54 protein-coding genes (1 of these 54 cut by a window edge) are annotated in these 56,248 nt (G+C 60.8%); 16 read left to right on the top strand and 38 right to left on the bottom strand.

The window, feature by feature from the left end; genetic code table 11:
- Positions 1-512, bottom strand: partial view of a class II aldolase/adducin family protein gene (locus tag ACYVIT_RS18065; protein WP_415806822.1) — the 5' portion only. Its footprint begins 331 nt before the window's first position; the window shows 512 of its 843 coding nt (coding positions 1-512); the start codon lies at positions 510-512; its stop codon lies off the left edge, out of view.
- 117 nt (positions 513-629) lie between these two features.
- Between ACYVIT_RS18065 and ACYVIT_RS18060 the strand changes: the two genes are divergently transcribed.
- Complete coding sequence (locus ACYVIT_RS18060; RefSeq protein WP_415806823.1) at positions 630-1,532, top strand: LysR substrate-binding domain-containing protein; 903 nt, start codon at positions 630-632, stop codon at positions 1,530-1,532.
- A gap of 32 nt (positions 1,533-1,564) precedes the next feature.
- Here ACYVIT_RS18060 and ACYVIT_RS18055 read toward each other — a convergent pair whose 3' ends face one another.
- Together ACYVIT_RS18055 and ACYVIT_RS18050 are read right to left on the bottom strand one after the other, a co-directional pair.
- Complete coding sequence (locus tag ACYVIT_RS18055) at positions 1,565-2,560, bottom strand: PDR/VanB family oxidoreductase (RefSeq protein ID WP_415806824.1); 996 nt, start codon at positions 2,558-2,560, stop codon at positions 1,565-1,567.
- Positions 2,561-2,640: 80 nt separating this feature from the next.
- Positions 2,641-4,182, bottom strand: a complete 1,542-nt coding sequence (locus ACYVIT_RS18050; protein ID WP_415806825.1) for a Rieske 2Fe-2S domain-containing protein — start codon at positions 4,180-4,182, stop codon at positions 2,641-2,643.
- A 188-nt stretch (positions 4,183-4,370) separates the two neighbouring features.
- On the opposite strand from ACYVIT_RS18050, the gene ACYVIT_RS18045 reads away from it, so the two are divergent.
- Complete coding sequence (locus tag ACYVIT_RS18045; protein WP_415806827.1) at positions 4,371-5,054, top strand: GntR family transcriptional regulator; 684 nt, start codon at positions 4,371-4,373, stop codon at positions 5,052-5,054.
- Positions 5,055-5,130: 76 nt separating this feature from the next.
- On the opposite strand, the gene ACYVIT_RS18040 is transcribed toward ACYVIT_RS18045, so the two are convergent.
- The 9 genes from ACYVIT_RS18040 to glyQ form a co-directional block, all read right to left on the bottom strand.
- Complete coding sequence (locus tag ACYVIT_RS18040) at positions 5,131-6,108, bottom strand: Bug family tripartite tricarboxylate transporter substrate binding protein (protein WP_415806828.1); 978 nt, start codon at positions 6,106-6,108, stop codon at positions 5,131-5,133.
- Positions 6,109-6,201: 93 nt separating this feature from the next.
- Positions 6,202-7,359, bottom strand: coding sequence for a tricarballylate utilization 4Fe-4S protein TcuB (tcuB, locus tag ACYVIT_RS18035; protein WP_415806882.1), 1,158 nt, complete (start codon positions 7,357-7,359; stop codon positions 6,202-6,204).
- Between the two features lie 91 nt (positions 7,360-7,450).
- Positions 7,451-8,866, bottom strand: a complete 1,416-nt coding sequence (gene tcuA / locus ACYVIT_RS18030; RefSeq protein ID WP_415806830.1) for an FAD-dependent tricarballylate dehydrogenase TcuA — start codon at positions 8,864-8,866, stop codon at positions 7,451-7,453.
- An 82-nt stretch (positions 8,867-8,948) separates the two neighbouring features.
- A complete protein-coding gene (locus ACYVIT_RS18025) occupies positions 8,949-9,875 on the bottom strand; it encodes a LysR substrate-binding domain-containing protein (RefSeq protein WP_415806831.1) in 927 nt (308 codons plus the stop codon).
- A gap of 11 nt (positions 9,876-9,886) precedes the next feature.
- Entirely contained in the window at positions 9,887-10,876 is a 990-nt protein-coding gene (locus ACYVIT_RS18020; protein WP_415806832.1) for a M48 family metallopeptidase, read from the bottom strand.
- Positions 10,854-11,591, bottom strand: a complete 738-nt coding sequence (locus ACYVIT_RS18015; protein WP_415806833.1) for a lysophospholipid acyltransferase family protein — start codon at positions 11,589-11,591, stop codon at positions 10,854-10,856. The genes ACYVIT_RS18020 and ACYVIT_RS18015 overlap by 23 nt, the downstream gene beginning before the upstream one ends.
- 3 nt (positions 11,592-11,594) lie before the next feature.
- Positions 11,595-12,131, bottom strand: a complete 537-nt coding sequence (gene gmhB, locus ACYVIT_RS18010) for a D-glycero-beta-D-manno-heptose 1,7-bisphosphate 7-phosphatase (RefSeq protein ID WP_415806834.1) — start codon at positions 12,129-12,131, stop codon at positions 11,595-11,597.
- Positions 12,128-14,314: a glycine--tRNA ligase subunit beta gene (gene glyS, locus ACYVIT_RS18005; RefSeq protein ID WP_415806835.1), complete on the bottom strand. Its 2,187-nt coding sequence runs from the start codon at positions 14,312-14,314 to the stop codon at positions 12,128-12,130. The genes gmhB and glyS overlap by 4 nt, the downstream gene beginning before the upstream one ends.
- Complete coding sequence (gene glyQ, locus ACYVIT_RS18000; protein ID WP_094823146.1) at positions 14,315-15,223, bottom strand: glycine--tRNA ligase subunit alpha; 909 nt, start codon at positions 15,221-15,223, stop codon at positions 14,315-14,317. It abuts the gene before it with no gap.
- A 361-nt stretch (positions 15,224-15,584) separates the two neighbouring features.
- Here glyQ and ACYVIT_RS17995 point away from each other — a divergent pair, with 361 nt between their 5' ends.
- Positions 15,585-16,352, top strand: coding sequence for a crotonase/enoyl-CoA hydratase family protein (locus ACYVIT_RS17995; RefSeq protein ID WP_415806836.1), 768 nt, complete (start codon positions 15,585-15,587; stop codon positions 16,350-16,352).
- A gap of 95 nt (positions 16,353-16,447) precedes the next feature.
- Positions 16,448-17,971: a fumarate hydratase gene (locus ACYVIT_RS17990; protein ID WP_415806837.1), complete on the top strand. Its 1,524-nt coding sequence runs from the start codon at positions 16,448-16,450 to the stop codon at positions 17,969-17,971.
- A 232-nt stretch (positions 17,972-18,203) separates the two neighbouring features.
- Here the strand turns inward: ACYVIT_RS17990 and ACYVIT_RS17985 are convergent, their stop codons facing one another.
- Complete coding sequence (locus ACYVIT_RS17985; protein WP_415806838.1) at positions 18,204-19,103, bottom strand: LysR substrate-binding domain-containing protein; 900 nt, start codon at positions 19,101-19,103, stop codon at positions 18,204-18,206.
- A 245-nt stretch (positions 19,104-19,348) separates the two neighbouring features.
- Between ACYVIT_RS17985 and ACYVIT_RS17980 the strand changes: the two genes are divergently transcribed.
- Together ACYVIT_RS17980 and dkgB are read left to right on the top strand one after the other, a co-directional pair.
- The gene (locus ACYVIT_RS17980; protein ID WP_415806839.1) at positions 19,349-20,512 is read left to right on the top strand and encodes an MFS transporter; all 1,164 of its coding nucleotides are present in this window, start codon (positions 19,349-19,351) and stop codon (positions 20,510-20,512) included.
- A 51-nt stretch (positions 20,513-20,563) separates the two neighbouring features.
- Positions 20,564-21,367: a 2,5-didehydrogluconate reductase DkgB gene (gene dkgB / locus ACYVIT_RS17975; protein WP_415806840.1), complete on the top strand. Its 804-nt coding sequence runs from the start codon at positions 20,564-20,566 to the stop codon at positions 21,365-21,367.
- Between the two features lie 47 nt (positions 21,368-21,414).
- Here the strand turns inward: dkgB and ACYVIT_RS17970 are convergent, their stop codons facing one another.
- The 5 genes from ACYVIT_RS17970 to phnD all read right to left on the bottom strand — a co-directional run bounded on the left by ACYVIT_RS17970 (position 21,415) and on the right by phnD (position 25,356).
- Positions 21,415-21,816 (bottom strand): hypothetical protein, encoded by a 402-nt coding sequence (locus tag ACYVIT_RS17970; RefSeq protein ID WP_415806841.1) that lies wholly within the window; start codon positions 21,814-21,816, stop codon positions 21,415-21,417.
- 4 nt (positions 21,817-21,820) lie between these two features.
- Positions 21,821-22,624, bottom strand: coding sequence for a phosphonate ABC transporter, permease protein PhnE (gene phnE / locus ACYVIT_RS17965; protein ID WP_415806842.1), 804 nt, complete (start codon positions 22,622-22,624; stop codon positions 21,821-21,823).
- The gene (phnE, locus tag ACYVIT_RS17960; protein WP_415806843.1) at positions 22,621-23,415 is read right to left on the bottom strand and encodes a phosphonate ABC transporter, permease protein PhnE; all 795 of its coding nucleotides are present in this window, start codon (positions 23,413-23,415) and stop codon (positions 22,621-22,623) included. Before phnE (ACYVIT_RS17960) ends, phnE (ACYVIT_RS17965) begins: the two co-directional genes overlap by 4 nt.
- Entirely contained in the window at positions 23,412-24,308 is an 897-nt protein-coding gene (gene phnC / locus ACYVIT_RS17955; protein ID WP_415806883.1) for a phosphonate ABC transporter ATP-binding protein, read from the bottom strand. Before phnC ends, phnE (ACYVIT_RS17960) begins: the two co-directional genes overlap by 4 nt.
- Before the next feature lie 76 nt (positions 24,309-24,384).
- Positions 24,385-25,356 carry a phosphate/phosphite/phosphonate ABC transporter substrate-binding protein gene (gene phnD, locus ACYVIT_RS17950; RefSeq protein WP_415806844.1) on the bottom strand — a complete coding sequence of 324 codons (972 nt, stop codon included), beginning with the start codon at positions 25,354-25,356 and terminating at the stop codon, positions 24,385-24,387.
- Between the two features lie 255 nt (positions 25,357-25,611).
- On the opposite strand from phnD, the gene ACYVIT_RS17945 reads away from it, so the two are divergent.
- A complete protein-coding gene (locus ACYVIT_RS17945) occupies positions 25,612-26,058 on the top strand; it encodes an SRPBCC family protein (protein ID WP_415806845.1) in 447 nt (148 codons plus the stop codon).
- 15 nt (positions 26,059-26,073) lie between these two features.
- Here ACYVIT_RS17945 and ACYVIT_RS17940 read toward each other — a convergent pair whose 3' ends face one another.
- The 10 genes from ACYVIT_RS17940 to ACYVIT_RS17895 form a co-directional block, all read right to left on the bottom strand.
- A complete protein-coding gene (locus ACYVIT_RS17940; RefSeq protein ID WP_415806846.1) occupies positions 26,074-26,529 on the bottom strand; it encodes a MaoC/PaaZ C-terminal domain-containing protein in 456 nt (151 codons plus the stop codon).
- Between the two features lie 61 nt (positions 26,530-26,590).
- Entirely contained in the window at positions 26,591-28,219 is a 1,629-nt protein-coding gene (locus tag ACYVIT_RS17935) for an AMP-binding protein (RefSeq protein WP_415806847.1), read from the bottom strand.
- Positions 28,219-28,938, bottom strand: a complete 720-nt coding sequence (locus ACYVIT_RS17930) for an ABC transporter ATP-binding protein (RefSeq protein WP_415806848.1) — start codon at positions 28,936-28,938, stop codon at positions 28,219-28,221. Before ACYVIT_RS17930 ends, ACYVIT_RS17935 begins: the two co-directional genes overlap by 1 nt.
- Entirely contained in the window at positions 28,935-29,720 is a 786-nt protein-coding gene (locus tag ACYVIT_RS17925) for an ABC transporter ATP-binding protein (protein WP_415806849.1), read from the bottom strand. Before ACYVIT_RS17925 ends, ACYVIT_RS17930 begins: the two co-directional genes overlap by 4 nt.
- Entirely contained in the window at positions 29,717-30,601 is an 885-nt protein-coding gene (locus tag ACYVIT_RS17920) for a branched-chain amino acid ABC transporter permease (RefSeq protein WP_415806850.1), read from the bottom strand. The genes ACYVIT_RS17925 and ACYVIT_RS17920 overlap by 4 nt, the downstream gene beginning before the upstream one ends.
- 48 nt (positions 30,602-30,649) lie before the next feature.
- Positions 30,650-31,522, bottom strand: coding sequence for a branched-chain amino acid ABC transporter permease (locus ACYVIT_RS17915; protein ID WP_415806851.1), 873 nt, complete (start codon positions 31,520-31,522; stop codon positions 30,650-30,652).
- Positions 31,523-31,550: 28 nt separating this feature from the next.
- The gene (locus ACYVIT_RS17910) at positions 31,551-32,672 is read right to left on the bottom strand and encodes an ABC transporter substrate-binding protein (protein WP_415806852.1); all 1,122 of its coding nucleotides are present in this window, start codon (positions 32,670-32,672) and stop codon (positions 31,551-31,553) included.
- Positions 32,673-32,899: 227 nt separating this feature from the next.
- Complete coding sequence (locus tag ACYVIT_RS17905) at positions 32,900-34,096, bottom strand: CaiB/BaiF CoA transferase family protein (protein ID WP_415806854.1); 1,197 nt, start codon at positions 34,094-34,096, stop codon at positions 32,900-32,902.
- Positions 34,097-34,128: 32 nt separating this feature from the next.
- On the bottom strand, positions 34,129-34,989 hold the full coding sequence (locus ACYVIT_RS17900; protein WP_415806855.1) for a MaoC/PaaZ C-terminal domain-containing protein: 861 nt from the start codon (positions 34,987-34,989) through the stop codon (positions 34,129-34,131).
- Positions 34,990-34,999: 10 nt separating this feature from the next.
- Entirely contained in the window at positions 35,000-35,914 is a 915-nt protein-coding gene (locus ACYVIT_RS17895; protein WP_415806856.1) for an SDR family NAD(P)-dependent oxidoreductase, read from the bottom strand.
- Between the two features lie 152 nt (positions 35,915-36,066).
- Between ACYVIT_RS17895 and ACYVIT_RS17890 the strand changes: the two genes are divergently transcribed.
- Together ACYVIT_RS17890 and ACYVIT_RS17885 are read left to right on the top strand one after the other, a co-directional pair.
- Entirely contained in the window at positions 36,067-36,966 is a 900-nt protein-coding gene (locus ACYVIT_RS17890; protein WP_415806857.1) for a LysR family transcriptional regulator, read from the top strand.
- A gap of 141 nt (positions 36,967-37,107) precedes the next feature.
- Entirely contained in the window at positions 37,108-38,091 is a 984-nt protein-coding gene (locus tag ACYVIT_RS17885) for a Bug family tripartite tricarboxylate transporter substrate binding protein (RefSeq protein WP_415806858.1), read from the top strand.
- 878 nt (positions 38,092-38,969) lie between these two features.
- Here the strand turns inward: ACYVIT_RS17885 and ACYVIT_RS17880 are convergent.
- The 5 genes from ACYVIT_RS17880 to ACYVIT_RS17860 all read right to left on the bottom strand — a co-directional run bounded on the left by ACYVIT_RS17880 (position 38,970) and on the right by ACYVIT_RS17860 (position 44,183).
- Entirely contained in the window at positions 38,970-39,938 is a 969-nt protein-coding gene (locus ACYVIT_RS17880; RefSeq protein ID WP_415806859.1) for an NAD(P)H-dependent flavin oxidoreductase, read from the bottom strand.
- 26 nt (positions 39,939-39,964) lie between these two features.
- On the bottom strand, positions 39,965-40,939 hold the full coding sequence (locus ACYVIT_RS17875; protein ID WP_415806860.1) for a Bug family tripartite tricarboxylate transporter substrate binding protein: 975 nt from the start codon (positions 40,937-40,939) through the stop codon (positions 39,965-39,967).
- A gap of 38 nt (positions 40,940-40,977) precedes the next feature.
- Positions 40,978-42,507 carry a class I adenylate-forming enzyme family protein gene (locus ACYVIT_RS17870; protein WP_415806861.1) on the bottom strand — a complete coding sequence of 510 codons (1,530 nt, stop codon included), beginning with the start codon at positions 42,505-42,507 and terminating at the stop codon, positions 40,978-40,980.
- Positions 42,508-42,609: 102 nt separating this feature from the next.
- Positions 42,610-43,785: a thiolase gene (locus ACYVIT_RS17865; RefSeq protein ID WP_094823124.1), complete on the bottom strand. Its 1,176-nt coding sequence runs from the start codon at positions 43,783-43,785 to the stop codon at positions 42,610-42,612.
- Complete coding sequence (locus ACYVIT_RS17860; protein WP_415806862.1) at positions 43,782-44,183, bottom strand: Zn-ribbon domain-containing OB-fold protein; 402 nt, start codon at positions 44,181-44,183, stop codon at positions 43,782-43,784. Before ACYVIT_RS17860 ends, ACYVIT_RS17865 begins: the two co-directional genes overlap by 4 nt.
- Positions 44,184-44,877: 694 nt before the next feature.
- On the opposite strand from ACYVIT_RS17860, the gene ACYVIT_RS17855 reads away from it, so the two are divergent.
- The 6 genes from ACYVIT_RS17855 (at position 44,878) to ACYVIT_RS17830 (ending at position 51,169) form a co-directional block, all read left to right on the top strand.
- The gene (locus ACYVIT_RS17855; protein ID WP_415806863.1) at positions 44,878-46,068 is read left to right on the top strand and encodes an acyl-CoA dehydrogenase family protein; all 1,191 of its coding nucleotides are present in this window, start codon (positions 44,878-44,880) and stop codon (positions 46,066-46,068) included.
- A gap of 12 nt (positions 46,069-46,080) precedes the next feature.
- The gene (locus ACYVIT_RS17850; RefSeq protein WP_415806864.1) at positions 46,081-47,199 is read left to right on the top strand and encodes an acyl-CoA dehydrogenase family protein; all 1,119 of its coding nucleotides are present in this window, start codon (positions 46,081-46,083) and stop codon (positions 47,197-47,199) included.
- A 171-nt stretch (positions 47,200-47,370) separates the two neighbouring features.
- The gene (paaG, locus tag ACYVIT_RS17845) at positions 47,371-48,168 is read left to right on the top strand and encodes a 2-(1,2-epoxy-1,2-dihydrophenyl)acetyl-CoA isomerase PaaG (RefSeq protein ID WP_415806865.1); all 798 of its coding nucleotides are present in this window, start codon (positions 47,371-47,373) and stop codon (positions 48,166-48,168) included.
- Between the two features lie 123 nt (positions 48,169-48,291).
- Positions 48,292-49,122, top strand: coding sequence for an HTD2 family dehydratase (locus ACYVIT_RS17840; RefSeq protein WP_415806866.1), 831 nt, complete (start codon positions 48,292-48,294; stop codon positions 49,120-49,122).
- A 26-nt stretch (positions 49,123-49,148) separates the two neighbouring features.
- Positions 49,149-50,345, top strand: a complete 1,197-nt coding sequence (locus ACYVIT_RS17835) for a CaiB/BaiF CoA transferase family protein (protein WP_415806867.1) — start codon at positions 49,149-49,151, stop codon at positions 50,343-50,345.
- Positions 50,342-51,169, top strand: a complete 828-nt coding sequence (locus ACYVIT_RS17830; RefSeq protein ID WP_415806884.1) for an HpcH/HpaI aldolase/citrate lyase family protein — start codon at positions 50,342-50,344, stop codon at positions 51,167-51,169. The genes ACYVIT_RS17835 and ACYVIT_RS17830 overlap by 4 nt, the downstream gene beginning before the upstream one ends.
- A gap of 49 nt (positions 51,170-51,218) precedes the next feature.
- Here the strand turns inward: ACYVIT_RS17830 and ACYVIT_RS17825 are convergent, their stop codons facing one another.
- The 4 genes from ACYVIT_RS17825 to hda form a co-directional block, all read right to left on the bottom strand.
- Positions 51,219-51,701 (bottom strand): 2-amino-4-hydroxy-6-hydroxymethyldihydropteridine diphosphokinase, encoded by a 483-nt coding sequence (locus tag ACYVIT_RS17825; protein ID WP_415806868.1) that lies wholly within the window; start codon positions 51,699-51,701, stop codon positions 51,219-51,221.
- Positions 51,702-51,765: 64 nt separating this feature from the next.
- Positions 51,766-53,121: a polynucleotide adenylyltransferase PcnB gene (gene pcnB, locus ACYVIT_RS17820; RefSeq protein WP_415806869.1), complete on the bottom strand. Its 1,356-nt coding sequence runs from the start codon at positions 53,119-53,121 to the stop codon at positions 51,766-51,768.
- Positions 53,121-53,819 (bottom strand): HAD family hydrolase, encoded by a 699-nt coding sequence (locus tag ACYVIT_RS17815; protein WP_415806870.1) that lies wholly within the window; start codon positions 53,817-53,819, stop codon positions 53,121-53,123. The genes pcnB and ACYVIT_RS17815 overlap by 1 nt, the downstream gene beginning before the upstream one ends.
- Complete coding sequence (hda, locus tag ACYVIT_RS17810; RefSeq protein ID WP_415806871.1) at positions 53,816-54,520, bottom strand: DnaA regulatory inactivator Hda; 705 nt, start codon at positions 54,518-54,520, stop codon at positions 53,816-53,818. Before hda ends, ACYVIT_RS17815 begins: the two co-directional genes overlap by 4 nt.
- 140 nt (positions 54,521-54,660) lie before the next feature.
- Here hda and purM point away from each other — a divergent pair, with 140 nt between their 5' ends.
- Positions 54,661-55,710: a phosphoribosylformylglycinamidine cyclo-ligase gene (purM, locus tag ACYVIT_RS17805; protein ID WP_415806872.1), complete on the top strand. Its 1,050-nt coding sequence runs from the start codon at positions 54,661-54,663 to the stop codon at positions 55,708-55,710.
- 285 nt (positions 55,711-55,995) lie between these two features.
- On the opposite strand, the gene ACYVIT_RS17800 is transcribed toward purM, so the two are convergent.
- The coding region (locus ACYVIT_RS17800; protein ID WP_460478264.1) for a hypothetical protein at positions 55,996-56,248 on the bottom strand (253 nt) is incomplete at its 5' end.

Below are 56,248 nucleotides of genomic sequence, written 5' to 3'. Positions count from 1 at the left end.
CCGATCACCACATGGTCCTCGAAGAATGCGGCTGCGTCCTGGCTGATAGGCGCCAACGGTTTGCCGAGCGCGGCAAAGGCTGTACCGTATACCGTATGGGCATGGCACATGGCGACGATGTCGGGATGGGCTTCGTGCACGGCGGCGTGCAATACAAAGCCTGCGCGGTTGATGGCGTGACGGCCCTCTACGACGGTGCCTTCGTGGTCGGCGAGGATCAGGTTGGAGACTTTGACCTGAGAAAAGTGCACGGCCATGGGGTTGGTCCAATACAGCCCGGGATTTTCCGGGTCGCGTACGGTCAAGTGGCCTGCGAAGCCATAGTCATAGCCTTGCAAGGCAAAGGCGCGACACGCGCCGACCAGACGCTCTTTCAAATGTTGGCGTTGTGCGGCGGCGCTGGTAAACGACGGGATCTCCGGAAAAATCAGCCCCTTTTGCTCGGGTTGGTAAATGGAAATTCGACCGTTGAGATCGATGCTTTTCTTTGGGGGTTGCATTACCGCAGCCATGTGTGTCTCCTTGAGGATGGTGATCAGGTGAGTGCATGATCCCGCTTGCAGTCAGGCTTTGACAAACGATGGTTGTTCATGGAAACATGAATCTCATCCATCTATAGAGTCAGATCGATGCGACGCATTCCGAATTTTGTCCTGCTGCGTACGTTCGAGGCCGCCGCCAGATTGCAGAGTTTTGCGTTGGCCGCGCAGGAACTGCATCTGACGCCGTCGACCATCAGTCATCAGATCAAGGAACTGGAGGACTACTTCGGCCGAGCCATGTTCGTTCGGCGCAATCGTCAGGTCGAGCCGACCCCGGAAGCCTTGCGGTTGCTCGGGAGTCTGAGTCGAGTATTCGACGTGGTGGAGGCCGCATGCGCGGAGGTGCAGTTGGCGCCGGATGCACAGGTTCTGGCTGTCTATGCCGCGCCGAGTTTCGCGGTGAAGTGGCTGGGGCCGCGGTTGCCCGGGTTTTCCGCGGCACATCCGAATATCACGATTCGTTTATCGACTGGCGCCGAGCCGCTTGATTTGACGCGCGTGCACGATGTCGACGTGGCGATTTCATATGGCGGCGCATTGGAGCGTCCGGGCATGGAGACAATTGCATTGGGTGTCGAACGGATCCTGCCGTTATGTGCGCCGCAGTTGGCGGTGTCGGACGTAGAGCCCGCAGCGCGGATCCGGGCGTTGACATTGATTGATTCGCAGCTCAGCCGTGTGACGTGGGCTGACTGGTTTGCCGCGAATCACTTGCGATTACCCGATAGGCCTCGGCCTTCGTTTGACCGGGCGGCATTGGCGATCGCCGCCGCGGTCGATGGTATGGGGGTGATACTCGAGAGCAGCTTATTGGCCGCGCGCGAGCTGAGCCGTGGCGAATTGGTGGAATTCGGTGCGGGCGTCTTTCACCAGTTCAAAAAGGAAACGCACTTTGTTTCGTGCCGCAGTAATGAGCGAAAGCGAGAGAAAGTTGACGCGTTTATTTCCTGGTTGCTCAGTACGCTGGGCTCCACGGCGCCTGCCTCGTGATACGCCCTCGATAAGTACGCCTGTCCGATGGCTTATAGGTCCAAGACCAAGGTGCCGCCGTTGGCATGCGAAACACATGGCGTCAAAAAATCGCGGCGTTCGTCATCGTCCAGAATGAAGTCCTGATGATCCACGTCTCCGGATAGATATCTGCACTTGCAGGTGCCGCAGAGCCCTGCCTGGCAGGATGTTTCCAGTGCAGCGCCTGCTTGTTGCAGCACTTCCGCCAGGTTCTGATCCCTGGATACCATGACACGTTGCCCCGATTTTGCGAGCTCGACGGTGTATTCGTCGGCGGCGTGTTCGGTGTCGATCGGAACGGGCTTGGCCGGGGCTTTGAAGTGTTCGCAGTGAATCGTGTCTGCTGGCCAATGAGTACTGGCCTGTTTGCAAGCCTCCATGAATCCACCCGGACCACAATAGTAGACGTGAGTCTCTGTTTGAGGCTCGCGCAGCAGTGCGGCTATATCCAGGCCGTTTTGAGGGTTGCCGCCATCGAAATGACAGTGGATATGTCCTGTCTTGGCGGCCTGTTCCAACTCGTGTCGAAAGGCTGCGTATTCCGCGCTTTTCGAACAGTAATGGAGCTCGTAGTCTTTCTCTTGCGCTTCCAGTGCATGGATCATCGATTTGAGCGGGGTGATACCTATGCCCCCCGCAATCAATAGGGTCTTGCGAGACTGCTCGGAAAGCGGGAAGTTATTTCGCGGGATGCTGACTTTCAATTTGTCCGGGACGCGCAGATCGTCATGCATCCCGCGTGAGCCTCCGCGGCCAGATTCGTCTCGCAGCACGGCGATGACATAACGGTGCCGCTCTGAAGGATCATTGCAGAGCGAATATTGCCGTATGACGCCTGGCGCAATGTGTACGTCGATATGAGCGCCGGCAGTGAAGGGAGGAAGGTCTTTCTGGTCAGGGTCGACGAGTTCGTAGGAATTTATCCCTATCGCTTCTCTGCGTACTTGTCGCAACACCAGTTCCAAGTGGGTCAACGCTTCCTGTTCGGTCTTGGAAGAGTTCATCATGAGCCTCGTTTTTCAGATGCAACCGACGGTCGGAATAGGCAGCGTTCGCCGCCTGTCCCGGCAATCGGTGGCAGCACTGTTCAGGATTTCAAGCTGCGTTCGAGCTCATCGAACCGGGCTTTGACGAACTCGGCGCGTTCAGTGCCGTGCAGATGATCGGCTTCGGTCAGGATGGCGACGGCTTTGCGAGCAAGCTGCCGGCGATTGGCGACTTCCTGTTCTATCGAATCGGCCAGCGGGAGTTCAAAAACGTTCCCGCTGCAGTAGCTGTTGGGTGCGCCGTTGACATCGCGCAACCACTGCGCAAATCCCTGTGCGGCTGCGGCCGCATTGGTGCCGCGCACGGCATCTCGCAGCATTTTCCGAAACGCATAGAGTCCGGCGTCGAATTTGGTGGGATTCTCCAGCGCATGAACAGCGATCGGGCGCTGACTGATGATGGCCTCGTAATCCCCTGGGGCGTACTGTGCTTCCTTATAGTTGTGCCGTTCCCGGTGGTTCGATGGAATAGGCGGTATGTCTTCGAGTTTGTATTTGCCGAAACGCTCCGGCCTGCGCATGGCGACTTGGCCCTCGAGAAAATCGATTGTCTCGTAGCCGACCAGGCTTTTGTCACCCACGCCGCGTGTGTCAATGCCCGGCCCCATGACGCGCCAACCGATCATCTTGCTATTTTCGTCATCGACCGGAACCGTCCACCGAATGATGTGGAACCGGCTGAAGAGTTTCTTTTTGGAGCCGTCTTCAGAGGTGTAGGCGTGCAGGCTCAGATTGGGCAACACCTGGTGTTGAATGCGCAGGAACATCTTGTCCTTGTCGACGCGTCTGGCGCCGGCGCACGCCAGACCGCGGCCTTGGTGGATAGGGATGAATTGCATGTCAGGCGCGACTTCCATCGAGGCTGCCCCGACCTCGTCAAAGGTCGTGCCCTGGAAATGACCATCGACAACGTTCTTCGCCGCATGCAGGGCGGTGGGGTGAAAGTTGTCGGCGGCGTTGTCCTGTACTTGCAGCCAATTGCAGTGTTGAAAGTTGCTATACGGCACCAGTTCGTCGCCAGGCAGCACCGTAAAGTCTTGTTCCCACTCGGGGAACGGAGGCTCCTCGTCGGGTGGGCCCATATAAGCGAAGACGAGTCCGTTGCGTTCTATGGCTTTGTAGGCGCCTTGTTGAATGGAACAGGCGTATTTCTCTGCTTCTTTTTCCTCGCCTTTGGGGAACGGGACATGCAGGCATGAGCCGTCGACGTCGAACACCATGCCGTGATAACAGCATTTGATACCGCGCTCTTGAATGGCGCCGTATTCCAGCGATGCGCCCCGGTGTACGCAGTGCGCGTGCAAGACCCCGACCCGGCCGCTGCCATCTCGAAAGGCCACGAGCTCTTCACACAGGATTTTCAGAAACCTGGGCGTGTCGGTCAGTTCCATCGACATGCAAACGGGTTGCCAGAATCGGCGCATGTATTCCCCCAACGGCGTCCCCGGTCCGGTTTCGGTGAGTTCCGGATCATGGTCGGGTGTGCGATTGGCGTAATAGCCGCCGTAGGGAATCAGCCGCTTCGTTGTGGCGCTGCTGCCTGTCGAACGAGGGGACTCGAGTTTTTCAAAGGCTTTGGTCATACGCTGTCTCCGGGTTTATTGCCTGTTTGAATTCGGAACTCTGAACTCTGTATACAGAGTTTGTGCTATTTTTTGCTTCGACGGGGCAAAAGTCAAGCCCCTGATTCGTTTCCCCGGCGCGTCTGACGATTGCAGCAAGTGGCGCGCTGGCTCAAAATACTTTGAATACCGAGTACAAAAGGCTAGTTATGGCGGTCACCCTTCCCAAGATCCAGTCTCGTCCCGATTTCGTAGATGAGGTCTACCAAATGCTGCTTGATGCCATCAGCGATGGCACCTTGGCGCCAGGCACTCGTCTGACCCAGGAGGAAATTGCGGAGCAAATGCAGGTGTCGAGGTCGCCGGTGATTCAGGCGTTGCGCATTCTGAAGAAGGATGGATTCGTGCAGGACGCACCGGGGCGGGGTGTGCTGGTGACCCCGTTGGATGGAACCTTAGTCGGTCATTTGTACGAGATCCGCGGCTCGCTGGACGCATTGGCGGCGCGGTTGGCTGCCGAACGGAAATTCCAGGTGGATCCGGACATCATTGTCCGCGGCCGCAAGAGCGCACGAGGCAAGGATGTGAAAGCCATGATCGACGTGGACATGGAATTCCATCAGGCGATATACCGTGCGGCGGGGAATCCGTTGCTGGAACAGAGCGCCCAGATCTATTGGGTCCATTTACGGCGTGTGATGGGCGCCGTATTGCAGTCGTCGATGCAGCAACGTGAGGCCATCTGGGACGAGCACGAAGCCATCGCGCAGGCCATCGCCGCTGGCGACAGCGTGTCGGCAGTCGAATTGACGGATTTGCATACGCATCGCGCGCGTGCCAATCTGGTCAGCCGATTGGATGAGTATCTGGGCGAGGCCTCTCCAGTCGTCTAGGGCGCTTGTTGGTTTGAGGAAGTTTCGCGCCGCAGGCTCGCCAGGGGTGCCGCGAGGCACCCCATCAGCGTGAGTGCTAGTTGGCCGTCGCGCCGGATGCTTTGACTGCCTTGGCCCAGGTATCGATTTCTTGCTGGATGAAGGTTCCGAATTCCTTGGAACCCAGGCCTGCCGCTTCGGCGCCTTCTTCCATCAGGCGTTGCCGTACTTCGGGTGTGGCCAGGGCTTTGGTCAGTGCTTGATTCAGCGTGTCGATGGTGGCAGCGGGCGTGCTGGCCGGTGCGACGACGCCATGCCACGAAATCGCCTGGAATCCTGGCAAGCCGGATTCGGCCATCGTGGGTAGATCAGGCAGGGCCGGTGAGCGGCGGGGCGAAGTGACGGCCAGTGCGCGCAGGGTATTAGCCTTGATGGAGGGCATGGCGCCTGGAATGGTCGTGAACATGAATTGCACTTGGCCGCCGATCAAATCGGCCAATGCCGGGCTGCCACCTTTGTAGGGAACGTGGACAAATTCGAGGCCGGCACGTTGTTTGAACATTTCTCCGGCCAGATGCCCTGGCGTGCCCGCGCCGGCGGATCCCATATTGAACGCGTTGCTATCGGCTTTGATCTCGGCGATCAATTCCTGTACGTTGGTGGCGCGGATTTCTTTATTGACGACCAGCACGTTGGGCACGGTGGCCAACAGGGTCACGGGGGCAAAATCCTTGATCGCGTCGTAGTTCAGTTTTTTGTACAACGCGGGATTGATGCCATGCGTGCTCGCGGTGGCGAGCAGCAAGGTGTAGCCGTCGGGATCCGCAGTGGCGACTGTTTTCGCGGCAATCGATCCGTTGGCGCCGCCTTTGTTCTCGACGATGATGCTTTGGCCGAGGATCTTCGCGGCTTCGGCAGCGACCGTACGCGCCAGGATGTCGGAGGTGCCGCCGGCCGAGTGTGGCACGATCAGTGTGATCGGACGCGCGGGAAAGGTCTGCGCGGTGGCGGGCAGGATGCCGGTGACTGTCGTCATCGCGAGGGCACAGGCAGCCTGGGTCAGGAATTTTTTCATGTGTGTCTCCGTTTCTGATGTCGAATTGGCGCGGGGATTCGTTTTTGCCCTTTACGGGCAATCTCGAATCCCCGCACCATTTCGAACGTGTTGTCAGTCAGATCCCAACTTCAAATTGTCGGGCTGCCGTTTTTCGATGGACCATTTCAACAGGGATGCGCAGCGATAGATGCCATGCGCAAATTTCCCGTATGGCAGGGTCAGGAACAGTGCCATCACTACGCCCAGATGGATGGCGAGAAAGAGTCCCATTGCACTGGTTTCGCGTAGCGCGAGCAGCAGCAGGCCAGTCAGGCTGGTCAGGAATAGCAGGGCGATAAAGCCGCGATCCATGGGTTTTTGCGCCGCATCGCCTTGCTGAGGATGGCGTTTCAGATTCAGCCAGAGCAAGCCCGCAGGCCCGATCAGTAATCCGATGCCGCCCACAGTGCCCAGCAGAACGGGCAGGCTGAAATACGGGTAGGGAGCCTCCCAGCCAAACGCATAGTGGTAGAGCGTGGCGACGCTGGTTGCGGCGAAACACAGCATGAAACCGTAGAACGTCAGATGGTGAAAGCGCCGGCGCAGCAGGGTAAACGCGTCGTCGGCGTTATTGCAGCCTTTGCCGTGGCCGCCATCGAGGTACTTCAGTCGCAGAGCATCGTGAGTGGCCTCAGCCACTGCTGCACCGCTGGCGGTACCGGGTGAGACGTCGCGCCAGAAACGCGTGACGCCTATGCCGAGCGCGATGATGGCGAATACGAACACCAGGCCGAATATCAAGGCCAAGGTGTTGTGCGGAAAGATGGCATAGAAATTACCGGCGAGCGGCTCGTGCAGGAGGCCGCCCGTGATGGCGACGGTGAGCACCAGAAATAACGCCAATGCACCCGCAGCCGCGACGGACAGGGTCAGTCCATTTTTTTTGTATAGCTTGCCTAATGCACTGGGCCAGGCGTAATCGCTATAGGTTTGCACACGGACTTTGGCCATGGCCTGCGGCACGTTGACGGCAAACTCATGAGGCGGCGCGTATTGGCAGGCGTGCAGACAGGCGCCGCAGTTGTGGCAAAGATTGGCCAGGTAGTTGATGTCGGCTTTGCCGAACTCCAGCCGCCGCGTCATGGCGGGAAAGACAGCACAGAAGCCTTCGCAGTAGCGGCAGGCATTGCAGATCTGCATGACGCGGGCGACTTCGGTTTCGTCTTCGCTCAAGGCCGTCGGCGTGATCGCCGTGCCTTTGGCGTGCCATTGCACGGGCTTTTCTGTCATGGTTGCGGATGCGTTGATGCCGTTGCGTGCCATCTGCGACGTGGTGGCTGTCGCAGGCGGCAGTGTTTCGCGCGCTTGATGAACGAGCGCTTCAAGCTGCTTCACGTTGTGCTCCTGTGTTCCGTTGTGCCAGCGCCGATGCGGCTGCGCGCGTGCCGGCGATGCGGCCAAAGGCGGTGCCGATCGACATGCCGACGCCAGCGGTATAGCCTTTGCCCAGCACATTGCCGGCCATCATTTCGCCAGCGACAAACAGGTTGTCGCTCGGTTGGTCGTTGAAACGAACGGCTGCCGTATCGTCGACTTTCAATCCCAGATAGGTAAACGTGATGCCAGGCCGCAGGGCATAGCCGTAGTAGGGGGCCGTATCCAGCGGACGAGCCCAGTGGGTCTTGGCCGGTTGCACGCCCTCAGTATGGCAGTCGTCGAGTTTGGTGTGATCGAATGTGCCGACGCGGCAGGCGGCGTTGTAGTCGGACAGGGTGCGCATGAACTGGGCTTCGTCCAGGCCGAGTTTGCGTGCCAGCTCAGGCAGGGTGTCGGCCTGGACGCCCGGAAACACCGGCGGCATGAATCGGCCGATGGCTTTGGCGTCAATGATGGAATAGGCGATCTGTCCGGGCTGCATGGCGGTGAGACGGCCCCAGATGGCATAGCGCTTGGGCCAGAAGTCCTCGCCTTCGTCGTAGAAGCGCTGTGCCTCGCGGTTGACGACTACGCCCAGCGACACGCAGTCGATGCGGGTACAGATGCCGCCGTCGTATAGCGGTGCACGTGCATCGATGGCGACGCAGTGTGATTGCGAAGGGTCGCCGATGGTATCGGCGCCAGCGTCGATCATGAATTTCAGCAGCACGCCCATGTTGAAACGCGTGCCCCGAATCAGGAAATTATCGGCAGGCCATTCGCCTCGTTCGTTCTGCCCCCAGGCTTCGCGCAGCCATTCACGGTTGGATTCAAAGCCCCCGGCGGCCAGGACACAGCTGCGCGCGGTGATGCGCTCGTCCCCGATGCGGGCCGCGACAAAACGGCCGTTATCCAGTTCCAGCGAATCGACTGGCGCGTCGTAGCGGATCTGCACGCCGAGTGCCTCGGCGCTGCGATAGTAGGCGTTGACGAGCGCCTTGCCGCCGCCCATGAAAAAGGCGTTGGTGCGGGCAACATGCAGCGCACCGGACAATGGCGGCTGAAAATTCACGCCATGTTTGCGCATCCAGTCCCGACAGGTGGACGATGCACGGATGACGAGCCGCGCCAAGTGTTCATTGGTGATGCCGCCCGTGACTTTCAGCAAGTCTTGCCAGAACTCTTCTTCGGGGTAGGCTTCTACCAGGACGTCCTGCGGGGCGTCATGCATGCAGCGCAGATTGCGTGTGTGCTGTGAGTTGCCGCCACGCCAGGCTTTAGGCGCGGCCTCCAGCAGCAGCACGCTGGCGCCGGCTTCGCGCGCCATCAGGGCAGCGCACAGGGCGGCGTTGCCGCCGCCAATAACCAATACGTCAATCATGGATGTGTAGGCTTGTGTAGTCAGGCCTGCACTATAGGGGCGCGCGAGAGGTGCGCGCTAGCCTGCGATCGTCAACGGTCGTTCACGATTTGTGAAGAGTCGCCCCGGGCCACGTGCCTGCCCGGACGAGGTTTTCGACGGTTTGGGCCAGCAAAACCCGGGCAGCCAATGCCGCAGGCGAGAGCTCGTCGTCGGAGACGCTAGCCAGCAGATTGGTGCGCCGCAGATGGCGGTCGGTGATTTGACGCACGGCCAGGGGCTCGCCGCGCAGTCGAACGATGGCGGCGCCGGGTTGAATGGTGGCGCCAAAGCCGTTGCGCACCAGATCCATCAGCACGTCCAGGCCATCGATTTCGGCAGCGAGGTTGAACTCCATGCGCAGGCGCGCAAAGGAGGCGTCGACTTGCGCCCGCAAGCCATGGCTGGCGCTAGGCATGAGCAGGGGCAGATTGGCGATGTCGCGCAGACGCACCGGCCCCTCGGGGGGCAGGCCGGGCATGTCGGGCGGGGCGATCAGGAACAGCCGTTCATCGATGAGCGGCAGCGTGCTCCAGCGTCGCGCGGTTTCAGTACGGAAAACCACGGCCAGATCCAGCTGGCGTGCGTTCAACATGGCGCTCAGGTAGCCGGACAGGCTTTCGACCAGATGGACGCGTACATCGGGATAACGCTCTCGCATGGCCTGCAAAAACGGCACGGCCAATATCGATGCTGTCGTCGCGGGCAGCCCCAGGCTGACTTCGCCGATCAAACGGGCGGCCTTGGCGGCCCGCGCGGCGCCATCGGCGTGGCGCAGGGCCAGTTGAGCCTGGCGCAGAAAGGCCACGCCCGCATCGGTCGGCACGACGCCGCTCGAGGTGCGTGTGAGCAAACGGGTAGAGAGCTCGCTTTCGAGGCGGCTGATCTGTTGGCTGAGGGCGGAGGTCACCACGCCCAGGTCTGCTGCGGCACGGCCCATGCTGCCATATTCGGCCACTTTGACGAAATAGCGTAGCTGGCGCAGTTCCATGAGGGCAGGACCTAAAACTGAGGCAGCGTTTTGGGATCGTGCCGCCGCAACACGTTTTTGGCTTCTTCGAAGCCGGGCAGGATCTGGCCGACTTCCGCCCAGAAATCCTGACTGTGGTTCATTTCGCGCAGATGGGCTAGTTCATGTGCAATGACGTAATCAATGATGGCTGGCGCAAAATGGATCAGGCGCCAGTTCAGCATGATGTTGCCATCGCTGGTGCATGAGCCCCATCGCGTTGCTGCAGCGGACAAACGCCAGCGGCGGATCTTCAGGCCGCTGATCTGCAGAAAGTGCGCCAAGCGGGCGCCAAACAAGGTGCCGGCGCGTTGTTGCAGCCACGCCTGCGCGGCATCGCGGATACGTGAGGAATCGGCGTGGGCAGGCAATGCCAGCCACAATGTGTCGCCGTCGTTCGGCGCGTCAACGTCGCTGGAGAACTGGGCCTGGCGGTTTTCCGCGTTCAGCCCGAGTACGATGCGTTTACCCAAATAAGGCAGCTCGCCGCCTGCCTGCCAGCGCGTCTCGGACATCGCGAGTTGTTCTTTGCGAGCCTGCCAATCACGCAATTTAGCGAGGATCCAGCGCGCTTTTTCCCGGACGGCATCGTCGATTTGCGTGAGCGTGACCCAGTTAGGCGCTGTGACACGCAGGCCATCATCAGCGATGACAAAGCCGATGCTGCGCCGGCGTGAGCGTAGCAGGACAAAGCCTATGGTTTGCTGTTCCGTCGCGACTTCGCGCCAGCGGGCGCCCGGGGGCAGGGGATCCGGACAGGGCGTGGCGATGATGGTGACGCCCGGCCTCGCGGGAGGATTGATTTTCGGGGCAACAGGCGGCGTCAGAACGTCTGTCGATGGCATGAGGCCTTCAGACAGGCCGAGAGCGCCCGATGAGGCGGCATCAGCACTGCCCGCCTGCAACGGTTCGCTGCCGGGCGTGGCCGCGGCAGACGCTACAGGCTGAGAGAACAAAAGTTCAAGCTGACCGTTCTTGGGCATACCTTTCGGGGTTGAGTTGACGCATTTCCCCTTCGATCCACGCTTGTACTTTGGCGTTGAGCTCTTCGGGGGTGAGACCCTGTGATTCTATCGTGGGTCCGATGGATAGGGTGATGAGGCCAGGACGCTTGACGAAAGCATTGCGGCGCCAGCATTCACCCGCGTTGTGGGCGACGGGAATGACGGACGCACCAGTGCGCGAGGCCAGGAGGGCGCCGCCCATTTTGAAGCGCGCCGTTTTGCCGGGCGGCACGCGCGTGCCCTCGGGAAAGAGTAGCGGCCAGCGGCCTTCGTCCATGCGCTGCTGGCCCTGTTTGATGACTTGTTCAAAGGCATCCCGGCCCTTGGAGCGGTCAATAGGGATCATGCGCAACAATGCCAGGCCCCAGCCAAAGAACGGCACCATGTGCAGTTCTTTTTTGTAGACGAAACAGACCTCACGCGGCATGTGAGCCGGGAAAAACAGCGTTTCCCAGGCCGACTGGTGCTTGGACAAGAGCACGGCGGGGCCGTCGGGCAGATTCTCCGCACCTTTGACCTGCCAGCGGATGCCGCAGAAAAATTTCGCGCCCCAGATTGCCAGACGCGGCCAGCCCACGGTGAGCTTGTAGCGCCAGTGCAGCGGCAACGGTGCCCACAGCAGACACGCAAAAGCGTAAGGGATGACCGTGACGATCAAGAACACCATGTACAACATCGAACGCAACCAGGCCATGGCTCAAGCTTCCTGCAACAAGGCGTCGGCCACCGCCGCGAGATCGGCGGCGATGCGTGTGCCGGGGGGCAATTTGCCTTGTTGTGTCTTGGGGCCGTTGCCGGTCAGCACCAGCCACGGGGTGCATCCCGCAGCCGAGGCTGCCTGCAAATCGCGCAGCGAGTCGCCCACTGCGGGAACGCCGGTCAGATCGGCGTCGTAGCGGCGCGCAATGTCGTGGTACATGCCGGGCAGAGGCTTGCGGCATGAGCAACCGTCTTGCGGCCCGTGCGGGCAGAGGAAAATGGAATCGACCAGCCCGCCTGCCTGGGCGACCTCGCGGTACAGCTTGGCATGGATGGCATTGAGCGTGGGGGTATCGAACAAGCCGCGCGCCAGACCTGATTGATTGGTGGCCACCGTGACGGTATAGCCGGCCTGAGACAGGCGGGCGATCGCCGCCAGGCTGCCCGGCAAGGCGATCCATTCATCGGGGTTTTTGATAAAGGCGTCACTGTCCTGATTGATGACGCCATCGCGGTCGAGAATGATCAGCTTCACTGTGCCAGCCTGGAAATGTCAGCGACTTGGTTCATCAGGCCGTGCAGTTGCGACAGCAAGGCCAAGCGGTTGGCGCGTACGGCAGGGTCTTCTGCCATGACCATGACATCGGCAAAGAACGCGTCGACGGGTTGGCGGGCTTGGGCGAGCGTGCTCAGGCTGCCTGCGAAATCGCCGGCTTGCAATTGGGCCTCGGCCTGCGGACGCAGTGTTGCCACGGATGCTGCCAGGGCTTGCTCCGCAGGCTCGGTCAGACGGGCCGTATCCACTGCGCCTATCTCGCCTTCGGCCTTTTTGAGCAGGTTGCCGATACGCTTGTTGGCGGCAGCCAGACTCGCTGCCTCGGGCAGTTGGCCAAATGCGGTGACGGCACGGACGCGGGCGGCGACCTGGTGCAGGGGCGGCGCCAGGGCGATGACGGCATCGACCGCGTTGCGGTCAAATTCGCCTGCCAGCTGGTTGCGATAGCGTTCGTAGATGAACGTACGGACTTCCGCCAGGGTGTCGGCCGGGATCTTGCCTGCCGGGAAGGTGTCCGCGGCCAGGGTCAGCAGGCTGTTCAGCGACAGCGGGCCATCGGCGCTGGCGGCCAGCCAATTGCCCGCGGCCAACTGTTCAAAGGCGCTGATCACGCCGAGTGCGGCACGGCGCAGGCCGAACGGATCGCGCTCGCCGGTCGGCGCCAGGCCGATGCCCCAGATACCGATCAGCGTCTCGGCGCGCTCGGCGATAAACAGGATCGCGGCGGTGATGCTATCGGCGTTAACAGGAGCATCCAGGCGAATGCGATATTGGTCGCGCAGCGCCTGGACGACCGATGCAGGCTCGCCATCGCCAGCGGCATAGTAAGCCCCCATGACGCCCTGCAGCTCGGGGAACTCGCCCACCATATTGGTGCCCAGGTCGGCTTTGGCCAGCAAGGCGGCGCGGTCTGCGGCCGAGACATCGCTGCCGAGCTGCTTGGCGACGCCTCGGGCAATCGCGCGCACGCGCTCGACGCGCTCGAGCTGTGTACCCAGTTTATTGTGATAAACGATGCTGCCCAATTGCTCGACACGCGAAGCCAACGGCGTTTTGCGATCGGTGTCAAAGAAGAACTGTGCGTCGGCCAGGCGGGGGCGCACCACGCGTTGGTTACCTTCGACGATGTTGACAGGGTTGTCCGTGTGCATGTTGCTGACGATCAGGAAACGATGCGTCAGTTTGCCGGTGGCCGGGTCGAACAGCGGGAAGTATTTCTGATTGAGCCGCATGGTCAGGATCAGGCATTCCTGGGGGACTTGCAGGAATTGCTCGTCAAACTGGCCCTCGTACACGGTGGGATGCTCGACCAGGGCGGTGACTTCATCCAGCAGCGCGGCGACTTCGGGGTCGTTGCCCAGGATCCCTTGATTGCCTTGAGCCGAACTCGAATCCGATGGCGTTTCCAGCACGGCGGCCAGGCGTTTTGCATGGTCCTGCAATTGCTGAGCAATGTCGGCGCGGCGGCTTTCGAACGAGGCGATCACGCGGCCCTGTTCGGCCAGAGTGTTCTCGTATGCATCGGCCTCAGCGATCTCTATCGGCCCATTGGCCATGAAGCGGTGGCCCAGGGTGCTGCGGCCGGCAGTCAGGCCCAATGCGGAGATCGGCACGATGTCCGCGCCATGCAGGGCGATCAGGCTGTGCGCAGGCCGCACGAATTTTACGGTCGTGACGCCATCGGCCAACTGGTAGCGCATGACTTTCGGGATAGGCAGGCTGTCGATCGCGGCTTGCAGCCCCTCTTGCAAGCCGTCGGCGAGCTTGGCGCCCGGGGCGGTGCCGCGTGCAACCAGATAGTCTTGTTTACCGTCGGATTCGCGGGCCAGCGTGGCCGGATCGATGTTTTCCAGGCCTTTTGCGGCCAGTTTTTTCGCCAGCGCGGGGGTGGGCTTGCCGTCGGCATCCAGGCCGATTTTTACAGGCATCAGCTTTTCGGCGTAGTCCTGATCAGGCGCTTGTTCGAGTACCTGCGACAGGCGCACGGCCAAACGGCGCGGTGTGGAGAACGCGGTGGTCTGGTTGCCGGCGGCGAGCAGGCCATGCTTGTCCAGCGTGGCGCGTATGCCTTCGGCAAAAGCCTGGCCGAGTTTTTGCAGGGCCTTGGGCGGGAGTTCTTCGGTCAGCAGTTCGACCAGCAGGGGACGGATATGGGTGGTCATTTACGCGGCCTCCTCGGTGCGGCGGCCAGCCAGCATGGGAAAGCCCAGTCGTTCACGGGAATCGTAATAGGCCTGCGCGACGGCGCGCGACAGGTTGCGGATGCGGCCGATATAGGCGGCGCGCTCGGTGACGCTGATGGCGCCACGCGCATCCAGCATGTTGAAGGTATGCGCGGCCTTGAGCGCGGCCTCGTAGGCCGGCAGGGCCAGCGGCACGTCCATCAGGCGCTTGGCCTCGGCTTCGTAGTCGTTGAAATGCGCAAACAGCATGTCCGCCGACGAGTGCTCGAAGTTGTAGGTGGACTGTTCGACTTCATTCTGATGGAACACGTCGCGATACAGCACGCGGTTACCGTTCGCACCCTCGGTCCAGACCAGGTCGTAGACGCTCTCAACGCCCTGCAGATACATGGCCAGACGTTCCAGGCCGTAGGTGATTTCACCGGTGGTGGGCGTGCAGTCCAGACCGCCGACCTGCTGGAAATAGGTAAATTGGGTGACTTCCATACCGTTGAGCCAGACTTCCCAGCCCAGGCCCCAGGCGCCGAGCGTGGGGTTTTCCCAGTCGTCTTCGACGAAACGGATATCGTGCTGCGTGGGGTCGATGCCCAGCGCTTTCAGCGAGCCGATGTACAGATCCAGGATCTCGGGCGGCGCGGGTTTCAGGACGACCTGATATTGGTAATAGTGTTGCAGGCGGTTGGGGTTTTCGCCGTAACGGCCGTCCTTGGGACGGCGCGAGGGTTGCACATAGGCGGCGCGCCAGGGCTCCGGACCGATGGCACGCAGGAATGTGGCCGTATGCGAGGTGCCCGCGCCGACCTCCATGTCGTACGGTTGCAGCAGCGCGCAGCCCTGCTTGTCCCAGTAGTCCTGGAGCGTGAGAATGATTTGCTGAAAGGTGAGCATAAGATTCTTGGAATTCGGGTCGCCGGGCGGCCTGGCTGCGGGAGCAGTCCGGCCCCGCAGGCGGGAAAGTCGGCCATTTTAACTGGCCTGGGCGTTCGCTGGGTGGACAGCCGGCGACGCCGCATATATCCGGGCAAAGCGCCGCCTTTTTGGCTGACGGTTGCCAGGGAATGGGAAGCGGGGCCGTACTTGGCTCCAAATCCGAGGCCATTTCGGTTGCCGGCCTTAGCAACGTCATCCGTGACTGTCCGGGATGGACAGTCTGGGGCGAAGGCAAGCTCGCGCCGATGGTCGTATGATTCGGTATCTCCGTAAGTCTTATAGATAACCGCGGGCCGAACGTCCGCCCTGGGAGCATTGCATGTCTGAATTGATCAAGGTCGAGGTCATCGACGGTATCCAGATCATTACCGTCAACCGTCCCGAGGCCAAGAACGCCATCAATCTGGAGACCGCACAGGCCATGGCCGCGGCGCTAGACGAGCTGGATAGCCGTGATGATGTGCGCATTGGTATCCTGACCGGCGCGGGCGGGACATTTTCCTCGGGCATGGACCTGAAGGCTTTTGCGCAGAGCGGCCAGCGGCCCTATGTCGAAGGCCGCGGTTTTGCCGGCCTGAACGAGCGCCCGCCGCGCAAACCCTTGATCGCTGCCGTCGAAGGCTATGCCCTGGCCGGTGGGTGTGAAATGGCATTGGCATCGGACCTGATCGTCGCCGCGAATAACGCCAAGTTCGGCCTGCCCGAGGTCAAGCGTGGCCTGGTGGCTGGCGCAGGCGGCTTGCTGCGTTTGCCGCGCCGTCTGCCGTATCACATCGCCATGGAATTCATTTTGACCGGCGAGATGCTGAGCGCCGAGCGCGCGCATGGTTATGGCCTGGTCAATCGCCTGACCGAACCGGGCAAGGCGCTCGAGGGCGCACTGGAGCTGGCCCGTGTCATCGTCGAAAACGGCCCGTTGGCCGTGCAGACCGCCAAGAGCATCGTGGCCCAGGGCACGGATTGGGATCAAGAAGGCATGTTTGACCGCCAGCGCCCGCTGATCGCCCATATTTTCACCTCGGCCGACGCCAAAGAGGGTGCCACTGCCTTCGCCGAAAAACGCAAGCCCGTGTGGCAAGGCAAATAGGCCGGCGTGTCGAGGCCTAAAATAAGCTGTTGATTATCGTGCGGCCCGCCAGTCGGGCCGCTTGTTCCATTTTCGTTGCTTTCGCTTAAATCGCCATGTCTACTCTGATCAAAGAAGAAGACTTCATACAGTCTATTGCTGATGGGATTCAGTTCATCAGCTATTACCATCCCGTTGACTATATCCGCCATCTGGCCCGCGCCTACGAGCGCGAGGAAAGCCCGGCTGCACGTGACGCCATGGCTCAGATCCTGACCAACTCGCGCATGTGCGCCGAGGGCAAGCGCCCGCTGTGCCAGGACACGGGTATCGTCAATGTGTTCCTGAAAGTAGGCATGAACGTGCGTTTCGAGACGCAACGTACGCTGCAGGAACTGTGCGACGAAGGCGTGCGTCAGGGTTACACCAATCCCGACAATCCGTTGCGTGCCTCGGTCTTGGACGATCCGATCTTTGCGCGTAAAAACACCCGCGACAACACGCCCTGTATTCTGCACGTCGAGCTTGTCCCGGGTGACAAGGTCGACGTGCAAATCGCCTCGAAGGGCGGTGGCTCCGAGAACAAATCCAAATTCGTCATGTTGAACCCCAGCGACTCGCTAGTGGATTGGGTGCTCAAGACGGTGCCGACGATGGGCGCAGGCTGGTGCCCGCCCGGCATGTTGGGCATCGGCGTCGGCGGCACGGCCGAGAAAGCCATGTTGATGGCCAAGCAGTCGCTGATGGAAGACATCGACATGTACGAACTGCTGGCGCGCGGCCCGCAGAACAAGCTCGAAGAGCTGCGTATCGAACTCTACGAAAAGGTCAACGCGCTGGGCATCGGTGCACAAGGCCTGGGCGGCCTGACCACGGTGTTGGACGTCAAGATCAATACGTTCCCGACGCACGCGGCCTCCAAGCCCGTTGCGATGATTCCGAACTGTGCGGCCACGCGTCACGCTCACTTTGAGCTGGACGGCTCTGGCCCGGCTCGCCTGGATCCGCCGTCCTTGTCGGAATGGCCCGAGGTCCACTGGGCGCCGGATTACAACAAGTCCAAGCAAGTGAACCTGGACACCTTGACGCCGGCCGAGGTCGCGAGCTGGAAACCCGGCCAGACCCTGTTGCTGTCGGGCAAGATGCTGACCGGCCGCGATGCCGCGCACAAGCGGATTCAGGACATGCTGGCCAAGGGCGAGCCGCTGCCGGTGGATTTCACCAACCGCGTCATCTACTACGTGGGCCCGGTCGATCCGGTGCGCGACGAGGTGGTTGGCCCGGCAGGCCCCACTACGGCGACCCGCATGGACAAGTTCACCGAGATGATGCTGGCCCAGACCGGCTTGATTTCGATGATTGGCAAGTCCGAGCGTGGCCCCGTCGCGATCGAAGCCATTCGTAAGCACAAATCTGCCTATTTGATGGCTGTCGGCGGCGCCGCCTATCTGGTGTCGAAGGCAATTCGCGAGGCGCGCGTGCTGGCCTTTGAAGACCTGGGCATGGAAGCCATCTACGAGTTCGACGTGAAAGACATGCCGGTCACGGTGGCGGTCGATTCCGAGGGCACGTCGGTGCACACCACCGGTCCGAAGGAATGGCAGGCCCGCATCGGCAAGATTCCGGTCGCGGTCGCGTAAAGCATTTGCCAGCAAGCCCCAGGGTAAAAACTACTCCCACGCTGCGCCTTTGGGTCGCTGCCCCGAGGAGGCTTTTTACCTTGGGACGGCCCGGCGATAACAAATGCCCCTTCGGTGGATTGTCAATCGAGGGGGCAGTCCCGGGGCGTTTTCTGCCGTGCCTGTCTGCCCTACGTGCCAGACAGGCACGTGACGCTGCGGCTATCGAATACGCCGCGGCGCCCGCGCGCGCTCAGACGTAAGCGCGTTTGCCCAGTGCCTCGATCACATAGTCTACGAAGCACGTGATCCGTGCGGCCACCGTGGTGTTGCGATAGTAGACCGCGTTGATCGGTTGGCGCACCTCGAGCGTATGCTTGGATAGTACTTGCACCAGATCGCCTTTGCGGCGGTCCTCGCCCGACATGAAATTCGACAGGCAGACGATGCCCAGCCCCTCCAAGGCCATGCGTCGCAGCGTTTCCCCGCTGGAAGACGCGATCGTGGGTTTGATGTGTATGGTGTCGCCGTCGGCGTCGCGTAACGGCCAGTCATTCAGGATTTCGGGTTGGGTGAAGCCCAGCAGTGCGTGGCGTGCGAGTTGCCCCGGCTCGGTGGGCGTCCCGTAACGTTTGAGATAAGCAGGGCTGGCGAGCAGCCTCAGATGGCTGGTGCCGACCAAGCGCGCATGCAGGGTGGAGTCTTTGAGGGTGCCAATACGAAACGCCACGTCTGTGCGTTTTTCGATCAAATCAATAAAGCCTTCGTTTGAGGTCAGCTCCAGCTCCACCTCGGGGTAGCGCTCACGAAAGCCTGCGATCAGCGGCACGAGCACATGCAGCATAAAAGGGGTGGCCGCGTCGACCCGCAGCCGGCCGGCTGGGCGCATGCGCCGGGCGGCCATTTGTTCTTCGGCCTCGTCCACCGACGCCAGAATGGCACGGGCATGTTGCAGGAATGCCGTGCCTTCCTCCGTCAGCTCCAGCCGCCGGGTAGTCCGCCGCAGCAGGGTGGTTTGCAGCTTTTCTTCCAGGCGGCCCAGCGTGCGGCTGGTGGCCGAGATCGTCAGCCCGAGCGCCTCGGATGCCGCGGTGATCGTGCCTGTGTCCACCACCGCCACAAAAGCCTGCAATTCGTCGAGTGTGGTTTTCATTGTTGATATTAAATCAAATATATTTGACCGATACCAGGCTTAATCTGCAAATATTAAACCGGCATACTGCTGCACATCGAGAGAGCGAAGGCACAACACCGTGAGACCTCCTCGCGGGCACTACGTCTTCACCCAATTTCACCCTATTGATTCAAGGAACGGCCGCGGTGAGGGTTTCCTTCCAAATAGGAAGAGGATCTCCTCAGTCGCGAACCGGCTCGTTGCACATTATTTTCGGAGCAAAGATGAAGTCTTCTGCTGCATTGCTCGCATTGGCTACTGGCGCATTCGCCATTGGCACCACCGAGTTCTCCCCCATGGGCCTGTTGCCGGTCATCGCCGACGGCGTGCAGGTCAGTATTCCTACGGCCGGCATGTTGGTGTCGGCCTATGCCGTGGGCGTGATGATCGGCGCGCCGATCATGACCCTGCTGTTCAGCCGTTTTGGCAAGCGTGCGGCGTTGATGTCGCTGATGCTCATTTTCACCATCGGCAATCTGCTGTCGGCGTTTGCGCCGGACTATACGACGTTGTTGTTGTCGCGTCTGATCACGAGCCTGAACCACGGCGCTTTCTTTGGACTCGGCGCTGTGGTGGCGGCGAGCGTCGTGCCTAGAGAGAAACAGGCCAGCGCCATTGCAGCCATGTTCATGGGCCTGACGTTGGCCAATATCGGCGGCGTGCCGGCAGCGACCTGGATCGGGCAGCAAGTCGGCTGGCGCATGTCTTTCGCCGGCACGGCCGTGTTGGGCCTGATCACCATTGCCGCGTTGTGGGTGGCATTGCCTAAAGGCGAGCCGGGCAAGCGCCCCGAAGTGCGCCGCGAACTGAAGGTGCTGACGCGCCCCGAGGTGTTGCTGGCCATGAGCACGACCGTGTTGGGCGCGGGCGCCATGTTCACGCTGTACACCTATGTTGCCCCGGTGTTGGCCGATATCACCCATGCCAGCCCTGGATTCGTGGCTTTTGCTCTGGTGTTGATTGGCGTAGGCTTTACAGTTGGCAATACGCTGGGCGGCCGGCTGGCTGACTGGTCGCTCGACGGCGCGACGAAGCTGATCCTCGCGACGCTGGCGATTGTCATGGCCATACTGCCGTGGTTGATGACGACGCATGTGGGTACGGCGATCGGTTTGGTAGTGTGGGGCGCGGCCGCCTTCGGCATCGTGCCGCCGGTGCAGATGCGCGTGATGCAGGCAGCTGCCCAGGCGCCGGGCCTGGCCTCGTCGGTGAACATCGGCGCCTTTAACTTGGGGAACGCGGTCGGCGCGGCGTTGGGCGGTGTTGTCATCAGCCAAGGGCTGGGTTATGCCGCAGTGCCGTTGGCGGGTGCCGCGTTGGCGGCAGGCGGCCTGGGGCTGGTCTGGCTGAGTGGCGCAAGCCGCCGCCGTATGGCTGAGTGCGCGTGAGCAAGCGCGAACGGTCGCCTTATTGCGTCTAATTTGAATCGGAGATTTCTCATGAGTATTCCTTCTTTTGGTGTCGGCACCTTTCGCCTGACCGGCCAGACCGTGATTGATTCGGTCCGCAATGCACTCGATGTAGGCTATCGCGCGATCGACACCGCGCAGATCTATGGCAATGAAGCCGAAGTCGGCCAAGCTATTGCCGACAGCGGTATCAAGCGCGCCGATTTGTTCGTGACCACGAAGATCTGGACCGACAACTACGCCAGATCCAAGCTCGTGCCCAGTCTGCGCGAAAGCCTGGAAAAACTGCGTACTGATCATGTGGATCTGACCTTGATCCACTGGCCCGCGCCGGGCAATGGCATCGCGCTGTCTGAATACATGGAGGCCCTTGCCGAGGCCAAATCGCAGGGACTGACCCGCCAGATCGGTATCTCGAACTTCAATATCGAGTTGACCAAGCAGGCCATTGATGTGGTCGGCAAGGGCGAGATCGCGACCAACCAGATTGAGTTGAGCCCCTATCTGCAGAACCACAAGCTGACGGCTTTTCTGAAGGAGCAGGGCATCACTGTGACGTCATACATGACGCTGGCCTACGGCAAGGTGCTAAAGGATCCGGTGCTGGCAAAGATCGCGGACAAGCATCGGGCGACCGTGGCGCAAGTCGCGTTGGCCTGGGCCTTGCAACTGGGTTATGCCGTGATCCCGTCCTCGACCAAGCGTGAAAACCTGGCCAGCAATCTGCTCGCACGTGATCTGAAGCTGGACGCCGACGACATGGCGCAGATCGCCGCATTGGAGCGTAATGGCCGCGAAGTCAGCCCTGAGGGTCTGGCGCCGGTGTGGGATTGATCGCAGCGCTCCGCCGACCAGGCGCGGCCGCAGAGGTGCGCGGCCGCTCAAGTGAACAGGCGTTGTTTACGCTTGCGCGGTTTCGGTTCCACGCCGAAACGCGGATCGCGCGCCAGGGCCAGCGCTGCCAGCTTTTCTGCGGTCGATTCAAACTCGGGATCGTCTTGCGGCACATATAGCCATTTGCCCAGGACAGTATGCGGGCGCAATGCTGGCATATCCTGCATGAGCCCTGCATGCTGTTCCTGCGACGTGCAGACCAGCAGGCCGTCCCAGGGGTCTCCTTTGTCGGCAACGACGAGATACAACCTGCCATCCAGGTAGGCCGCCTGACAGCCGAACATCTGCCGCCGCATATAGCCCGCGTCGCGCTCGAGTGTGTCGAACAGCCAGAGCAGGGAGTTCTGGTTGCGGTCACGGTGAATGGGGTTGAAGAGGGATTCGGTCATCCCTTCAGATTAACGCTTCTCGCACCTTTCGCGATACCCATTCGGCCAGGAATACCGTGCCGAGTATGGCTGCGAAAATGACGGTGACCTGCGGCCAGGCCAGCGTGTCTACGGACGCAGCCAGGGGCAAACCGATGCCGCCGGCGCCGACGATGCCGAGCACGGTGGATTCGCGGATGTTGATGTCCCAGCGATAGACGGTGGTGCTCACCAGTGAGGGCAGGACCTGAGGGACGACACCGTAGACGAGAACTTGCGGTGAGGTTGCACCCGTGGCCGTGATGGCCTCGACCTGGCGGACGTCGATTTCTTCGATGGCTTCATACAGGAGTTTGCCGATGAAGCCCACGGAGCGCAGGGCGATGGCAATGATGCCGGCCAATACACCCGGGCCGACGACGGTGACCAGCAGCATTGCCCAGATCAGTGAGTTGATTGACCGCGAGGCGACGATGATAGTCAAGGCCAGCGGGCGCAGCAGGGCGCGGCTGGGTGTCGTATTGCGCGCGGCGGCGAATGCGATCGGTACTGCGATCAAGGTGCCGATTGCTGTGCCCAGCGTGGCAATATTCAGCGTATCCCACAAGGGCTGCAGCAGTTGCGGCAGATAGCTCCAGCGTGGCGGCCACATGCGCGAAACCATATCCCAGCCCGCTACCGGCGCGTCCCAGGCAAAGTCCCAGATCGTGTTGTCCGATACCTGTTTCCAACTGACGACGAAAACCAACGCGCCGATCATCCAGGCCAGCCACGACCAGCGTTGCTGTGCGGGCGTGTGGCGGTGCCACGCAATGCCATGCGTGCTCACAGGAATCTCCTGCGCACATGACCCGATGCATATTCGCACAGCATCACGATGGCGATGATGAGCAGCAGGATAGCGGCGGCGGTTTCGAATTCATAACGGTCGAACGAGGTGTTCAGCGTCGCGCCGATGCCGCCCGCGCCGACGATGCCGATGATGGCGGCTTCGCGGAAATTGATGTCCAGACGATAGATGGACAGGCCGATCAGACGCGGCATGACTTGTGGTTGCACGGCGTAGACGATCCATTGCGGCCATGCGGCACCGGTGGCGCGGATGGCCTCGAGTTGCGAGCGGTCGGCGGTTTCGATTTCTTCGGCGAGCAGTTTGCCTAAAAAACCCATCGAGGCGATAGTCAATGTCAGCATGCCCGCCAACGGACCAAATCCGAACATTTTCACCAGCAAAATGGCGATGATCAATTCAGGAAAGGCGCGTGAAATCGCGATGAATCCGCGGCATACGGCGTAAACCGGCGTGGGACTGATATTGCGCGCTGCGCCCAGGCCGATCGGGATACTGAGCAAGACGCCCAGCGCCGTTGACGTCATGGTCATGGCGAGACTTTCGATCAGGCCTTCGCTGATCTCGCGCCATCGACTGACAAAGTCAGGGTGTGCAAAGGCAGCGATAAAGCGCCAGCCGCGTGTCAGCCCTTCGGCGACGCGGCTCCAATCGACAGAGACAGAATTCAGCGCGGTGATGAGATACACCCCCGCGACTATCCACAGCAGGATGCGAACACGACCAGAGCGAATGAATGGCGGCTTGCGCCATGCGGTTGCGGTGCTCATGCCGTAGCCCGCGCGGTATGCAGAGTATCGTTGCTTGATGCGGGTGAGGCCGTGTCAGCTGGCGTTGCCGTGATGCTCAGCGATGGCATGCCTGCCAGTGCCTCACGGGCATCGCTTGCAGGGTCGGCATCATGCTCATGGCCCGCATCGTGCCAGTCTTCCATGCCGTAGATATCGGTCAATACCTGAGGCACGAGGCCGGCAGGCTGTCCGTCATAGACGAGGCGTCCCTTGCGCAATCCGACGATGCGATCCGCGAATTGGGTGGCCAGTGCCACGTCGTGGATATTGATGATGGCGGACAGGCCTCGTTCACGGCATATCTCGCACAATAGCCGCATGATTTGACGCGAGGTCTTGGGGTCGAGGCTGGCGGTGGGCTCATCCACCAGCAACAGCAGCGGATCCTGCATCAGCGCGCGTGCGATCCCGACACGTTGCCGTTGACCGCCTGACAATGCGTCGGCACGCTTGTTTTCAAAGCCGGTGAGCCCTACACGGTCCAGTAGATAAAACGCCTGCTCCAGATCAGCCTGCGGATAGCGGCGCGCCCAACTGCGCCAGAATCCGGTGTAACCCAACCGGCCTGACAATACGTTTTCCATGACGGTCAGCCGTTCGACCAACGCGTACTCTTGGAAAATCATGCCCAGTTGGCGACGCGTACGCCGCAGTTCGCGTGCGGATTGTGTGGGCAGGCTGCGGCCGTCCAGGCGCACGTCGCCGCCCGACGGCTCTACCAGACGGTTGATGCAGCGGATCAGCGTGCTTTTGCCTGCCCCGGATGGGCCGATCAGTGCCACGACCTGTCCGCGGGGGACGGTGAGGTCTACGTGATCCAGCGCCAGATCGCCAGTGGGATAGCGTTTGACTAGTCCTTGCAGCTCGAGCATAGGCGCATCGGTGTCGGCATGGCCGCGCATCATCTAAAGCCCCGCATAACGCTGACTCTCATTGCACAACGCTCGCTCACTGGCACGTGTACGAGACGTTCATGGCTTTGTCGATCTCGCGCACGACTGCCCAGTGCTCTTTGTACGTAATGGGAATAAAGGCCTCTTGAGCGGGTTCGGCCTTGCCGAATTCCTTCAGGAGAGCAGTGCCTTCCCAGTTGAACGTCGTGAACGATTCGCGGACTTTCTCGGCCAGTTCGGGCTTGAGGTTATAGACATAGCCGTAGCCTGTGGTGGGGAACGACTGCGATTTGTAGATGCTGCGGATCTTGGTCTTGTCCACGGCGTTGCGCACGATCATGCGGTTCATCACCGAGTTTGCCACCGCTGCTGCGTCGTAATCTTTGTTGGCAACGCCGATGACCGAGTTGTCATGTTTGCCCGAGAAGGCGGGCTTGTAATCCTTGTCCGCCTGCATGTGGTAAGTACTGGCCAGCAGGGCGGAAGGGGCTTTGTATCCCGAATTCGATGTCTGCGAGGTGAAGGCGATCGTCTTGCCTTTCAGGTCCTCGATTTTCTGCACGCTGCTATCCGCGGGTACGATGATTTCCATCTCGTAGCCATAGGCGCCTTGCTTGTCCGCCATCATGGTGAACGGCACAAAACCCGCGCAATTCACGGCCAGCGGATTGCTGCCCGTGTTAAAGCCCGCGACGTGCAGGCGGCCGGCGCGCATGGCTTCGAGTTGGGCGGCATTGGACTGCACGGGGAAGAATTGGACCTTTTTGCCTGTGGTCTTTTCCATGTGGCGCAGGAACTCATCCCAGACGCTGCGATAGACCTCCGGGTCTTCGACGGGGGTATAGGCGAAAATCAGCGTCGAGGGATCCACCCATTCTTTGGGGTTGGTGGGAGCATCGGCCACCATGTCGCCGTTGGCGTCGCAGAATTTCTTGTCGAGCTCACCGTGTGGACATTCGGCGGCGGTGGCAGAGGTGGCGGCGGCCCAGGCCAAACCGATCAACGTGACGCTCAGTAGTTTTTTCATGATCCCGGGTGATCCATTTTTGAATAGTTCACCGGATTGTGGGGCGGTTTCGTGACACGTCTGTGACGATTCAGTTATTTGTCAGGCTGGCGCTCATGCTGCATGACCCGACCCGCATCCATAGCCGGGTCAGGGTTTTCTCTAGTCTGATCGTTGTCGATTTGCTGGCAGTTGATTCGTCGTAGGAGTACATCCCCCGTTTTTGAACCGCCGCCACAGGCACGGCGGGGGCGTTAACCCTAAGGAGTTCTCATCATGACAACCGGAACCGTTCGTCTACACCGTGTCCTGCGTGCGACGCCCGAGCGCGTCTATCGAGCCTTTCTCGAGCCTGATGCTGCTGCAAAATGGCTGCCCCCCTACGGATATACCTGCGAGGTGCATCACCTGGATGCCCGGGTCGGTGGCACTCACAAGATGTCTTTCCGTAATTTCGGCACGGGCAAGAGCGAGTCGTTCGGCGGCGAATATCTGGAGTTGGTGCCCTTCGAGAAGATTCGCTATACGGATAGTTTTGATAACGCCGATTTGCCCGGCGAAATGACCGTTACGGTTTCACTGAAGCAGGTCATGTGCGGGACCGAATTGAGTATCGTGCAGGAGGGAATCCCCGAAATGATTCCCGCCGAAATGTGCTACCTGGGATGGCAGGAGTCGTTGTTGCAGCTGGCAAAGCTGGTTGAGGCCAACGTCACGGAATGAGCACCCGTCGGGCTTTCAGCTTTTCTTCTTGAGGACCAGCACCTCGCTGCTGCCATCCTGTACGGTTTCGCCATTCTGGTTGACCAGCCGCAGACGCCGGTCAATCGCGCCCACGCGTGTGCTGGTGCCGGGATTGACCGCCAGGATGTCCAGCACCAGATGCAGCGTGTCGCCGACAAAGATCGGCTTGACGAATTTCCATTCGCGCAGCGACAGCATTGCAACGACCGAGCGGTGAAAGATACCCAGCTCATGCATCATGCCGGTCGCGATGGCAATGCCCAGCGTACCGTGTATCAATCGTTGGCCATAGCGCGTGCCTGCTGCATAGACGGCATCGGCATGGATGGGGTTCCAGTCGCCGGATATCATGGAAAACATGGTCAGGTCGGCTTCGGTCAGTGTGCGGCCGCCGCTTTCGAATGTCTGGCCTGGTTGGAAGTCTTCGAAATATAAAGAAGCGTCATGCATTGGTTTTGCCTCAAAGGGATTCGTCAAAGAAATCATTCCTGGGCCGGTCGGAAAGGCTCGGTCAATGTGTCTCCTGGTGCAGCCGCTCTTCTGCCATTTGCCGTAGTTTCGCTCGTTGAATCTTGAAACCGTTGGCGCTGGCTGCCGTGGGAAAGGCTTCAACCAACCATAATCGCGCGGGGATTTTGAAAGGCGCCAGGGAGGTGCGCAGGGCGGCGAGCAAGCCCTCTGCCGTGACCTCCGGCGCCGCGATCACAAAGGCGGCTGCGCGGGGCTGGCCATCCAGGGCGATGCCGACGACTTGCGCGTTGCGCACACCCGGCTGCTGGGCTAACGCGTGTTCGATTTCCGCAGGATCAACCAGATAGCCGCCGAGCCGCAGCGTATCGCCCATGCGTGCGAGATAAACAAAACTGCCGTCCGGGCGCAGGTAGCCCAGATCTCCGGTGCGAAAGTATCCGTCGGCCGTCATGGCCTGGGCGGTCGCCTCCGGATTGTCCAGATAGCCCAGGAAATTACCGGGCGCACGGATTTCTATTTCACCGGACTCACCTAGCGGGCATAAGTCGCCGGTATCTGGGTCACGAATGCGCAGATGAGCAGCCTGGCCTGCGGCTGGCCGGCCGCCGCCCAAGGCCCGTTCCTCGACCGGCAAGCCGGCATCTTGCAGGGAAAACAGCGCCTGCACTTCGCTGGAGCCATATAACCCTCGCAACGGAAAACCCCGCTGCTGCAAGGCCTCTACGAGCGCGGCAGCCCCCGGGCTGAAAGAGGCGAACCCGAATACCCGGGCATGGGGAAAGGGCCGCGTCTGCACGGTTTCGTCGGCAATACGCCGCAGCATCTCGTCGCTGCCGAACAAATGCGTGATGCGTTCGTCCCGCAGGTACTGTGCAGCCCGCGGCGCATCGAACAAGTCCATCATGATGACGGGCGCACCCGCTCGTAGCGCTGCCAACGCACCGTTCAGGCCGAACACGCCGCACAGCGGCAATACAGCCAGCAATCGCGTGCCTGCGTCGTGAAAACCGTAGGCATCGGCTACGCAGGTGCTGTGTGCATAGAGCGTTGCGGCGCTATGCATCACCAGTTTGGGACCTTTGGTGGTACCCGATGTGGTGAACAGGATCACCGGATGTGATGCTTGATGTAATCCGTCCGCGATATCTGGCGTTTGCGGAAAACGAGCTGGCGTATCGGGTGAAAACGCCACGGTGCGCCGGCCCAGCACCGTATCCGGTGTGTCCGTGGGAGCATCGAGCAACGCAATACATTCGAGATCAGGCAGTGCATCGGGTGCGATACCGGCCAGGACCTCGGGAAAATCAATTTTGCGAAAAGACGGCTGCATCAGCAGCATGCGCGCTTTGGATCGCGTCAGAATGTACTCGAGTTCGCTGCTGCGATAGCGCGTGTTGATGGCGACCAATGTGGCGTCCAACCGGGCCAGACCGAATAACAGCGCCAGCCATTCCCGGCGGTTGATCAGCCATACGGCTACGCAATCGCCAGCCTGGATACCCTGTGCCCTCAGCCACTGCGCAGTGCGCTGGCATAACGCATCGAATTCGCGATAGGTCAGAGAGCCCGCTTCATCGATCAGCGCAATGTCGTCGGGGTGTGACTGCAAATGCGGAATATACAAATCGGCCAGGCGTGCAGACGCTGGCATGGCAGCAGCGGCAGACATCAATACAGTTCCATCAGGCTGGCATTGTCGGAAAAATCGGCGGGCACGCCAGCGCGGATCAAGGCGCCCGATTTCATCACGATGACGCGATCGGCGATCTTCAAGGCCTCGCGGACATTCTGTTCAACGATCAGGATGGCCATGCCGCGTTGCTGCTGCAGCGCGCGAATCGGACCCATCAAGTCTTGAAACAGCTTGGGCGCCAATCCAATCGAGGGCTCGTCCAACAACAGGCAGCGTGGTTGGCTGAGCAGGGCGCGGCCTAACGACACCATCTGTTGCTGGCCGCCTGAGAGCGTGCCGGCGCGCTGGCTGTAGAACTTGCGCAAAGCGGGCAGGACTTGCATGACCCAGTCCAGCCGTGCCGTGTGCTCGGCCTTCGGAACGCCAGCGGACCAGAGCCCCAATCTCATGGTTTCGGCGACGCTCAGCCCCGGGAAAATGCCTCGCCCTTCGGGCACCATGGAAATGCCCGCATCTGTCAGGCGGCGTGCGTCGGGTCTGTGCATGGGCTTCCCGTCCAACAGCACCTGGCCGTCTTCCGGGTCCAGCAGGCCGAATAGCGTCTTGAGCAACGTGGATTTACCCGCGCCGTTATGTCCGATCAGGCAGAGCACTTCGTTGGCGTGCAGATGCACATCGATGCCCTCGAGGACGGGGCGCTCGCCATAGCCTGCGCGCAAGCCGCGGGTTTCCAGGATCGGGGGGGAGGCACTCATGCTCGCTCTCCGAAGTAAATGGCGGCCAACGCGGGATCCTGCAGAATGGCTGCCGGATCGCCGCACGCCAGCAATTTGCCCTGATCCAGAAACGCCAGCTGATCAGAGAGCTGCGTCACCAGATCCAGATTGTGTTCGATGATGCAAATGGTGATGCCGCGCGTGGCATAGTCGCGCAGCAAGGCGACGAAACGGTCAAAAGAGCGTGGGTCCAGGCCTGAGGCCGGTTCGTCCAGCAGCCAGAGTGATGCGCCACTGGCCATCAGGCGAGCCAGGCTCAGGAATTTCCGTTCGGCATACGCCAGGTCTGCCGCGCGTTCGTGTCGCTGGTTCCAGAGTCCGGCCTCGTTCAAAATGGATTCAATCCGCTGGGGATCTGTGCGGCGTTGCCACAACCAGCTGCCGCGTTCGGTGACGGTCGTGACGTTCTCCATCACGCTCATGTGGGTAAAGAGCCGCAAGTCCTGAAATGTACGGCCGACGCCGAGGCGGGCAATCTGCCACGGTGCCAGCTTGCTCAGCGGCTTGCCGTGCAGATAGACCGTCCCGGCGCTCGGCGTCAAATGGCCCGTGATCATGTTGAATAGCGTGGTCTTTCCTGCGCCATTAGGGCCGACCAGCGTCGTGATGAGTCCGGCAGGCAGGTCCATCGATACATCGGTGATGGCTTGCAGGCCGCCGAATCGTTTGGACAGTCCCTGCAGTTGCAGCAGCGCAGGAGGGGCCGCAGTGCTCATCGCAGGTGTGGGCGAGGGCGTTGTCGCAGACATGGTGGCATTCATGCTTGGCCTCCTTTGCGACGCCCGCCCACCAACCCGCCTGGGCGATACATCATCAACAACACCATGATTGCCCCATACACGATTTGTTGTATCGTGCCCAGCTCCGCAGGCGGCAGGAAGGGCAGATACGTCAACGCCGCAGGCAGCACCATCAATAGCGCCGTACCAATGATGGGGCCAAACACGGTGCCTGTGCCGCCGATGATGACCATGGCCATCAACAGGATCGACGTTTCCAGCATGAATCCTTCGACATTGACGAAACTCATGTAGAACGCGTAGATCACGCCGGCGACGGCGGCCAATCCGGCAGAGACGGCGACAGAAAGCGTCTTGATGGCGGCGACCCATTTGCCCGCCGCTTGCGCTGCGGACTCGCTATCGCGGATGGCCATCAAACTGCGGCCAAAGCTGCCGCGCAACAGGGCGGTGGTGATCAGTAAAACGGCGATCAACCCCGCGATGGCCAAGGCCAAAAACTCGGCAGGGGTGCTCAGCGCGTGGCCGAAAATCGTGGGCGGAGGAATACCCACCAGTCCTCCCAATCCGCCGGTGACGCCTTTCCATTCCGAGAAAACAGTCACGCCTATGACTTGCAAGCCCAATGATGCAGCAACAAAATATTCCCCCCGCACACGTAGCGCCGGCAGGGCCAGCACCATGGACAGCACGGCCGACACCAGTACGGCGGCGACGGTGCACAGCAACAGCGAATCGCTGAAGTGCATCGCCACATTCGCTGCGGTATAAGCGCCTACCCCGAAAAAAATCGCATGCGCCAAGGAAAAAATGCCGGCATAACCCATGATGAAGTTGAGTGTGACTGCCAACATGGCATTCACGCAGAAGAGCACGGCAATGTTTTGCAGATAAGCCAGCATGGATGCCCCGTTGAATGAATCGTCAGACCATGATTACGCGTGCCACTGTCACGACGTCACTGCGCGCCCGAATACGCCGCCGGGGCGGAACAGGATGAAAAGGAACAGCACGACAAAGGTGACCGCCTCGCTCCACTGCGGATCGATCCAGGCGAGCGACAGGTTCTCGGCCATGCCTAGCAACAACCCGGCCACGGCTGCACCACGCAGGCTGCCGACGCCGCCCACAATGGTGGCTGCGATGCTGATCAGCATGATGTGATGTCCCATCGAGGGATTCAGGCCCGTCGTCGTCGCCGTCAGGATCGCCGCCGGCACGGCCAGTAATGAGCCGATCAGGAACACGTATTGCGACAGCCGCCGCGGCGTCAATCCATAGACGCGTACCAGAGCTGAGTTTTCGCCTAAAGCCCGCAGCGCCAGGCCAAGATTGGTGCGAGTCAGCAGCCACTGCAGCAGGCCGAAGGCGACGATGGCGCATAGCACGGCGACCCCTGCCATCGGGGCGACATACAACCCCGGCAGCCATTCCACGCTCTTGCTCAATGGCGTGGGCACAGTCACCAGGCCGCGGCCGAACCCGATGGTGATCAGATTCTGCGCCACGATCGCAATGCCGAACGAGGCGACGAACACGGTAAAGAAAGCACCCTCGTGCCGCTGGATGACGGCGTAGATATAACGGTCCACCAACACGCCGAACAAGGCCGCCGCCAGGCCAGCGGCCACGGCAGCCAACGGCCACATCCAGCCCAGCACCGTATAGCACTCGTAAAAAATAAAGCCTGCCAACGTGAACGTGGCGCCATGGGCAACGTGAAAGACGCGGGTCGTGCCGAAAATCAGCGAAAACCCGGCCGCGATCAGGGCATACAGGGCACCCGTCTGTATCCCGTTGATGAAGAGCTGGACAAACAACATACGATAGCCACCTCTCTATGGGACGGGATCAGGGCGCGGCGTCAGCGATGGGCTTGGTGCCGTTCTCGCCGATCTCGTTGATCTGGATGGGAGCCTTGATGGTGCCGTTGTCCGCGAACGAGACGGTGGCGCCCACGAAATCAAAAGAGGGCGTCGCCTTGCGCTGCGCCAACAGATTTTCCCCAGTGATGGGTTTGCCGGCCTTTTCCAGCGCTGCGGCCAGCACGGCAAAGGTGCGCACGGCGTTGTAGTAGTTCAGGACATACATGTTGGGGGCTTTGCCGTATTGCTTTTTATAGTCGTCCAGCATGCGGCGCGTGATGTCGTCGGATTTCTCCCAGTCCACCTTCTGGCTGGTGAAAATCGCGCCTTTGGCTTCGGGCAGCGACAGGGTCGAGGGAATGGCGAATGCGGAATAGCTGACCAGTTGCTGCGTGACGCCGTTATCGCGCAGTTGCTTGACGATCTGCCCTTGCTGGCTGCCGTACGAGGCGATATACACCGCATCGGGTTTGACATCCCGCACGCGTGCAGCGATCCCCGAAAACTGCTGCGAGGTGGCTGGCACCGAGAAACTGCCTGCCAGCTCGCCTCCGGCTTTGCCGAGTTCCGTGTTCAATTCTTTAACCACGGATTGGCCCAATGGATCGTCGACATAGACCAGGGCGATGCGCTTGAACTGACGTTCTTTGACGAGATACGGCACGATGGCACGCACCTCGAAGTTCGCCAGAGGAATCGTGTTCCAGAAATAGTCGCCCAGGTCGGCCAAGTCCGGACCAACACCGCCGCCATTGACCATCACCGTTTTGCTGCGAGTGCCAACGGGGGCAATGGCCTTGGACACGCCGGTGAACGCGCTCAGCACGAAAGGTACTTTGGCGACGTTGACCAGTTTGTTCATGCCGATGACGCCTTGCATGGGCAGCGCCTGGCTGTCTTCGTACACGATGGAAAGCTTGCCGGACAGCATCTTGGACGCATTGATGTGTTCAACGGCCAGGTTGGCGCCCGAGCTGAATATCTGTCCATATTCGGCATTGCTGCCGCTCATGGGCAGCAGGCCTCCGATCGTCAGATCGGCCGCGGTGGCCAGCGATGTCAGGGACAAGCCTTGGCACAGGGCCAAACCGGCAAGCAGCTTTTTCATGCGTTGTCTCCCACGATAGATGTCGTGATTTTTTTGCCTCAAAGCCGCCTGCAGGCCGTATGTTGCTTTGGAAAGCAGCAAGCCAAGATGCGGTGTCAGGATTTATTGTGTGCCGCAACATCATCAAGCTGGTTCGCGGCTCGAAAAATGCTAGCTATTCTGGATCGGCGGCACTATTCGGATTTGCTTAACTGCGGGTTTTCCCCGGCATTGCATCGTCAATGCGATCAAGCCGTTCTGCCGAGAATCTCCTGCAAAATTTCCTGCGTATGCTGACCCAGCATGGGCGGAGCATTGCGATACACCACGGGTGACGCGGAAAACCGCAGCGGGCTGGCGGTCACAGGCGCCGTGCCGCCCAAGGGGTGCGGCAGTTCTCGACGCAGTTGACGTGCCTGGACCTGCGGATGTGCAAAAGTTTGCGCGATGTTGTTGATGGGGCCGCAAGGCACGCCCGCAGCCTCCAGTTTGCTGATCCATTCGTCGCGCGGACCTTGTTTCATGATGTCGCTCAAAAGGGCGACCAAGACATCCCGATTGGTGACTCTCAAGCGATTCGTCGCAAAGCGCGGATCGTCCCCGAGTTCGGGCGCGCCGATGGCTTTGCAATAGGCACGGTATTGCGATTCGTTGCCGGTTGCGACGATCAGGTGGCCATCGCTGGCGGCGAACACCTGATAAGGCACGACATTCTGGTGGGCATTGCCCGCGCGCGTTGGCGCATTGCCCGACGTGAAATAGTTGGAGTTCTGGTTCGCCAGCATGGCCACGTGGCAATCCAGCAGCGCAATGTCCAGATGTTGTCCCAAGCCGCTGCGGTGCCGTTCTTGAATGGCCGCCAAAATGGCCACCGTGGCGTACATCCCCGTGATGATGTCTGTGACAGCCACACCGGCTTTCTGAGGGCCGCCGCCGGGCAGGTCATCGCGTTCACCGGTGATGCTCATCAAGCCGCCCAGCCCCTGGATCATGAAATCATAGCCGGGCAATGTGGCGCAGGGGCCGTCCTGACCGAAACCGGTGACCGAGCAATAGATCAGGCGTGGATTCAAGGCATTCAGGCTGTCGTAGTCCAGGCCGTATTTGCGCAAGCCCCCGACCTTGAAATTTTCAACCAGAATGTCGCAATGGGTGACGAGTTCCCGAACGAGAGCCGCGCCTTCGGGGCTGGCGATATCGGCCTCCAGCGAGCGTTTGTTGCGATTGGTGCTCAGATAGTAGGCCGCCTCGGAGGTGTCCTGGCCCTGGCCGTCTTTCAGGTAGGGCGGGCCCCAATGGCGCGTGTCGTCGCCGGTAGCGGGACGCTCGACCTTGATCACATCTGCGCCCAGATCTGCGAGGTTCTGAGTGCACCAGGGACCGGCCAGGATACGGCTGAGGTCGAGTACGCGAATGCCTTCCAGAGGCGGGGGACGATGCTGCATGACGATAAGAACCCTGTTGCGGCAAGCCGCGTTTATTGAGAAAGCGTGGCAGTGCCATGGCTCATCACCACGACATCACGGTCGATGGCGCGCATGCTGAATTGCAGCGCATTGCCCGCGTCCTGCCAGATGTCGCACTGCAAGGTTTCGCCCGGGAAGACGGGGGACGAGAATCGTGCGTTCAGACCGGTCAAACGCGACGCGTCGTAGTCGCAGCAGCTTTTGATGATGGCGTGTGCCGCCATGCCGTAGGTGCACAGGCCGTGCAGAATAGGCTGCGGGTAACCGGCCTTGCTGGCGACTGCAGGGTCGGCATGTAGCGGATTGCGGTCTGCATTCAGCCGGTAGAGCAGGGCTGCGTTGGGGGCTACCGATAGCTGGCACGACAGGTCCGCTGCACGTGCCGGCGCGGCAGGCAAAGGCGGCAGGGCCTCGTCGCCCTGTCCAAAACCGCCATCGCCACGGCAGAAGGTGATCTGCTGCAAGGTTGCCAAATGCAGGCCTTGATCATCATGCAGCGTGCGTTCTGTGACCACCAGCGCACCTTTGTCGGCGCCTTTGTCGATGACGTGCGTGACGCGGCTCTTGCCGATCACGGTGCCGCTGGCGGGCAATGGTGCATGCAATTGCAGACGCTGTTCGCCGTGTACCAGCCGGACCCAATCGATCCCGGCGCGCGGATCATTCATCCAGAAACCTGGATGACCCAGCACGGTGGCCAATGTGGGGATGGTTTGCAGATCCTGTTCGTAGACATAGCGCAACTGCGCAGCGTCCATGGGGTCTGCCCCCAGGCCGATGCCCAGGGCGTACAGAATCGTGTCCTTGTCCTCGTAACGGTGGTGGATGTCGGCGAATTCCCAGTTCTTGATGGTCTGATAATCTAAGGGCATGGCGGCTTTCTCAGATGGGATCCCAGTCAATGACGTCGGGCGAACGTTCCAGCGCATAGAAATGTTTGCGCATGGCGGGAATCGCGATATCGCCGATCAGTTCCGGGGTCCAGCCTTCGCTGTAGTGCACGGTGCGCAGCGGGCGAGGCTGGCTCATCAACATGATTTCATTGGCACGGACGGCAAAAATCTGTGCGGTCACTTCGCTGGCGGCATCGCTGACCAGGTAGACCGCGAGGGGCGCGACTTTGCCGGCTTCCATTTTTTTCAGCTTTTCGACGCGGGCTTTTTCGGCTTCGGTCTCTGCGGGAATGGAGCTGGTCATGCGGCTCCAGGCAAATGGCGCAATGCAATTCGACCGTACGTGATAGCGCGCCATATCCAGCGCGATGGATTTGGACAGCGCGACAATGCCGAGCTTGGCGGCCGAATAGTTGGCCTGCCCAAAATTACCGATCAGTCCGGAAGTCGAGGTCATATGCACCAGCGCGCCGGATTCCTGTTCGCGGAAATAGGGCGCTGCAGCACGGCTCATGTAGAACGAGCCATTCAGGTGCACGTCCAGCACCTGGCGCCATTCTTCTTCGCTCATCTTGTGAAACACGCGGTCGCGCAGATTGCCCGCGTTGTTGACCACCGCATCAATGCGTCCAAAGACATCGACCGCCGTCTTGATGATGTTGTGAGCACCCTCGTAGCTGGCGACGCTGTCGGTGCTGGGGCAGGCCTGTCCGCCGGCAGCTTGGATTTCCTTGACCACGGCCTGCGCGGGGCCGTCACCGCCGCCTTCGCCCTGCAACGATACGCCGATGTCATTGACCACGACTTTTGCGCCTGCCGCGGCCATCGCCAGGGCGACACTGCGCCCGATCCCGCCGCCCGCGCCGGTGACGACGACGACTTTTCCTGCAACCATACCGCTCATAATCCATTCTCCTTTGGGGCTGGGGCCGCTACGCTGGACAGAAGCACGCGAATCGCACGCCTGTTTGGCACACCCGACTCTGTGCATGGTAGATTTCAAGTCGGGCCAGCGGAATTCAAAATTAAAGACACCCCCCTTTTGCTTGGCGGAACATGAGACACGACCTGACCGATCTGCGTTTATTCGTGAACGTAGGTGAAACCCTGAATCTGACCCGTGCGGCCGAGCGCACCTTTCTGTCGCTGCCCGCGGCCAGTGCGCGCATCAAGAACATGGAGGAAGCGTTCAAGGCGCGTTTGCTGGTGCGTCAGGCGACAGGCGTGGCCCTGACACCTGCGGGCGAAGTCCTGCTCAAGCACGCCCACGCGGTATTCCGGCAGCTGGAATGCCTGAATGCCGATTTGCAGCCATATTCCAGCGGTATCAAGGGACGGTTACGATTGTTGGCCAACACGACGGCAACGAATTCGTTTCTGGCTGACGCCATGTCGACTTTTCTGGCGGAAAACCCGGACGTGGATATCGAATTGGAGGAAAAAATCTCTGGCGATATCGTGTTGGCGATTCGTGCCGGAGCGGCGGACCTGGGGATCGTGGCAGGCAATATCGATGTCGACGGGCTGGACGTGATGCCCCTGTTTCGCGATGAGCTGGCCATCGTGACGTCATTGAAACACCCGCTGGCGCAGCTCGAGTCCGCAAATTTTGTCGATGTGATCGACGCCTATCAGTTCGTCGGCATTCACCCCAACAGCGCGATTCAGACCTTTCTGGAGGACATTGCGCTGGGGTTGGGCAAACGGTTATGCCAACGCGTACACGTGGGCAGTTTCGAGGCCGTATGCCGTATGGTCGAGGCAGGGGCCGGAATCGCCGTGGTGCCCAAGGCCTGCGCGGCGCGCTACAGCCGGCCGCAGGCACTGCATGTCCTGCGTCTGAAGGACGCCTGGGCTCAGCGCGACCGTCTGTTGTGCCGCCAGCGTGGCCGCGACTTGCCGCGTTTTGTGGAAGACTTTATCGAGCATGTACGGGTAGCTGCGCGCAATGCCTGATGCTCGGTCGAGCGGTTGCCGCGGCTGAACAGGGGCTTCGGCAAAAAAGAATCGGCAAGCCGGCGCCTGTGCGCAAATAATACGAGCACTGCACAAGGCACAACGCTTGTGCGCACAGACAAAAAAACCGGAGACATACTCATGCACGATCCGCAACGCCGCCGCTTGCTGGCGGGGCTGGGGGCAGCCTGCGCTGCCGCGACTTTGCCGTTCTCTGTTCGCGCTGCCTCGTGGCCTGACCATCCCGTCAATTTCATTGTGCCTTTTCCGGCAGGTGGTCCGGTGGATACGACGGCACGTTTCATCGCGACACCCCTGGGTGCAATGTGGAAAACGCCGACGGTCGTGGATAACAAGGCTGGCGCGGGCGGCATCGTCGGGGCACAAGCTGCAGCCAAGGCGCCTGCGGATGGCTATCACTATTTCTTTGCTTCGATCCACCATACGGTGTTGCCTAGCCTGCGCGGCAACCTGAGCTACGACATTACTGCGGATTTTGTGCCGGTGGGCATGGGTGCTGTGTTTCCGATTGTGCTTGTCGTGCACGAGTCTCTGCCAGTCAAAAGCGTCAAGGAGCTCATTGCCTATGCCAAACAGAATCCAGGAAAACTGTCGTTTGGCTCGTCTGGCACCGGTGGCGGCACGCACCTCGCGGGCGAGCTCTTTAACAGCATGACCGGCACGCGCATGCAGCATGTGCCTTATCGCGGCAGTGCGCCGGCGATGCAAGATCTGCTGGGTGGACAGGTACAAGTCATGTTCGCGGATGGCCCATCCGCCATGCCGCATTTGTCGGGCGGAAAAATCCGTGCCCTGGGTGTGGGTAATCCCGAGCCTTCTGCTTTGTTCCCAGGCATCCCCACCATTGCGTCTTCCGGCGTGCCAGGCTACGAAGCCTATTCCTGGAGCGGCATGCTGGCGCCCGCGGGTACGCCTGCCGATATTGTCAAACGCGTGAATGGGGATATGCAGAAGGTGTTGAGCAATCCTGATACCGTGAAAAGCATGCTGGCTGCTGGGGCGGAACCTAAACCGGGTACGCCGGAGGAGTTTGGTGCGTTCATACAGGCTGAGCTGGCTAAATGGAGCAAGGTCATCAAGGATGCGGGTATCAAGATCGAGTGATGTGCTAGATCGGCATCGTGGTATGACGGGGACGTGAGTGCTATTGGACGTCGAAGCGGGGCAGTGACCGTGTTGGCGCTTCACGGAGTCGGTCGGCCGCCTGCGCGTCCGACTGCCGCATCGCTCGTCTCGTACGGCCCCTTCGGGCCTTCCTTCGACTTCCGCTCGCGCGACTCCGAGGCGCGCCAACACGGTCACTGCCCCGCTTCGACTCGCAGCATCTCTGATTCCCTCGTCGCTGGCACGGGTGGTCTACGTAGGCTTCGTGGGAACTGGCTTTTGCAAGGATGAAAATCTTGCAGGGTTGCTATTCATTGGCGCCTACGGGCGCGCCAATGAATAGCGTTCGTGATCTGCATGCGGAGGTTTTGGCATCGGTGGCAAACAGAAGATCTCTCGAGCAACGATTTCTCATAGGCCAGCAGGAGATTGTTCGCACCACGGCTTCGCGACATCCAAAGACGCGCGACTAATCTTCGCATGCATCAACTCTAGCCAAGCAGATCTTCCAACCTAGCACCACGCCACCCCGCCGCATGCCCGGACCGATCGCTATTCGCGCGTGTGCAGGGCACGCGCGAATAGCAGCACCGCAAGATCTTCCTCTTTGCCAACAAGGTCACAGAAAAACGCCAAGCAAAAGGCTCGTGCCAGCGATGTGATGAGCTTGAGTTACTGCGAGTCGAGCCGAGGCAATCGGGCCGTGGGGGCGCCTCAAAGCCGAGTGGAGCGGATACCGTAGGGAGCGCGAAGGCGCGGACGAGGTGAGCGAACACGGTGTCCGGCGCCCGCGCGCCGGACCGGCTTTGTGAAGCCCTCACGGCCCGATTGCCTCGGCTCGACGTCCAATAAGCAACCCAACCTCCCAGCAAATAGCACTACCCCCTCGCAGTCTTCAACAACGCCCTGCGCGCCTCGGCATATTCATGCGCCAGCTGATCCACCAACGCATGAGTAGGCAAGATTTCCTGCACCGCTCCCACCCCCTGGCCCGCGCTCCAGACATCCTTCCACGCCTTCGGCCGTGTCGTCTTGTCCATATTGACCGCGTTACTGTCCTTGCTATTGAGCTGTTCCGCATCCAGCCCCGCAGCTGAAATACTGGGGATCAGATAGTTCGCCGGCACACCAGAAAAAAAAGGCGTATACAGCACGTCGTCAATTGTCGCCTGCAACACCATCTCGCGATAGCGGTCCGGCGCCAGCGATTCATTTGTCGCAATAAAGCGTGTGCCCATATAGGCCAGATCACATCCCAGCGCCTGTGCAGCCAGCACATCTTTCCCGTGGCTGATGCACCCGGACAGCACTAAAGGCCCGTCGTAAAACGACCGGATCTCGTTGACCAGAGCGATGGGATTGAGCGTGCCTGCATGCCCACCTGCACCTGCCGCGACGAGAATCAAGCCGTCCACGCCGGCATCCAACGCCCGCCGTGCGTGACGGACTGTCGTCACATCATGAAAAACCAGGCCACCGTAGGGGTGCACTGCTTGCACCACGGCGTCGGGTGCATGCAGGGACGTGATGATCAACGGTACGCGATGTGCCACGCATGTCTGCAGATCTGTCTGCCAGCGCGCGTTCGTAGGATGCACGATCAGATTGACACCATAGGGCGCGATCACGGCATCGGGATGTGCCTCACGATAAAGCGCCAGTCCTTTCTCGATCCGCGTGAGCCAATCCGTCAGGGCTTCCTGGGGTCTGGCGTTGAGCGACGGAAACGTGCCGATGACGCCTGCCGTGCATTGAGCAATGACCAGATCGGGCCCCGACACCAGAAACATGGGCGCGCAGAGAACAGGCAGACGGGTCGTGGCTCGCAACGATTGCAGGGCAGACATAAAAGGATGGCTCCAATCAGGATCAGTTATTTTTGAATGTTGGCGGTCTTGATGACGTCGGCCCACATCGCGTATTCACGCTCGATACGCGCCTGTACTGCTTGGCTGTCGCCGTCATCGACGGTATAGCCGCCCTCTGTCATGGTTTTGCGGAATGAGGCGTCTTGTGAAACCTCTTTCAGCGCCTGCGTCAACCGTGTCTTGATGGCATCGGGCAGTTTGGGCGGAGCCATCAGGGCATACCAGCCGACCACCTCGTAGTCGGGCAAGCCGGCTTCGATCATGGTCGGTACATCGGGCAGTTCGGGGTTACGCTCACGCGAGGTCACTGCCAGGGCTCGAGCCTTGCCGCTTTTGATAAAGGGAATTGCCGTGCTGGTGATATCGAACATAAAGGTGATCTTGCCGCTCACCACATCCATCATCGCGGGCGAGTTGCCGCGATAGGGCACGTGCAGCATCGGGGCTTCGGCCTGTTGTTTGAGCAGTTCGGCTGACAAATGGTTGGATGCGCCTACGCCGGCCGAGCCAAAGCTCACGGCAGTCGGGTTTGCCTTGGCATAATCAACGAGCTCGCGGACCGTTTTAGCAGGGATTTGCGGGCCGATCAGCAACACATTGGTGTAATCCACCACCATGCCGATGGGCGTGAAGTCTTTGCGAGGATCGAACAGATCGCTCTTTTGCACCAGCGGCGAGATCGTCAGCGTCGGGCTCGCGGCGAAGCCCAGCAAATATCCGTCTGGCGAGGCCTTGGCGGTGGCATCCGAAGCAATCATTCCGCTTGCTCCGGCGCGGTTTTCCACCACTACGGTCTGGCCCAGCTTGTCGCCCAGATATTTCGCAAAAACGCGTGCGGTGGTATCGACCGGTCCGCCAGGTGCGTAGCCGACCAACAGGCGCAGCGGCCGGTCTGGATAGGCTGCGGCATGGGCGGCGGGGATGGCGGCGCATAGCGATACCGCCAATGCGCCAGCCTGCAAGAGGGATTTGATCGGCATGATTTGTCTCCTTGATGTATTGTTTTGTGCGGGTTTTTTCAGGTGGTTTGCGCAGCCAGTTTTTCCCGCAATGGCTGCTTTAGAATCTTTCCGCTTACTGTCGTGGGCAATGTGTCGATGGGGATGATGTGTGCTGGCCGTTTATAGGGCGCGAGTTCGGTACGTAGATGTGCGTTCAGTGCGTCGATGTCAATCGCCGTTCCCGGTTGCGCCTCGATAAAGGCCACGACCTCTTCGTTTTGGTCGGCTTCGAGACGTCCCACCACCGCTGACAATCGCACGCCTGGAAAGGCGTTGATCACCGCCTCGACTTCCGCGGGATATACGTTGAAGCCCGAGCGAATGATCAGGTCTTTGGTGCGTCCGGCAATAAAAAGCGCGCCGCTGTCATCGATCAAACCGATATCGCCGGTGTTGAGCCAACCGCCGGGCAGCAACGCCTTGGCAGTTTGTACGGAATCGCGGTAATAGCCCAGCATGACGCCGGGACCCCGCACGAGAATATCGCCGCGCTGCCCTGGGACAGGCGGCTCTGCATCGGGAGAACCCAATCTCAGCTCCACGCCCTCGACCGCGTAGCCCGTCGCACAGTCATTGCGGGGGGCGTCGATATCGGTGATGAACAATGAGCCGGCATACTCGGTGATGCCGTAACCATGATGCATGGGTTGTCCAAAGTATCGTTCAGTGTCGCGCTTGAGCGTGGGGTCCAACGCTGCACCGCCGGTATACACATAGCGCAGACGCGGCGCGTGTAGAGGCTGGTTGGATGCCACGGCCAGTAGCCGCGTGAACATGGTGGGAACACCTTGCAAGACGGTCAAACCCGGAGACGACAACGCACGCAGCACATCTTGTGGATCGTATTTGCTGCGCAATACCAGGCTGGCGCCTGCCTGGACTGTGGCCATCAATACGGTGGCGATGCCAAAAATATGAGACATCGGTAATGCGGCATAGCCGATGTCGCTCGGACCGAGGCGTCGAGATGTGGCGGAGATGCGAGCAAAGTGCAACAGACCTTTGTGCGGCACCATGACGCCTTTGGGCGCGCCGGTAGTGCCCGACGTATAGATCACGGTGGCGACCTGGTCTACCAGTGCGCCCGTTTCTGCTTCCGGGGCGTTGCTGGCGCGAGTCCATTGATTGCCATCGCCCCAGACCGCGGCATCGAGGGCCTGGGCGCCGGCGGCTTGCGCATGTGCGGCCGCTGCAGTCGAAATATGGCTGGTATATAGCGTCAACATCGGCTGAGCATGGCTCAGAATCACGTCGACTTCACGTTGGCTCAGGCGCGCATTGAGCCCGACGGGCCAGGCGTCCACCACACTGCAGGCAAACAATGCCTGAATCATCTGCGCGCAATTTTCCCCGACTACGGCCACGCGATCCCCACGCCGTACGCCTTGGGCGATCAGCCATTGGCCGGCTTGCTCTACGCGTTGCCACATCTGGCCATAGCTCAATGTGGTGCCGGCCTCTTCATACAAGAAGATCGCCTCGGGTTGTTGCACCGCCTGGTGCTGCAAGAGCTGATGAATGCGTGTGAGCGGGGACGATGAACTCATGACTTCGAGAAATTTGGAAATGAAAACAAAGGCGAATCGGGATGCTTGCAAAGCAACGCACGGCGAGGTCGCGACAATGCGGCCCCACCGTGCATGAGGGGTCTACAACGTGTCCGCAGTGCCGAGAATGGCCGTGGATTGGCTGGACAACGTGCCGCCATTGCCGTGTACGAGCGCGAGTTGCGCGCCCTCGACCTGGCGCGCGCCACCCTCGCCACGCAGCTGTCGTACGGCCTCGATCATGATGAATACGCCATACATGCCGGGATGCACGCAGCACAGGCCGCCGCCATTGGTGTTGACGGGCAGCCTTCCGCCTGGTGCGATTGCACCGTTTTCGACGTAGGCGCCGCCTTCGCCTTTGGCGCAGAACCCCAGATCCTCCAGGAACAAGATGGTGTTGATGGTGAACGCGTCGTAGAGCTCTACGACGTCGATGTCGGCGGGACGCAGGCCGGCCATTGCAAACGCGCGTTGGCCGGATTGCTGTGCGGCCGTCACGGTCAGGTCTTCCATAGACGAGATCTGGCGGTTCCACACGGCCGTCGCGTTGCCCAGCACGTATACCGGCTTTTTCGGCAGATCGCGAGCCCGGTCGGCGCGGACCAGCACGTAGGCGCCTGCGCCATCGGTGACCAGACAGCAGTCGCGCACGGTGAGCGGATCAGAGACCATGCGCGATGACAAAATCTCGTCCAGCGTCGTGGGCTCGCGCAGTTGTGCTTCGGGATTGCGTTGCGCCCATTGATTAGCCGCCAGGGCAACATGCGCCAGTTGTTCGCGCGTCGTGCCGTATTGATGCATGTGCCGGGCCGCGGCCAGGGCATACGAGCTCAACGGGCTGAGGGGATCGTAGGGCGTTTCGTAGGGTTGCGGATCGAAGTTCTTGCGTACCCGTCCGATTTCTGCACGACTCAACGTAGAGGTGCGCTGCGTACTGCCATAGCACACCAGTACGGCGTTGCACTGTCCCGAAGCGAGCGCTTGCAGCGCCGGCATCAGATGAGCGACGAAACTGGATCCGCCCAACATGGTGCTGTCGATGAAGGTCGGACGGATACCCAGATGTTCAATGACGGGCATGGCCCACATCGTGGCGGCGACACTGGCAGTGCAGATGCCATCAATATCGCGCATCGTCAGGCCCGCATCGGCAACGGCGCGTTGGGCCGCCTGCACCAGGATTTCCATCTCGGTATAGCCATCGGCGCGGCCCAGGCCAGCGTGACCCACGCCCGCGACAGCCACGGCGCCGCGCAGTTGTTGTAAATCGCTCATGCTGCCTCCTGCGCGACAAAGACGACCAGGCCTTGATCTTGTTGTTGCCGCACTTCGGCTCTGACTGCCATGCCGATGTGAACGGCATCGGGGGAGATGCCCTCTACACGGCTCATCATCCGGACGCCTTCTTCCAGGTCGATGAGGGCAACGTTGTAGTCACCACCGGCGTCGGCTTTGCGCCGTACGACGGTCGTCGAATACACAGTGCCGCGGCCGCTGGGAGATTCCCAGCGCAAATCCGGCGCGCCGCAATGGGGGCAGATCATGCGAGGGTAGAACACGGCCTCATGACAGGCGGTGCAGCGTTGAATCTGAAATTTTCCCTGGGCCAGGGCTTGCCGGTACTGCTGGTCGGCGCCGCTGGGCGCGGATGTCTCTGGTGTGGTGGCGGTCATTTTTCGGTTACGGAAGGTGATGACAGTGTAGGCAGTGTCAGGGTTGTTGGCTTGGCTGACCATTCTTCATTGCCGAAGCAGGGGTTTTGTGCAGCGGTATTCTTGTGACTTGTGGGTTCGGTTGGTTGCTTGTTTGTTTTTTTGTGGCGGATGGAGTTTTTTTGCTGGCGGAGGGGGATCTCTATTGAGACGTCCGTGGCGGGTGCTGGGATGCCGCATCGGCCCTATCGCAACGGCTCGGCGCAACACCAGGCGCCGAGGTCCCCTTCGGGGACTGCCCGTCGCTCAACGGGCCGGCGCGGCATCCCAGCACCCGCCACGGACTCACAGCAGTGGACTGCCCACGTCCGTCGAGCAATTCGAGGTGTGCACAGCATCCGTCAACTGGAGACATTGCGAGCCGGCGTTCGCCCTGACTGAGCGATGCGGGCCTTTTGAGGGACGGGTAGTCCGCGTAGCGGACCGAGCCCCCTGCTCATGGGGCGAGCCGTTCCGATTAGGCCCGCATCGCTCAGTCAGGGCGGACGCCGGCGTCTAAAGAACCCCACCCGTTGCATGCCAACAATCCTCATCCTTCCACAAGAACAACACAACCGGCCGACCACTTCATCCCCACGAAAGCCCCGCTTTTGCAGAGCCAGATTGCGCTAAAGCCCCTGTCCGTGGCTAGATACCACCCATAAGGAGACATCCTATGGACCTAAGCTGGACACCCGAAGAACGGCAGTTTCGCGAGACTGTGCGAGCCTTTGCGAACGACAAGTTGCCGCGAGATATTCGTGACAAAGTACTGAAGCACCAGCGGCTGCATCGCGATGATTATGTGCGGTGGCACCGGATCTTGGCCGACCAGGGCTGGGGCGCACCGACATGGCCGCAGGAATTTGGCGGCACGGGCTGGAATGCCATCGAACGCTTGATTTTCGAAGTTGAGTGCTTCAAGGCCGGCGCGCCGCGTTTGCTGCCGTTTGGGCTGGGCATGATCGGCCCGGTGTTGATGAAATACGGCAGTGCCGAGCAGCAGCAGCGTCTGTTGCCTCGCATCATCCGTGTCGAAGACTGGTGGTGCCAAGGATATTCCGAACCGGGCTCCGGATCCGACCTGGCGTCGCTGAAGACGCGCGCCGAGGTCGATGGGGATCATTATGTGATCAATGGCCAGAAGACCTGGACCACGCTGGCGCAGTATGCAGACTGGATGTTCTGCCTGGTGCGCACCGATCCCGAGGCCAAGGTGCAGCGCGGGATTTCGATGGTGTTGATCGACATGCGTTCGCCGGGTGTCAGCGTGCGGCCCATTCGTACCCTCGATGGCGGGCATGATGTCAATGAGGTATGGCTGGAGAACGTGCGTGTACCGCTGGCCAATCGCGTCGGCGAGGAGGGGCAGGGATGGACGTATGCCAAGTACCTGTTGGGCCACGAACGCACGGGTATTGCAGGCTTGGGGCATTGCTATCGCGAGCTGAGCATTCTGAAGGAGATGGCAGCCCGTACATTGCTGCATGGCCGGCCCATTCTGGAGGACAGCCGGATGCGTGACCGGATCTCCCGCACGGAGGTCGACATCATGGCGCTGGAGATGCTGCTGTTGCGGGTCGCGGCGGCGCGTGGCGATGCGCCGGGGCCGGAGGCTTCGGTACTGAAGATCCGAGGTTCCGAGATACAGCAGGATCTGGCGATGTTGCAGATGGAGATTGCCGGGCCGGACGCCTGGCCATATGACCCGGACTGGATGGAGGCGGATGCAACCTTTCATGGGCCAGGGCCGGAGATGGCGGCCGCGGCTGGCGCAGGCTATGCCGATATGCGCAAGACCTCGATTTATGGCGGCACGACCGAGGTACAGAAAGGCATCATCGCTCGCATGATGTTGGGGCTTTGAGGAAAACACATCATGGATTTCGCATATACCGAAGAGCAACGCATGCTGGCCGATAGCCTGCGGCGTTTGGTGCAGGATGAATGGAGTTTTGCGGCACGGCGAGAGCGCGCGGCTGCTGCGGCGCTCGATCACGGCGCATGGCGGCAATTGGCCGAGCTGGGCGTGCTGGGCCTGACGATTGCGGCGGAGCATGGCGGTTTTGGCGAGGCACCTGCAAGTCTGTTGCCCGTGCATCTGGAATTGGGACGCGGACTGGTTGCCGAACCTGTGATCCCAAGTGCGGTGATGAGTGCGGCATTGATTGCCGACGCTGCGGACGCGGCCATACGGCAGCGATGGCTGCCGGTCTTGGCCTCAGGCGAGGCGATAGTGGCGCTGGCTTATCAGGAACCGGGGCGGCGTTACGAGACGGAACCGTCCTTGTGTACGGTGCGATCGGCCAGTGACGAGGTCTTGCATCTGTCGGGAACCAAGCATCTGGTCTGGCATGGTGCGGCGGCGCAGGCCTGGATTGTGTCGGCGCGCGATATTGACGACGAGCCGGTGTTGCTGCTGGTGCCTGCGGATGCCCAAGGGGTACAGGTGCTGGATACGCCGACACTGGATCGTACGCGCTGCGCGCGCATCGTGTTTGACCGCACGCCCGTCAATGCGGATGCCGTGCTGGCGCGTGGGCAAGCCGCCCGGGATGGGCTGGCTACGGCGCTGGATTGGGGCGCGGCGGCCCTGTGCGCGCATGCGGCCGGCGCCATGGAGCGTTTGCTGGAGATCACGATCGATTATCTCAAGACGCGTCGGCAGTTTGGCCAGCCCCTGGCCGCGTTTCAGGTGCTGCAGCATCGTATGGCGGATATGTTGGTGGCAAAGGAAATGGCGCTGTCGATGGCCTATGTTGCGGCGGCCGCATTGAGCGAACCGGATGTCACGCAGCGGCGCCGCATGCTGGCCAGTGCCAAGCTCGAGGCGGCACGCGCTGGACGCTATGTCGCGCAAAGCGCGGTGCAATTGCACGGCGGGATGGGCATGACCGATGAGCTGGAGGTCGGTGATTATTTCAAGCGCTTGACGGTGTTGGATCAGTTGTTCGGTGATAGCGCCGAGCAACTGGCAGTGTTGCAGTCGCTGGATTGAGATGCTGCCCGCTTCAGTGGCTTTGACTTGACGGGCCGCGAGCGTCGATGGCAGCAAGGTAAGATTCGGACGACTTTGTAATTACCGGCCTCGATCGCAGATCGCTTGGCATGCCAGGGGAGCTTTTTCTGTGCGGCCACATCACATAACAGGATATAGGGAGCAACAGGTATGACGCAGGGCTACGAGCAGATTCAATTCACGCTGGAGAACGGTGTCGGCGTGATCACTTTGAATCGGCCGGATCGTTTGAATAGCTTCACGGCGGTGATGCACGGCGAGCTGGCGCGTGCGTTGGACACGTTGGAGGCGTGCGATGAGCTGCGCGGCCTGGTGATTACGGGCGCAGGACGCGGATTTTGTGCTGGGCAGGATCTGGGCGAACGCAAGCCGTTACCGGAAGGACAGCGACGCGATTTGAGTGAAGGCCTGCGTAATTTTTATCGGCCGCTGATTCTGCGCCTGCGCGCGTTACCGGTGCCTGTGGTGTGCCTGGTCAATGGCGTGGCAGCCGGAGCTGGGGCCAGCCTCGCCCTGGCATGCGATGTGGTGTATGCCGTGGAGTCCGGGCGTTTTATCCAGGCGTTCAGCAAGATCGGTTTGTTGCCGGATGCCGGCGGCACATGGTTTCTGCCTCGTCTGGTGGGGACAGCGCGAGCCATGGGGGCCGCTTTGTTCGGCGAGACTGTATCGGCTCGTCAGGCCGAATCATGGGGGCTGATCTGGCGTTGCATCCCGGATGAGGCGTTGGACGAGACGCGCGAGCAGATCGTGCGCACCCTGGCTCAGGGGCCCACGCGCGCTTATGCGGCGACCAAGCAGGCGCTGTATGCCTCCAGCGGTAATACGCTGGCGCAGCAGTTCGATCTGGAATGCGATTTGCAGCAACAGCTCGGTTATACCGATGACTATCTCGAAGGCATGCGTGCCTTTGCAGAAAAACGCGCGCCCGCGTTTCAGGGGAAATAGCGATATCGCACCGCCGGCGTGAATTTCAGGCTGTTGAACCCGCCCTTGTAGAAATACGAATTCACAAAGGCGGGGCACACGGGCATGCTGGTGGCCGCTCTGATATACCGCTAAGGAATCTACATGACGTCTCCCAATCCCGCCGACTGGATCGGCAGCAGTGAAACTGTTGCCGATAATCTCGATGTCGGCCATGCCGCCCGTATCGCCGCGACGCTCAGCGAGCCCGCGCCCGGGGTAGGCGAACCGCTGCCTCCGCTCTGGCAATGGGCCTTTTTTATTGCCCCGGTTGGCATGGATGGGTTAGGCAGGGATGGTCACCCGTCACGCGGCGGGTTCTTGCCGCCGGCCGACGATCGGAACCGGATGTGGGCGGGGGGACGGGTCACGTTCCATCAACCCTTGCGCGTGGGGACTCCCGCTGAACGTCGTTCTACGGTGGCCGATGTGCGCGAAAAGACCGGCCGTACCGGTGCACTGCTGTTTGTGACCGTGCGTCACGAATACCACCAGGATGGCGTGCTGGCGATCGAAGAAGAGCAGGACATCGTCTACAGGCAGCCGTCGCCGCCCAAGCTCGTGGGCACGGACGTTCCACCCGCATCGCAATGGCGCGAGTCCGTAGATCCGTCACCGGTGTTGCTGTTCCGTTATTCGGCCATGACATTCAACGGCCACCGGATCCATTACGATCATCCCTATGTCACGGGTACCGAGGGGTATCCCGGTCTGGTTGTGCACGGTCCCATGATTGCGACCTTCATGCTGGCCGCATTCTGCCATGCGCATCCGACTGCGCGTCTGGAGCATTTTTCCTATCGCGGCCTGCGTCCCTTGGTTGCGCCTACGCCCTTTGAGGTCGCTGGCCGTGTGGCCGAGCCCGGGCAGGCCGATCTGTGGGCCGAGCAAGACGGCACCCTGGCTCACCAAGCGCAAATAACGTTCTCCGCTTGATCGCTTCCTGAAGGAATTTATTTTCGATGAGTAATACTCCTGCAGTCCGTCCGTTGGACGGCATTACTGTCATCAGTCTGGAACACGCGATCGCGGCGCCATTTTGCACACGCCAACTGGCCGATATGGGGGCGCGTGTCATCAAGATCGAACGCCCCGGCGTGGGTGATTTCGCTCGTGGCTATGACGAGCGCGTCCATGGCTTGTCGTCGCATTTCGTCTGGACCAATCGTTCCAAGGAAAGCCTGACGCTGGATTTGAAACACCCCGATGCCGCCGAAGTCATGCAGCGTTTGCTGGAATCGGCTGATGTGCTGGTACAGAATCTGGCTCCGGGCGCAGCGGATCGTCTGGGATTGTCGTTCGAGGCCTTGCACGCCAAACATCCGAAGCTGATCGTCTGCGATATTTCCGGCTACGGTGAGGGCGGCCCCTACGAACGTAAAAAGGCCTACGATCTGTTGATCCAGAGCGAAAGCGGCTTTGTGTCGGTGACGGGGTCGCCCGATGCGCCCGCCAAGGCAGGATGCTCGATTTCGGATATCGCGGCCGGGATGTACGCGTATTCGTCGATTCTGAACGCGTTGTTGCTGCGTCAACGCACTGGACTGGGCAGCCGGCTGGATGTTTCCATGCTGGAAAGCATGGTCGAGTGGATGGGCTATCCCATGTACTATGCGTTCGAGGGGGCGACGCCGCCTCAGCGTGCGGGTGCGGCGCACGCCACGATTTATCCCTACGGTCCGTTCCCGGTGGGCGATGGCGCGACCATCATGCTGGGCCTGCAAAACGAGCGCGAGTGGCGGGTGTTTTGCGAACGCGTGCTCAATCAGCCTGCGTTGGCCGACGACGAGCGCTTTGCATCGAATTCGCGCCGCGCAGCCAATCGCGACAGTCTGCGCGCGCTGATTGTGCAGGCTTTTGCCGAGTTGACCATCGATCAGGTGACGGACCGTCTGGAAACCGCGCAGATCGCCAACGCCCGCGTAAACGACATGAAAGACGTCTGGGCGCACCCGCAGTTACAGGCTCGCGACCGCTGGCGCGAGGTGGGCAGCCCGGCCGGGACGCTGCCGGCGCTCTTGCCGCCGGCATCCAGCAGCGCGTTTACGCCCCGTATGGATCCGGTCCCGGCAGTGGGCGAAAACACCGATGCAGTGCTAGCATCATTGGGGTACGCGCCCGAGGACGTGGCGCGCTTGCGTGCTGCCGAGGTCGTCTGATGCCAACTGCTATACGTACTGCCTTGTTCGTGCCGGCCAGCCGGCCTGAACGCATTCCCAAGGCCCTGGCCAGTGGGGCTGACGTTGTGATTGTCGATCTGGAGGATGCGGTCGAGCATCTGGCCAAGGGCAGCGCCCGCGAGGCGCTCTGCGATTTTCTGGGCACGCATCCCGATGTGCGACTCTGGGTGCGCATCAACGACGTCTCGACGGCCTGGCACGATGACGACCTGAAGGCCTGCCGCAGTTTTCCTGGGGTAACGGCCATCATGCTGCCCAAAGCGGAAAGCCTGGCACAGGTGCGCCATGCGGCGCAGACGGGCGTCGATATCGTCCCCATCCTCGAGACCGCCGAGGGGATTTTGAATGCGGCTGAGATCGCGGCGACACCGGGCGTGCAACGGTTGGCGTTTGGCAGCCTCGACTACGGCCTGGATCTGGGATTGACGCCCGATACCGAAGGGGCGAATGTCGTGCTGGATCATGCCCGGGTGCAAGTATTGCTGCGCAGCAAAGCCGCGGATCTGCCCGCACCGCTGGATGGCGTGTTTCCCGGAGTCAAGGACACGGCCGGGATGCGGGCCGCTGCCGGTCGCGCTCGAGATATGGGATTTGGCGGCATGCTGTGCATTCATCCCTCGCAGGTCGAGATCATTCACGAGGCCTTTCTGCCGCCTGCCGCCGACGTGGAGTGGGCACGCCGCGTGGTGGCTGCGCACCGCGAAAGCGGTGCCGGCACGTTCATGTTCGAAGGCAAAATGGTCGATGCGCCTGTCATCGGGCGGGCCAGGCAATTGCTGGAGCGCGCGGGCGAACAGGTCTAAGGTTGTGGCGACTTGGGCCGCAGGAAGGTGCTGTCAGTCCCTGCGCGCCTTAGTCCAGCCGCTCGATCGGCTGATCCGGCAACATCGACAGCAATTCGATCGCAGACCCCTGCGTCAACTGCAATGCCGGCGCGAGTTCGGATAGCGGCGCCAGTACGAACGCACGCTCATGCATGCGTGGATGCGGCAACGTCAGGCGCGGCGTATTCATCGTGGTATCGCCATACAGCAGCAGATCCAGGTCCAGCGTTCGCGGCGCGTTCTTGTAAGGGCGTTGGCGGCCATGCTGGTTTTCCAGCGCCTGCAGTCGATCCAGCAGCTCGAGAGGCGCCAGCGTGGTGTCCAACGCTGCGACGGCATTGATGTAATCCGGGCCAGTGGCGTCTATGGGGGCCGTGCGATAAAAATGCGAGGACAGGCAGCGCAGGATGCCTGCCGTTTGGCGCAGTTGCTCCAGCACCGTGCGCAAGGTCGCTTGCGCGTCTCCCAGATTGGCGCCCAAGCCTATGTAGGCGTGTTGGATGGTGGTCATCGGCAATGTATGGCGGCGCGGTTCAGTGAAGGAGCAATGCCGTTCCCGACAGGGGCACGTACCGTCAAGCCTGATCGCGTTGCGCGGCCGGACGGCGCGGGCGGCGACGGCGTTTGCGCGGGCCGCTCGATTCAGCGGGGTCGCGCGGCAGGTGAGCGAGTTCCTCGATCATGTCGGCACGGGTGGCGTCGTTGCCATTGGCCAGATCCATCCACCACTGCGCCAGGACGCTGTCAAACTCGCCAGCCGCGGCACGCAGCTGCAGAAAGTCGCAGGCGGCACGAAAGCGCGGTTGTTCGATCATGCGGTAAATGGTCTTGCCCATGCGGCGTTCAAAGCGCGGCTGCATGAACCAGATCTCACGCATGTCGGATGAGAAACGGCGTTGGATGGCGAGCTTTTCAGTTTGCTCATCCAACACCGAATCCGCAGCCTGAACCAGCGCGGGGATGTTGTGTTCCCCCCGTTCGCGCAGTTGTTTCCAGCGCGATTCGACTTGTTGCCACAACAACGCGGCAAACAGGAAACTGGGGCTGATGCTTTTGCCTGCACGTACACGCGAATCGGTACGCTCCAGCGCGAGCTCGACAAAACGCTCGCCGCCAGGTTGTTCCAGCACGACATCCAACAGCGGCAGCAGGCCGTGATGCAGGCCGTCTGCGCGCAACTGGCGCAGGCAATCCATCGCATGTCCGCAGGTCAGGAGCTTGAGCATTTCATCGAACAGCCGCGATGCCGGCACATTCTCGATCAGCGACGCCATGGTTTCGATAGGCTGACGCGCCGCAGGGTCAATGCTGCCGTTGAGCTTGGCCGCGAAACGCACCGCGCGCAGCATGCGGACCGGGTCCTCGCGATAGCGCGTCGCCGGGTCGCCGATCATGCGAACCTGGCGTTTCTTCAGATCATGCACGCCTTGGTGATAATCGATCACTTCTTCGGTATGCGGATCGTAGTAGAGCGCGTTCATCGTGAAATCGCGCCGTGCTGCGTCCTGTTCCTGAGATCCGAAAACGTTGTCGCGCAGGATGCGGCCGTGCTCGTCGGTTTCCTGGTCTTGCGAGGCGGGGGCGCGAAAGGTCGAGGTCTCGATGATTTCCTGGCCGAACACCACATGCACCAATTGGAAGCGCCGGCCGATGATGCGGGCGCGACGGAACAGCGGGCGGATCTGTTCGGGCGTGGCGTTGGTGGCCACGTCGAAATCTTTGGGTTCGAGGCCGACGATCAAGTCGCGTACCGCGCCGCCCACGATATAGGCTTGATAGCCGTGCTGGCGCAAGACCTCACAGACTTTGATGGCATGGCGCGATACGTTGCGGCGATCGATGCCGTGTTTATCGCTCGTAATGCGTTGGGGTCCCCGGGCCGCCGGTGAAAACAAGCGGCTGACGAATTTTTTTATGGTGTCGGTGATCATCAGGATTTGGCATCCTTTAGGTGTTCGAACAAGTCGAGCACTTTCCAGCCGCGCGCTTGCGCGATCTCGCGCAGCGCCGGGCTGGGGTTGGCCGCTACAGGGTGTGTGACGACCTCGAGCAGCGGTACATCGTTGATCGAATCGCTATAAAAGTACGATTCGGAAAAATTGGCAAGGGTCAGATTCATATCCGCCAGCCATTGGTTCACGCGTACGACTTTGCCTTCTTTGAAGCTAGGCGTGCCTTGAATGCGTCCGGTGTAGCGGCCATTGCGATACTCGGCGTCGGTGGCAATCAGGTGCGGGATACCAAAGGCGCGGGCGATAGGGGCGGTGACAAACCCGTTGGTCGCGGTCACGATGGCGCACAGATCTCCTGCAGCCAAATGCTGATCTACGATTTCAATGGCTTGCGGCGTGATACTGGGACGGATGACTTGCGTCATGAATTCTTCGTGCCAGGTGGCCAGGTCGAACGGCGTGTGCGCGGCCAGCAGACCCAGCATGAATTCGGCCGCCTGTTCGGCGGTGAGTTGACCCTGGTTGTAGCGGTCCATCAGGTCGTCGTTGCGGCGGCGGGCTTCTGCCGGATCGCCCGCGCGTCCCGTGCGCGCCAGAAAATCGGCCCATTGGTAATCGCTGTCCAGCGGCAGCAGAGTATGGTCCAGGTCGAACAGCGCGAGTCGTTGGGGCATCATGTTTTTTGTTGTTTATCGGAGTCTGCCAGCATGGCGCGTAGCAGGGGAATGGTGATCGGGCGACCGGTAGCCAGCGAATAGCGATCCAGCGCGTCGAGCAATACCGCCAATTTGCGGATATCGCGTTCGCGATGCGTCAGCATCCACTGGATGACTTCTGGTGCGAGTTGCAAGCCACGCTCTGCCGCTTGGGCAGACAGTGCAGCGAGCTTGTCCGCGTCAGACAGGGGTTCGAGCCGGAATACGAGGTCCCAGCCCAGACGGGTGCGTAGGTCTTCGCGCAACGGCATGGAGAGCGGGGCGCGGTCGCCAGCCACAGCCAAAGCGAACGCGCGGCTGGTGGCCGCACATTCGCGCCACCGATTGTACAGGGCGAACAGGCCGGCCTGCCGGGCTTCGTCCATATCGTGGACATCGTCCACTGCGATCAACCTGGGCATGGCTGCTGCGGAGTCGGCATTGGCGAGTTGGCGCAGGGCGCGGGCGTTTTGCCGAATATCGATGTAGACGGCGCCGGGCGTGGTCGCCAGCCCCTTGAGCAGGTGGCTGCGGCCGCAGCCCGCTGCCCCCCACAGGTAGAGCGCCCGGCCAGGCATCAGTGCGCGCGCGGCCGCCAACGCTTCACCGTTGGGGCCGGCAATGTAGTTCTGCAGCGTAGGAGCGGGTGCGGGTAGAACGTCGAGCAGCAGCTGGCGATTCATGGGTCAAAATGGTCACAAGGCAAGGGGCGCGCAAATCGTCAAAAAGACGGTCGGCGCGTTGTTTTGCGCCCGACATCGTAAAATGGCGGGCGCAGCACCCCGTAAACTCCGCAATTGTCACATACCCCACGGTTTTTCTCATGACGACTCAACCCTCTGCCCCCCTGACGTACCGCGACGCTGGTGTCGATATCGATGCAGGAGACGCCCTGGTCGACCGCATCAAGCCTCTGGCGGCACGCACCATGCGTCCCGGCGTGTTGGCCGGTATCGGCGGATTTGGCGCCTTGTTCCAGGTTCCTGGGAAATATCGTGAGCCCGTCCTCGTGTCGGGCACGGACGGCGTGGGCACCAAGCTGCGCCTGGCCTTTGAATGGAATCGCCACGATACCGTCGGTATCGATTTGGTCGCGATGAGTGTCAACGACATCCTGGTCCAAGGCGCAGAGCCGTTGTTTTTCCTGGATTATTTTGCCTGCGGCAAGCTCGCCGTGGATACCGCCGCGTCGGTCGTGGGCGGCATTGCCCAAGGCTGCGAGCAGGCCGGTTGTGCGTTGATCGGCGGTGAAACCGCTGAAATGCCCGGCATGTACCCCGACGGCGAGTACGATCTGGCCGGTTTTGCAGTCGGTGCGGTGGAAAAATCCGCCATCATCGACGGCAAATCCATCAAACCGGGTGACGTGGTGCTGGGCCTGGCCTCCAGCGGCGCGCATTCGAACGGCTACTCGCTGATCCGCAAGATCATCGAACGCGCCAACGCCAAGCCCACCGATGATTTCCACGGCCAACCGCTGGTGGATGTGGTGATGGCGCCCACCCGTATCTACGTCAAACAGGTTCTGGCCGCTTTGGCCAAGCACGGCACCGATATCAAGGGCCTGGCGCACATCACTGGCGGCGGTTTGCTGGATAACGTGCCTCGCATTCTGCAAGACGGCTTGTCGGCCAAGCTGTACCGGGATGGCTGGGAAATGCCCAAGCTGTTCCAGTGGCTGCAGGAGCAAGGCGGTGTCGAGGATACCGAGATGTATCGTGTATTTAACTGCGGTATTGGTATGGTGCTGGTGGTGGATGCCGCTCAGGCCGATGCGATTGCCGAGACGCTGCGTGAGCAGGGTGAGACCGTCAGCAAGCTTGGCGAAATTGTCGAGCAGGCTGATGGGATGGCGCAGACGTTTGTGGTCTAACTGCGTTGCATCTTTTGTTTGGCTGAGTGTTGCTGTCTCTGGGTTTGTTCGGTACTCGGTGACCGAGGGGCTGGGTTGGCAAGAGGTTGGCGTGCTTATTGGACGTCGAGCCGAGGCAATCGGGCCGTGAGGGCTTCACAAAGCCGGTCCGGCGCGCGGGCGCCGGACACCGTGTTCGCTCACCTCGTCCGCGCCTTCGCGCTCCCTACGGTGTCCGCTCCACTCGGCTTTGAGGCGCCCTCCCGGCCCGATTGCCTCGGCTCGACTCGCAGTAATTCAAGCTCATCACATCGCTGGCACCAGCCTCTTGCTTGGCGTTTTTTTGTAGCACTGTTGGCAAAGAGGAAGATCTTGCAGGGCTGCCATTTTCGGGTGCCCTGCACCCCCGAAAATGGCGATCAGTCCGGTCATGCGGCGGGGTGGCGTGGTGCCAGGTTGGAAGATCTGCTTGGCTAGCGTTGATGCATGCGAAGATGATGCGTAGCTCAGCTCTAGGTATAACAAAATCGTAGCTCGAGAGATCTTCTGTTCATCCCCG

Source organism: Bordetella muralis (assembly GCF_054781015.1).
The sequence above is the reverse complement of the archived record's forward strand: the minus strand, read 5'-3'. Positions and strand labels throughout refer to the sequence as shown.

Excerpts from the sequence above, each read along its gene's own strand:
- ACYVIT_RS17910 (WP_415806852.1), bottom strand. The coding sequence starts at position 32,672 with ATGAAAAAGCTGCTTGCCGGTTTGGCCCTGTGCCAAGGCTTGTCCCTG.
- ACYVIT_RS17815 (WP_415806870.1), bottom strand. The coding sequence starts at position 53,819 with ATGATGCCCCAACGACTCGCGCTGTTCGACCTGGACCATACTCTGCTG.
- ACYVIT_RS17970 (WP_415806841.1), bottom strand. The coding sequence starts at position 21,816 with ATGACCGAATCCCTCTTCAACCCCATTCACCGTGACCGCAACCAGAAC.
- ACYVIT_RS17930 (WP_415806848.1), bottom strand. The coding sequence starts at position 28,938 with ATGAGTGCCTCCCCCCCGATCCTGGAAACCCGCGGCTTGCGCGCAGGC.
- ACYVIT_RS17915 (WP_415806851.1), bottom strand. The coding sequence starts at position 31,522 with ATGTTGTTTGTCCAGCTCTTCATCAACGGGATACAGACGGGTGCCCTG.
- ACYVIT_RS17940 (WP_415806846.1), bottom strand. The coding sequence starts at position 26,529 with ATGCATGACGCTTCTTTATATTTCGAAGACTTCCAACCAGGCCAGACA.
- paaG (WP_415806865.1), top strand. The coding sequence starts at position 47,371 with ATGACGCAGGGCTACGAGCAGATTCAATTCACGCTGGAGAACGGTGTC.
- ACYVIT_RS17990 (WP_415806837.1), top strand. The coding sequence starts at position 16,448 with ATGTCTACTCTGATCAAAGAAGAAGACTTCATACAGTCTATTGCTGAT.
- ACYVIT_RS17885 (WP_415806858.1), top strand. The coding sequence starts at position 37,108 with ATGCACGATCCGCAACGCCGCCGCTTGCTGGCGGGGCTGGGGGCAGCC.
- tcuA (WP_415806830.1), bottom strand. The coding sequence starts at position 8,866 with ATGATTGACGTATTGGTTATTGGCGGCGGCAACGCCGCCCTGTGCGCT.
- ACYVIT_RS17855 (WP_415806863.1), top strand. The coding sequence starts at position 44,878 with ATGGACCTAAGCTGGACACCCGAAGAACGGCAGTTTCGCGAGACTGTG.
- ACYVIT_RS18025 (WP_415806831.1), bottom strand. The coding sequence starts at position 9,875 with ATGGAACTGCGCCAGCTACGCTATTTCGTCAAAGTGGCCGAATATGGC.
- ACYVIT_RS17980 (WP_415806839.1), top strand. The coding sequence starts at position 19,349 with ATGAAGTCTTCTGCTGCATTGCTCGCATTGGCTACTGGCGCATTCGCC.
- ACYVIT_RS17860 (WP_415806862.1), bottom strand. The coding sequence starts at position 44,183 with ATGACCGCCACCACACCAGAGACATCCGCGCCCAGCGGCGCCGACCAG.
- pcnB (WP_415806869.1), bottom strand. The coding sequence starts at position 53,121 with ATGATCACCGACACCATAAAAAAATTCGTCAGCCGCTTGTTTTCACCG.
- ACYVIT_RS18020 (WP_415806832.1), bottom strand. The coding sequence starts at position 10,876 with ATGCCCAAGAACGGTCAGCTTGAACTTTTGTTCTCTCAGCCTGTAGCG.
- ACYVIT_RS17870 (WP_415806861.1), bottom strand. The coding sequence starts at position 42,507 with ATGAGTTCATCGTCCCCGCTCACACGCATTCATCAGCTCTTGCAGCAC.
- ACYVIT_RS17875 (WP_415806860.1), bottom strand. The coding sequence starts at position 40,939 with ATGCCGATCAAATCCCTCTTGCAGGCTGGCGCATTGGCGGTATCGCTA.
- ACYVIT_RS17995 (WP_415806836.1), top strand. The coding sequence starts at position 15,585 with ATGTCTGAATTGATCAAGGTCGAGGTCATCGACGGTATCCAGATCATT.
- ACYVIT_RS17920 (WP_415806850.1), bottom strand. The coding sequence starts at position 30,601 with ATGCTGGCTTATCTGCAAAACATTGCCGTGCTCTTCTGCGTGAATGCC.
- phnC (WP_415806883.1), bottom strand. The coding sequence starts at position 24,308 with ATGCTCGAGCTGCAAGGACTAGTCAAACGCTATCCCACTGGCGATCTG.
- ACYVIT_RS17835 (WP_415806867.1), top strand. The coding sequence starts at position 49,149 with ATGAGTAATACTCCTGCAGTCCGTCCGTTGGACGGCATTACTGTCATC.
- phnD (WP_415806844.1), bottom strand. The coding sequence starts at position 25,356 with ATGAAAAAACTACTGAGCGTCACGTTGATCGGTTTGGCCTGGGCCGCC.
- ACYVIT_RS18050 (WP_415806825.1), bottom strand. The coding sequence starts at position 4,182 with ATGACCAAAGCCTTTGAAAAACTCGAGTCCCCTCGTTCGACAGGCAGC.
- ACYVIT_RS17895 (WP_415806856.1), bottom strand. The coding sequence starts at position 35,914 with ATGAGCGGTATGGTTGCAGGAAAAGTCGTCGTCGTCACCGGCGCGGGC.
- phnE (WP_415806843.1), bottom strand. The coding sequence starts at position 23,415 with ATGAGCACCGCAACCGCATGGCGCAAGCCGCCATTCATTCGCTCTGGT.
- glyS (WP_415806835.1), bottom strand. The coding sequence starts at position 14,314 with ATGACCACCCATATCCGTCCCCTGCTGGTCGAACTGCTGACCGAAGAA.
- ACYVIT_RS17900 (WP_415806855.1), bottom strand. The coding sequence starts at position 34,989 with ATGCCCTTAGATTATCAGACCATCAAGAACTGGGAATTCGCCGACATC.
- ACYVIT_RS18055 (WP_415806824.1), bottom strand. The coding sequence starts at position 2,560 with ATGATGAACTCTTCCAAGACCGAACAGGAAGCGTTGACCCACTTGGAA.
- ACYVIT_RS17865 (WP_094823124.1), bottom strand. The coding sequence starts at position 43,785 with ATGAGCGATTTACAACAACTGCGCGGCGCCGTGGCTGTCGCGGGCGTG.
- ACYVIT_RS17985 (WP_415806838.1), bottom strand. The coding sequence starts at position 19,103 with ATGAAAACCACACTCGACGAATTGCAGGCTTTTGTGGCGGTGGTGGAC.
- ACYVIT_RS17935 (WP_415806847.1), bottom strand. The coding sequence starts at position 28,219 with ATGTCTGCCGCTGCTGCCATGCCAGCGTCTGCACGCCTGGCCGATTTG.
- ACYVIT_RS18040 (WP_415806828.1), bottom strand. The coding sequence starts at position 6,108 with ATGAAAAAATTCCTGACCCAGGCTGCCTGTGCCCTCGCGATGACGACA.
- hda (WP_415806871.1), bottom strand. The coding sequence starts at position 54,520 with ATGAATCGCCAGCTGCTGCTCGACGTTCTACCCGCACCCGCTCCTACG.
- ACYVIT_RS17945 (WP_415806845.1), top strand. The coding sequence starts at position 25,612 with ATGACAACCGGAACCGTTCGTCTACACCGTGTCCTGCGTGCGACGCCC.
- ACYVIT_RS17905 (WP_415806854.1), bottom strand. The coding sequence starts at position 34,096 with ATGCAGCATCGTCCCCCGCCTCTGGAAGGCATTCGCGTACTCGACCTC.
- glyQ (WP_094823146.1), bottom strand. The coding sequence starts at position 15,223 with ATGCTCACCTTTCAGCAAATCATTCTCACGCTCCAGGACTACTGGGAC.
- ACYVIT_RS17925 (WP_415806849.1), bottom strand. The coding sequence starts at position 29,720 with ATGAATGCCACCATGTCTGCGACAACGCCCTCGCCCACACCTGCGATG.
- ACYVIT_RS18060 (WP_415806823.1), top strand. The coding sequence starts at position 630 with ATGCGACGCATTCCGAATTTTGTCCTGCTGCGTACGTTCGAGGCCGCC.
- ACYVIT_RS17890 (WP_415806857.1), top strand. The coding sequence starts at position 36,067 with ATGAGACACGACCTGACCGATCTGCGTTTATTCGTGAACGTAGGTGAA.
- purM (WP_415806872.1), top strand. The coding sequence starts at position 54,661 with ATGACGACTCAACCCTCTGCCCCCCTGACGTACCGCGACGCTGGTGTC.
- ACYVIT_RS17850 (WP_415806864.1), top strand. The coding sequence starts at position 46,081 with ATGGATTTCGCATATACCGAAGAGCAACGCATGCTGGCCGATAGCCTG.
- ACYVIT_RS18045 (WP_415806827.1), top strand. The coding sequence starts at position 4,371 with ATGGCGGTCACCCTTCCCAAGATCCAGTCTCGTCCCGATTTCGTAGAT.
- ACYVIT_RS18015 (WP_415806833.1), bottom strand. The coding sequence starts at position 11,591 with ATGGCCTGGTTGCGTTCGATGTTGTACATGGTGTTCTTGATCGTCACG.
- ACYVIT_RS17840 (WP_415806866.1), top strand. The coding sequence starts at position 48,292 with ATGACGTCTCCCAATCCCGCCGACTGGATCGGCAGCAGTGAAACTGTT.
- dkgB (WP_415806840.1), top strand. The coding sequence starts at position 20,564 with ATGAGTATTCCTTCTTTTGGTGTCGGCACCTTTCGCCTGACCGGCCAG.
- tcuB (WP_415806882.1), bottom strand. The coding sequence starts at position 7,359 with ATGACAGAAAAGCCCGTGCAATGGCACGCCAAAGGCACGGCGATCACG.
- ACYVIT_RS17825 (WP_415806868.1), bottom strand. The coding sequence starts at position 51,701 with ATGACCACCATCCAACACGCCTACATAGGCTTGGGCGCCAATCTGGGA.
- ACYVIT_RS17880 (WP_415806859.1), bottom strand. The coding sequence starts at position 39,938 with ATGTCTGCCCTGCAATCGTTGCGAGCCACGACCCGTCTGCCTGTTCTC.